46 protein-coding genes are annotated in these 51,995 nt (G+C 43.8%); 31 read left to right on the top strand and 15 right to left on the bottom strand.

Annotated features, from left to right (window positions below):
• Positions 1–568 precede the first annotated feature (568 nt).
• The 5 genes from Xentx_RS11230 to Xentx_RS11210 all read left to right on the top strand — a co-directional run bounded on the left by Xentx_RS11230 (position 569) and on the right by Xentx_RS11210 (position 7,108).
• Positions 569–2,002 carry a serralysin family metalloprotease gene (locus tag Xentx_RS11230; RefSeq protein WP_074020332.1) on the top strand — a complete coding sequence of 478 codons (1,434 nt, stop codon included), beginning with the start codon at positions 569–571 and terminating at the stop codon, positions 2,000–2,002.
• Between the two features lie 170 nt (positions 2,003–2,172).
• Positions 2,173–2,493: an AprI/Inh family metalloprotease inhibitor gene (locus Xentx_RS11225; RefSeq protein WP_074020331.1), complete on the top strand. Its 321-nt coding sequence runs from the start codon at positions 2,173–2,175 to the stop codon at positions 2,491–2,493.
• Positions 2,494–2,531: 38 nt separating this feature from the next.
• Positions 2,532–4,298, top strand: a complete 1,767-nt coding sequence (locus tag Xentx_RS11220) for a type I secretion system permease/ATPase (RefSeq protein WP_074020330.1) — start codon at positions 2,532–2,534, stop codon at positions 4,296–4,298.
• A gap of 51 nt (positions 4,299–4,349) precedes the next feature.
• On the top strand, positions 4,350–5,687 hold the full coding sequence (locus tag Xentx_RS11215; RefSeq protein WP_074020329.1) for an HlyD family type I secretion periplasmic adaptor subunit: 1,338 nt from the start codon (positions 4,350–4,352) through the stop codon (positions 5,685–5,687).
• A 92-nt stretch (positions 5,688–5,779) separates the two neighbouring features.
• Complete coding sequence (locus Xentx_RS11210; RefSeq protein WP_074020359.1) at positions 5,780–7,108, top strand: TolC family outer membrane protein; 1,329 nt, start codon at positions 5,780–5,782, stop codon at positions 7,106–7,108.
• A 128-nt stretch (positions 7,109–7,236) separates the two neighbouring features.
• On the opposite strand, the gene xni is transcribed toward Xentx_RS11210, so the two are convergent.
• The 4 genes from xni to Xentx_RS11190 all read right to left on the bottom strand — a co-directional run bounded on the left by xni (position 7,237) and on the right by Xentx_RS11190 (position 12,347).
• Entirely contained in the window at positions 7,237–7,992 is a 756-nt protein-coding gene (xni, locus tag Xentx_RS11205; RefSeq protein WP_074020328.1) for a flap endonuclease Xni, read from the bottom strand.
• A gap of 72 nt (positions 7,993–8,064) precedes the next feature.
• Positions 8,065–9,432, bottom strand: coding sequence for a nucleotide 5'-monophosphate nucleosidase PpnN (ppnN, locus tag Xentx_RS11200; protein ID WP_074020327.1), 1,368 nt, complete (start codon positions 9,430–9,432; stop codon positions 8,065–8,067).
• Between the two features lie 113 nt (positions 9,433–9,545).
• Positions 9,546–10,391, bottom strand: a complete 846-nt coding sequence (gene queF, locus Xentx_RS11195) for an NADPH-dependent 7-cyano-7-deazaguanine reductase QueF (protein ID WP_074020326.1) — start codon at positions 10,389–10,391, stop codon at positions 9,546–9,548.
• A gap of 264 nt (positions 10,392–10,655) precedes the next feature.
• Positions 10,656–12,347: a cholesterol oxidase substrate-binding domain-containing protein gene (locus tag Xentx_RS11190; protein WP_074020325.1), complete on the bottom strand. Its 1,692-nt coding sequence runs from the start codon at positions 12,345–12,347 to the stop codon at positions 10,656–10,658.
• 311 nt (positions 12,348–12,658) lie between these two features.
• On the opposite strand from Xentx_RS11190, the gene syd reads away from it, so the two are divergent.
• The 4 genes from syd to Xentx_RS11170 all read left to right on the top strand — a co-directional run bounded on the left by syd (position 12,659) and on the right by Xentx_RS11170 (position 15,386).
• Positions 12,659–13,210: a SecY-interacting protein gene (gene syd, locus Xentx_RS11185; protein WP_074020324.1), complete on the top strand. Its 552-nt coding sequence runs from the start codon at positions 12,659–12,661 to the stop codon at positions 13,208–13,210.
• Positions 13,211–13,823: 613 nt separating this feature from the next.
• Entirely contained in the window at positions 13,824–14,150 is a 327-nt protein-coding gene (locus Xentx_RS11180; protein ID WP_074020323.1) for a YqcC family protein, read from the top strand.
• Position 14,151: 1 nt separating this feature from the next.
• On the top strand, positions 14,152–14,904 hold the full coding sequence (gene truC, locus Xentx_RS11175) for a tRNA pseudouridine(65) synthase TruC (protein WP_074020322.1): 753 nt from the start codon (positions 14,152–14,154) through the stop codon (positions 14,902–14,904).
• Between the two features lie 35 nt (positions 14,905–14,939).
• Positions 14,940–15,386: a flavodoxin gene (locus tag Xentx_RS11170; RefSeq protein WP_074020321.1), complete on the top strand. Its 447-nt coding sequence runs from the start codon at positions 14,940–14,942 to the stop codon at positions 15,384–15,386.
• An 82-nt stretch (positions 15,387–15,468) separates the two neighbouring features.
• Here Xentx_RS11170 and Xentx_RS11165 read toward each other — a convergent pair whose 3' ends face one another.
• A complete protein-coding gene (locus Xentx_RS11165) occupies positions 15,469–15,855 on the bottom strand; it encodes a DUF3461 family protein (protein ID WP_074020320.1) in 387 nt (128 codons plus the stop codon).
• A 476-nt stretch (positions 15,856–16,331) separates the two neighbouring features.
• On the opposite strand from Xentx_RS11165, the gene Xentx_RS11155 reads away from it, so the two are divergent.
• Positions 16,332–16,733: an HVO_A0114 family putative DNA-binding protein gene (locus Xentx_RS11155; RefSeq protein ID WP_074020319.1), complete on the top strand. Its 402-nt coding sequence runs from the start codon at positions 16,332–16,334 to the stop codon at positions 16,731–16,733.
• A gap of 43 nt (positions 16,734–16,776) precedes the next feature.
• Here the strand turns inward: Xentx_RS11155 and dapD are convergent, their stop codons facing one another.
• From dapD to map, 3 genes are all read right to left on the bottom strand, one after another.
• Positions 16,777–17,601 carry a 2,3,4,5-tetrahydropyridine-2,6-dicarboxylate N-succinyltransferase gene (gene dapD / locus Xentx_RS11150; RefSeq protein WP_074020318.1) on the bottom strand — a complete coding sequence of 275 codons (825 nt, stop codon included), beginning with the start codon at positions 17,599–17,601 and terminating at the stop codon, positions 16,777–16,779.
• 13 nt (positions 17,602–17,614) lie between these two features.
• A complete protein-coding gene (glnD, locus tag Xentx_RS11145; protein WP_074020317.1) occupies positions 17,615–20,293 on the bottom strand; it encodes a bifunctional uridylyltransferase/uridylyl-removing protein GlnD in 2,679 nt (892 codons plus the stop codon).
• Positions 20,294–20,469: 176 nt separating this feature from the next.
• Positions 20,470–21,267, bottom strand: a complete 798-nt coding sequence (map, locus tag Xentx_RS11140; RefSeq protein ID WP_074020316.1) for a type I methionyl aminopeptidase — start codon at positions 21,265–21,267, stop codon at positions 20,470–20,472.
• Positions 21,268–21,668: 401 nt separating this feature from the next.
• Between map and rpsB the strand changes: the two genes are divergently transcribed.
• From rpsB to tilS, 19 genes are all read left to right on the top strand, one after another.
• Entirely contained in the window at positions 21,669–22,394 is a 726-nt protein-coding gene (gene rpsB / locus Xentx_RS11135; RefSeq protein ID WP_074020315.1) for a 30S ribosomal protein S2, read from the top strand.
• Between the two features lie 168 nt (positions 22,395–22,562).
• The gene (gene tsf, locus Xentx_RS11130) at positions 22,563–23,420 is read left to right on the top strand and encodes a translation elongation factor Ts (RefSeq protein WP_074020314.1); all 858 of its coding nucleotides are present in this window, start codon (positions 22,563–22,565) and stop codon (positions 23,418–23,420) included.
• Between the two features lie 144 nt (positions 23,421–23,564).
• The gene (gene pyrH / locus Xentx_RS11125; RefSeq protein WP_074020313.1) at positions 23,565–24,293 is read left to right on the top strand and encodes a UMP kinase; all 729 of its coding nucleotides are present in this window, start codon (positions 23,565–23,567) and stop codon (positions 24,291–24,293) included.
• Between the two features lie 171 nt (positions 24,294–24,464).
• Positions 24,465–25,022, top strand: a complete 558-nt coding sequence (frr, locus tag Xentx_RS11120; protein WP_074020312.1) for a ribosome recycling factor — start codon at positions 24,465–24,467, stop codon at positions 25,020–25,022.
• Positions 25,023–25,206: 184 nt separating this feature from the next.
• Complete coding sequence (ispC, locus tag Xentx_RS11115) at positions 25,207–26,403, top strand: 1-deoxy-D-xylulose-5-phosphate reductoisomerase (protein ID WP_074020311.1); 1,197 nt, start codon at positions 25,207–25,209, stop codon at positions 26,401–26,403.
• A gap of 331 nt (positions 26,404–26,734) precedes the next feature.
• On the top strand, positions 26,735–27,427 hold the full coding sequence (uppS, locus tag Xentx_RS11110) for a polyprenyl diphosphate synthase (RefSeq protein ID WP_244149856.1): 693 nt from the start codon (positions 26,735–26,737) through the stop codon (positions 27,425–27,427).
• Positions 27,428–27,436: 9 nt separating this feature from the next.
• Positions 27,437–28,300 (top strand): phosphatidate cytidylyltransferase, encoded by an 864-nt coding sequence (cdsA, locus tag Xentx_RS11105; RefSeq protein ID WP_074020309.1) that lies wholly within the window; start codon positions 27,437–27,439, stop codon positions 28,298–28,300.
• Positions 28,301–28,309: 9 nt separating this feature from the next.
• Positions 28,310–29,662 (top strand): sigma E protease regulator RseP, encoded by a 1,353-nt coding sequence (rseP, locus tag Xentx_RS11100; RefSeq protein ID WP_074020308.1) that lies wholly within the window; start codon positions 28,310–28,312, stop codon positions 29,660–29,662.
• Positions 29,663–29,696: 34 nt separating this feature from the next.
• Positions 29,697–32,090, top strand: coding sequence for an outer membrane protein assembly factor BamA (bamA, locus tag Xentx_RS11095; RefSeq protein ID WP_074020358.1), 2,394 nt, complete (start codon positions 29,697–29,699; stop codon positions 32,088–32,090).
• A gap of 72 nt (positions 32,091–32,162) precedes the next feature.
• Positions 32,163–32,660 carry a molecular chaperone Skp gene (gene skp, locus Xentx_RS11090; protein WP_074020307.1) on the top strand — a complete coding sequence of 166 codons (498 nt, stop codon included), beginning with the start codon at positions 32,163–32,165 and terminating at the stop codon, positions 32,658–32,660.
• Positions 32,661–32,664: 4 nt separating this feature from the next.
• Entirely contained in the window at positions 32,665–33,693 is a 1,029-nt protein-coding gene (gene lpxD / locus Xentx_RS11085; protein WP_074020306.1) for a UDP-3-O-(3-hydroxymyristoyl)glucosamine N-acyltransferase, read from the top strand.
• A gap of 162 nt (positions 33,694–33,855) precedes the next feature.
• Positions 33,856–34,308, top strand: a complete 453-nt coding sequence (fabZ, locus tag Xentx_RS11080; RefSeq protein WP_074020305.1) for a 3-hydroxyacyl-ACP dehydratase FabZ — start codon at positions 33,856–33,858, stop codon at positions 34,306–34,308.
• Positions 34,309–34,311: 3 nt separating this feature from the next.
• On the top strand, positions 34,312–35,109 hold the full coding sequence (lpxA, locus tag Xentx_RS11075) for an acyl-ACP--UDP-N-acetylglucosamine O-acyltransferase (RefSeq protein ID WP_074020304.1): 798 nt from the start codon (positions 34,312–34,314) through the stop codon (positions 35,107–35,109).
• Between the two features lie 7 nt (positions 35,110–35,116).
• Positions 35,117–36,301: a lipid-A-disaccharide synthase gene (gene lpxB, locus Xentx_RS11070; protein ID WP_074020303.1), complete on the top strand. Its 1,185-nt coding sequence runs from the start codon at positions 35,117–35,119 to the stop codon at positions 36,299–36,301.
• The gene (gene rnhB / locus Xentx_RS11065) at positions 36,301–36,891 is read left to right on the top strand and encodes a ribonuclease HII (RefSeq protein WP_074020357.1); all 591 of its coding nucleotides are present in this window, start codon (positions 36,301–36,303) and stop codon (positions 36,889–36,891) included. Before lpxB ends, rnhB begins: the two co-directional genes overlap by 1 nt.
• A gap of 27 nt (positions 36,892–36,918) precedes the next feature.
• The gene (gene dnaE / locus Xentx_RS11060; protein WP_074020302.1) at positions 36,919–40,401 is read left to right on the top strand and encodes a DNA polymerase III subunit alpha; all 3,483 of its coding nucleotides are present in this window, start codon (positions 36,919–36,921) and stop codon (positions 40,399–40,401) included.
• Between the two features lie 12 nt (positions 40,402–40,413).
• Positions 40,414–41,373 (top strand): acetyl-CoA carboxylase carboxyl transferase subunit alpha, encoded by a 960-nt coding sequence (gene accA / locus Xentx_RS11055; RefSeq protein WP_074020301.1) that lies wholly within the window; start codon positions 40,414–40,416, stop codon positions 41,371–41,373.
• Between the two features lie 215 nt (positions 41,374–41,588).
• On the top strand, positions 41,589–42,506 hold the full coding sequence (locus Xentx_RS11050; RefSeq protein ID WP_074020300.1) for a DMT family transporter: 918 nt from the start codon (positions 41,589–41,591) through the stop codon (positions 42,504–42,506).
• Between the two features lie 32 nt (positions 42,507–42,538).
• Positions 42,539–43,900, top strand: coding sequence for a tRNA lysidine(34) synthetase TilS (gene tilS / locus Xentx_RS11045; RefSeq protein WP_074020299.1), 1,362 nt, complete (start codon positions 42,539–42,541; stop codon positions 43,898–43,900).
• Positions 43,901–44,047: 147 nt separating this feature from the next.
• Here tilS and rof read toward each other — a convergent pair whose 3' ends face one another.
• The gene (gene rof / locus Xentx_RS11040) at positions 44,048–44,311 is read right to left on the bottom strand and encodes a Rho-binding antiterminator (RefSeq protein WP_074020298.1); all 264 of its coding nucleotides are present in this window, start codon (positions 44,309–44,311) and stop codon (positions 44,048–44,050) included.
• Positions 44,312–44,633: 322 nt separating this feature from the next.
• Between rof and nlpE the strand changes: the two genes are divergently transcribed.
• Entirely contained in the window at positions 44,634–45,320 is a 687-nt protein-coding gene (nlpE, locus tag Xentx_RS11035) for an envelope stress response activation lipoprotein NlpE (protein ID WP_339373686.1), read from the top strand.
• A 78-nt stretch (positions 45,321–45,398) separates the two neighbouring features.
• On the opposite strand, the gene proS is transcribed toward nlpE, so the two are convergent.
• From proS to metN, 6 genes are all read right to left on the bottom strand, one after another.
• A complete protein-coding gene (gene proS, locus Xentx_RS11030; protein ID WP_074020296.1) occupies positions 45,399–47,120 on the bottom strand; it encodes a proline--tRNA ligase in 1,722 nt (573 codons plus the stop codon).
• A 77-nt stretch (positions 47,121–47,197) separates the two neighbouring features.
• A complete protein-coding gene (gene tsaA, locus Xentx_RS11025; RefSeq protein WP_074020295.1) occupies positions 47,198–47,905 on the bottom strand; it encodes a tRNA (N6-threonylcarbamoyladenosine(37)-N6)-methyltransferase TrmO in 708 nt (235 codons plus the stop codon).
• Positions 47,906–47,936: 31 nt separating this feature from the next.
• Complete coding sequence (rcsF, locus tag Xentx_RS11020) at positions 47,937–48,332, bottom strand: Rcs stress response system protein RcsF (protein WP_074020294.1); 396 nt, start codon at positions 48,330–48,332, stop codon at positions 47,937–47,939.
• 92 nt (positions 48,333–48,424) lie between these two features.
• Positions 48,425–49,240: a MetQ/NlpA family lipoprotein gene (locus Xentx_RS11015; protein WP_074020293.1), complete on the bottom strand. Its 816-nt coding sequence runs from the start codon at positions 49,238–49,240 to the stop codon at positions 48,425–48,427.
• A 166-nt stretch (positions 49,241–49,406) separates the two neighbouring features.
• The gene (locus Xentx_RS11010) at positions 49,407–50,060 is read right to left on the bottom strand and encodes a methionine ABC transporter permease MetI (protein WP_074020292.1); all 654 of its coding nucleotides are present in this window, start codon (positions 50,058–50,060) and stop codon (positions 49,407–49,409) included.
• Positions 50,053–51,084 (bottom strand): methionine ABC transporter ATP-binding protein MetN, encoded by a 1,032-nt coding sequence (gene metN, locus Xentx_RS11005; RefSeq protein WP_074020291.1) that lies wholly within the window; start codon positions 51,082–51,084, stop codon positions 50,053–50,055. The genes Xentx_RS11010 and metN overlap by 8 nt, the downstream gene beginning before the upstream one ends.
• A 178-nt stretch (positions 51,085–51,262) precedes the next feature.
• Here metN and gmhB point away from each other — a divergent pair, with 178 nt between their 5' ends.
• A complete protein-coding gene (gmhB, locus tag Xentx_RS11000; protein WP_074020290.1) occupies positions 51,263–51,829 on the top strand; it encodes a D-glycero-beta-D-manno-heptose 1,7-bisphosphate 7-phosphatase in 567 nt (188 codons plus the stop codon).
• Positions 51,830–51,995: the final 166 nt, after the last annotated feature.

Raw genomic sequence — 51,995 nt, 5'->3', positions numbered from 1 at the left:
TTAGCTTGAACGAAGAGAAAGCCGCGTCATTTAGGCGCAGTCGGTAACATGCCCTTATAGGGCTAGAGCAAACCACCCGCTATGCGGGTGGTTCTGATTCTACCTGTCTTCCTATTTATCCGTTGTCATACCACTTAATTCAACTATTTCAATTACCCTTATCCCATATACACAATGTGAAATCCAGAGATGTGGAATTAATTTCAAGTTGAATAAAAAATAAGCTAACCTTAAAGAAGTAGGCAAAAAGACAGCTAAAGAGATAATTCTTTCTTAAGATCAATTTCCAGCAGATAAAAACAACATTATTTAGTAATAAATAATGTTGTTTTTTTATTATCAAAAAATTTCATTATATTAATTAATAATTAATTACATAAATTAAATTTGTTCAATATGTATTCTAAAAAAATATATTAATTGTTTTTACACAGACAATAACTAACGCTATTTTATTCTGGAGTTTTATTTCTAAGAGGGCCTTGGAAAGAATTTAAAACTCTTACCTCCGTTATTATCAAAATTTCGGGTTTTTAGGGTATTTGTCTTGTTTTTACAGGAGATTTATATGGCCTCAAAGAAAAAGTATACTTATACGGGGTTATCTGATTCCAATTCCGTTCAGGAAGTTAATTCATTTCTTAAAGCCTATGTTCCAAATTACGACACCTCTATTCGGGTTGCTCATGATCCATTAGGAGACAATGCGCCTGATAAGCTTTTGCGCGGCCACTATAAGTGGTCCAATAAGTATGTTGATTCTTCTGGCACTTTGGAATTATCGTACCATTTCATGGAATCGACACCGGCTATAATGCCGTTGTTTGAAATTTCTGGTTTCAGTGCTTTTAATGAAGAACAAAAAGAAGCAGCGAAACTTTCTTTACAATCCTGGTCTGATGTTGCCAATATTAAATTTACCGAAGTAAGTAGTGCTAAAAAAGCGAATATCACTTTTGGTTTCTTTGATCATAGTGACAACGATGATTATGCATTTGCAACTTTGCCACAAGGACAAAGAATCGCTTTTACATGGTATGACGCTACAAGCCATACTTTTGTAGACAATGATATTGATGTGAATGGTTATGCTCGTCAGACTTTCACTCATGAAATTGGTCATACATTAGGACTTGAGCATCCCGCCGATTATGATGCTTCAGATAAAGTGCGTCCAGGTTATATCACTAAAGCAGAATATTTCGAAGATACTCGTGCCTATACGGTCATGAGTTATTTCACTGAAAAATATACAGGCCAAGATTTTAAATATGAATATTCATCGGCGCCTCTGTTGAATGATATCTCTGCCATTCAGAAATTGTATGGCGCAAATATGGAAACCCGTACGGGTGATACCATATATGGTTTCAATTCCAATACCGACCGCGACTTTATGACGGCCACTAATGCGAACAGTAAACTGGTGTTCAGTGTCTGGGATGCGGATGGTGAAGATACTTTTGATTTCTCCGGCTTTACCCAAAATCAGCGTATCAACCTGAATGAAGGCGCTTTCTCTGACGTTGGTGGTTTGAAAGGCAACGTTTCTATTGCCCGTGGTGTTGTTATTGAAAACGCGATTGGCGGCAGCGGCGATGATATTCTGGTCGGTAACAGTGCAGATAACATCCTGAAAGGTGGCGCAGGCGATGACATCATTTATGGTGGTCTGGGCGGTGATCATCTGTGGGGTGGAGAAGGTAACGATACCTTTGTTTATCTGGATGGAAAAGAATCGCTGAAAGATAATCCAGACTGGATCCACGATTTCGCCTCTGGTGAAGATAAGATCGATCTGTCTGAATTCAATTTCGGTGGTACTGGCGATATTAAATTTGTGGATTCCTTCTCAGGTAAGGCGGGCGAAGTGTTGTTCACTTATGATGAAGTGAATGAGGTAACCGATCTGGAAATCAGCCTTGGTGGCGATTTGGCAGGCAACGATTTTCTGGTGAAAGTTGTCGGTCAACCGTTAACTGAAGCAGATTTCATCGTCTAATTGATGTCATCACGTTAATCGAATATTGCCGTATTTCCCGCAGGGTACGGCAGTATTATGGACATGATGGAAAGGTGGAAATGGTGAACTTCTTGCTTTGTGGCTGTCGGTTTTATAGATCGAAATTGCTCTTATCGATAATTTTCTCTCTCTTTTTGGCAGGAGGATGTATGGCGAGTAGTTTGAGGCTTCCAACCGCGGGTGAGTTGAAAGGATTATGGCAACTCTCCGATGGAAATAAGTTGTGCAGTATTGAATTGACTGATGTCCGTTTATCTGAGGGATCGCTTTGGGCTTTGCAAGGTAATGCATGTGTGACTGAGTTGATTGGGCAGCCTGTTGAAGGATGGTATCCATCTCCAGATGGCATCACATTGACCGATGATGATGGCAATAGTTTGGCTTTTTTTAGTCATGAATCAGAACAGTGGATTGCTTACTTTGTTGATGGCCGGGAACTGGTCATGACATTCAGTGGCGCATATAAATAACGATTTGTTTTGCTTCAGTTAACGATGAAGGGATTGCAGTGAAATTACGCTTTCCGAAGGATGAAATCACGGACGTTATCCGTGAACGTAGCAAGGTCTTCTGGACTATTGGATTATTCACGGCATTCATCAACTTGCTGATGCTGGTTCCCTCCATTTATATGCTGCAAGTATATGATCGAGTACTGCCATCCAGTAATGAAATGACTTTGCTGATGCTGACGTTGATCACACTGGGTATGTTCGCCATGATGGGGGGGCTGGAATATATCCGAAGTCAGGTCGTGATCCGTATCGGCAGTCAGTTTGATATGTGCCTGAACCAACGGGTTTATACCGCTTCCTATGAATCCAACTTGAAAAATGGTTCCACCGATGCAGGGCAGATGCTGAATGACCTGGCGACTATCCGCCAGTTCCTGACCGGCAATGCCCTGTTTGCCTTTTTTGATGCCCCTTGGTTCCCTGTCTATCTTTGTGTCATTTTCCTGTTCAGCCCGTATTTGGGGTTGTTGGCGCTACTTGGGGCGATCATATTGATTGTACTCGCGGTGTTGAACCAGTGGTTATCTCAAACACCTTTGGCAGAAGCCAGTCATCTGTCTTTGCGATCCGCTAACTTAGCCAGTACCAATTTGCGTAATGCCGAAGTGATTGAAGCACTCGGTATGTTACCCGCATTGCGTCATCGTTGGTTTGGCTTACATCAGCGTTTTCTCAATTTTCAGCGTATTGCCAGTGAACGTTCGGCCGCTATCACGGCACTGACTAAAACGATCCGTATGGCCTTGCAGTCGTTGATTCTAGGCTTAGGAGGCTGGTTAGCGATTGAAGGGAATATCACACCAGGCATGATGATTGCGGGTTCCATTTTGATGGGAAGAGCGTTATCGCCGATTGAACAGTTGATACAGGCATGGAAGAGCTGGAGTGCTGCCCGTTTGTCCTGGCAACGGCTGGATAAGTTATTGAAAGCGCAACCGGAACGCAAAAGTGGTATGTCATTGCCAGCGCCTAAGGGCGCGTTGCTGATGGAAAAAGTATCAGCAATGCCACCGAGTAAAACACGTGCACTCCAGGCCTCGCAAAACGGATCATCACCAAATAACCAATATATCTTGCAGGATATCAATTTTGCCTTGAATTCCGGTGAGGTGTTGGGTGTGATTGGCCCCAGTGCGTCGGGGAAATCGACATTGGCTCGCCTGCTGGTAGGGATATGGCCGGCGCAAGAAGGCGTTGTACGGCTTGATGATGCTGATATCTACCAATGGAATAAAGATGAGTTAGGGGCATCTATTGGTTATCTGCCGCAGGATATTGAACTGTTTGGCGGCACGATTGCGGAGAATATTGCACGCTTTAATGATGTTGAACCTGAAAAAGTCATCGAGGCAGCGAAAAAAGCCGGTGTCCATGAGTTGGTGCTTAATCTTGAGCGGGGCTATGACACGGTAATCGGTGCGGGTGGCATAGGGTTATCCGGTGGACAGAAACAACGAATAGGTTTGGCACGTGCCTTGTATGGCAACCCTTCGCTTGTGGTATTGGATGAGCCTAACTCGAATCTGGATGATATTGGTGAAAAAGCCTTAAGCCATGCGATTGCGCAATTGCGGGAACAAGGTAAGACAGTGATAGTTATCACGCACCGACCTTCATTGCTCTCACAAACAACCAAAATTTTGCTGTTGGTACAGGGGAAAATGAAAATGTTTGGCCCTTCCCAGCAAGTGATGGCGGCGCTATCACAATCTCAGTCTTTATCACAATCACAGTTAAAAGCGGTCGAACGTGCCTCGTAACATGATTCAGCCATATTTCAATCCTTGGGATATTTCTATCTGGGAGTAAAGATGTCCTATCAGACTAACGCAAAGGATGCCAAAAACGAGGTGTCGGAATTATTGCCGCTGGATGCAAATCGTTACCTGCGAATAGGTTGGTTGATTATTGGGATCGGCATTCTGGGATTTTTCATCTGGGCGGCATTTGCGCCACTCGATAAAGGAGTGGCTTCTTCTGGTACTGTTGTGGTTGATGGTAACCGTAAAACGATACAGTCTCCGGTTAATGGCATTATCAGTCAAATTCAGGTGAAAGAAGGGGAGCAAGTGAAAGCTGGACAGGTTTTGGTTCAGCTCAGCCAGGTGCAGATTAATGCACAAATTGATTCCCTGAAACAGCAGCTTTACACCACATTGGCAACAGAAGCCCGACTTTTGGCCGAGCAGCGAGGGCAAGATGCTATTGTTTTTCCGACTATGTTACTGAATCAACAATCGGAGCCACGCATTAACGAGACTCTGGCCTTGCAAAAACAGCTTTTTTTATCACGTCGTGAGATGTTGCGTAGTGATCTGGCGGGAATGCAGCAGGCTGAAGAAGGACTGCATTTTCAAATCAGGGGGTTGCGTGAAGCTCTGGTGAGTAAACAGCAACAGCAAGTTTCGCTCAAGGAACAGGTTACAAATTTGCAGCCCCTGACAGAAGAGGGCTATTTCCCCCGCAACCGCTATCTGGAATTACTGCGTAACCAAAGTGAATTAAGTGGCAGCATCGCGGAAATGACCGGAAAAATTGGCCAACTTGAAAAACAGCGGCAGGAAACGCAGCAGCGAGTTATCCAGCGTCAGGCAGATTACCAACGTGAAGTACGCAGCCAGTTAGCTGATGTGCAGGTCTTGGCGAATGAGCTGAGAAATAAACTGGAAACGGCACAATTTGATCGGTCGCATACTTCTATTATTGCTCCGGTAGATGGTTCGGTGGTTGGATTAACTGTGTTTACCCAGGGTGGTGTGGTGGCTTCTGGTGAGAAATTAATGGAGATCCTGCCGACCCAGAGTGCGCTGGAAGTCGAGGCGCGTTTAATGGTGAACCTGATTGATAAAGTTACTGTGGGGCAAGATGTTGATTTGATGTTTACCGCGTTTAACCAGAACCGGACGCCGAAAGTCACGGGTAAGGTAATGGTGGTTTCGGCTGACCGTTTGGTGGATGATCGTACAAGAGAGCCTTATTATCAGATGCGATTGAAAGTCAGTCCTGAAAGCATGGAGAAACTGGCAGGGTTGAATATCAAACCGGGGATGCCGGTTGAGGTATTCGTCAAAACAGGTTCGCGTTCGTTGTTGAGTTATCTGTTCAAGCCATTAATGGACAGGGCGTCTACCTCGCTGATTGAGGAGTAATAGGGATGTTGATGTATCACAGTTTTGCCAATAGACAGACTTCGTTATCTCCCCTATTTTCCAGGAAATTGTTGCCAGCATCAGTATTACTGATGTCGATATTGATATTTCCCCGCTTTGCCAGTGCACTTTCCTTAACGGAGGCTTATGCGCTGGCATTGCAGCACGATCCAACGTTTCAGGCTGCTATCAAAGAGCAGGAAGCGGGGCAGGAGGAGAAAAACCTTGGGCTGGCGGAACTGTTGCCCAAGCTATCTTTCAGTTACCAGAATGCCCCCAAAAATTGGCAGAAGATGGATTCGCAATCTTTGGATCAGCGGGGAAGGATCGTCAAGGAAAGCCGTGATCGACAGTATGACAGCTATAGTGGTGCGATTATTTTGACCCAACCCGTGATCGATTTCGAGGCATGGGCGCGTTATCGCACCCGTCAGGCTTATGCCTTAATGAGTGATAGCCGTTTTCGGGCGGATAGCCAGCAATTGGCAGTCAGAGTGGTGAACAGTTACGTGACCGTAGCTTATGCTCAGGATCGGTTGGCACAGGTTGCCCAACAGCGGGCAGCCTATGAGGAACAACTGGAAAATAACCAGAAATTATTTTCTTCTGGTGAAGGCACCCGTACCGATGTAGCAGAAACTCAGGCGCGTTACAGTCAGGTATTGGCTGATGAATTAGCGGTGCAAGATGAGTTAGATGCTGCTATCCGTGGCTTGCAGTTATTAGTTGGCATACCGTTACCAGTAGATGTGCCTGTTAATCGTTTATCTGATTCTTCGCGGTTTAAAACCATCAAACTGGAATTAGCACACTACGCTGATTGGGAACAACTGGCATTACGTCAGAATCCACAACTGGCTGCTGCCCGCCAGAGAGTCGATGTGGCGTATCACGATATTGAGCGTAGTCGGGCGGGATATCTGCCGAAACTGGAGCTATATGCTTCCCATAGCGAAAATAAATCCAGTAGTGACAATAGCATCGATCAAAAATACCGGACGGATTCCATTGGATTGCGGATATCCATGAACCTCTATAATGGTGGAGGTACTGCGGCAGCCGTGCGTCAATCAGCCGCAAATTATGGCAAGACTAAATTCGAAATGGATGCACAGACGGGGGAAGTCCTGAATGCACTGCGGCGCAATTATAACGCTTGCGTGAATGGTGAAAAGCGGATACGAGCCTATGAAACGGCGGTGGAAGCGGCTGCATTACAAGTGAAAGCGACGCAAAAAAGTGTGGCGTTAGGGCAGAGAGTGAATGTCGATATATTGAATGCCGAGCAACAGCTTTATACCGCCCGCCGTGAACTCTCTCAGGCAAAATATGACTATATGAAAGCGTGGATTGGGTTATTAGATGAATCCGGTCAGCTACAGGGTGAACATATTAAGTTAGTTGCTGATTATTTTGGTTGAGATGATTGCGCTGTTGAAGTGATTAAAGTGTGATACCCCGTTTTCTTTATCCTTAAGATTCGCATACCTTAAGATTCGCATAATAGAAACGGGTATCACGCACGTACACCGATAGAAAGCGCTATAGTTTATCTATTAATAAGCCGCAATTGCTGCAAATTACCCTGTAGAGACAAATCAGTTCTTAACGAAGCGATTTCACGGCTGATATAAGCCATTTCTTTGTGAGACTCCAATTTTTTTCGCCATTTATCTGGTTGGGAATCCAGATTTTGGAATAAATTATCCAGTGAACCTGCTTGTTGCAGCAGGGTGGCGGCAGTTTTGGCGCCAATTCCCTGAATGCCGGGAATTTTACTGCTGCTAATACCTGCAAGTCCCCAATAATCGGGAAGTTGGCTTGGTTCAACACCAAACTCTTGTTGGACAAAAGGCAGATCCAGCCAGCGTTTTTGGAAGTAATCACGAATTTGAATATTGGGAGAAAGGAGCTGGCAATAGCCCTTATCCGTTGAAACGATTGTGACATTATGCCCGCTGTGGGCGACTTTTGTTGCCAGTGTTGCGGCTAAATCATCCGCTTCATGCCCTTGTGCGTGCCAGCAAGCGACTCCCAACGCATTAAATGCCTGTTTAATTAAGGGCAATTCTTGTTGTAAGTTGTCTGGCATGGCAGAGCGGCCTGCTTTGTAATCAGGGAAAAGGTGGTGGCGCCAGCTATGGTTGCGGCCATCTTCATCGAATACCGCAACAGCATGGGTTGGTGATGCATGGGTGATTAACTGTTTTAACGCATGTTCACAGGCAGGAATACAAGGGCTTCCCTGTACTGCATGGATGCGTCGAATCAGGTTTAAGGCGTCTACAATCAAAAGGTGTATCATGGTCGTTATATTCCATCCGTGGAGCTATTCCCTGGCACCAGCCTCATTGAATTGAGCAAAGGTATCCGCGATTTATTTGATTATCTCATAACATGGTTCATAAGCAGCGCCCCCAGGGAGTTTCATGCGATCTTGCTCGACAAAATCTTGCAGGAGGTTATCCATGCGATGCATGATATCTGCATCGCCGTGGATCTTGAATGCCCCATGTTTTTCTATGGCGTGAATACCCACTTCTTTGACATTGCCTGCCACAATACCAGAAAATGCGCGTCGCAGTGCTGAGGCAAGTTTTTCCGATGGCTGGTTTGGGTATAAATTCAAGTCAGCCATGTTTTCATGGGTTGGAGTGAATGGAGATTGTAGATCAGAGCTGATTTTCAGTGACCAGTTGAAGCTATAGGCATCTCCGGTCGCGCGGCGCTTTTCTTTGACCTTCGGCATGGCTTTTTTCATGATACGTGCGACTTCTGAGGGGGCATCCACAATAATGTGATAGTGATTGCGAGCCTGTTCCCCCAGGGTATTAACGATAAATTCATCCAGCACTTGGAAGTAATTGGCGCTCTCTTTGGGGCCAGTCAGAACCAGCGGCAGAACCTGATCTTTGTTTTCAGGATGCATCAGGATAGACAACAAATACAGCAATTCTTCTGCCGTTCCCACTCCGCCGGGGAAGATAATGATGCCATGGGCGATACGGACAAAGGCTTCCAGACGTTTTTCAATATCAGGCATGATGATTAGCTCATTCACCAGCGGATTAGGTGGCTCTGCCGCAATAATTGAAGGTTCTGTGATGCCGATAAAACGACTTTTTTTGTAATTCTGCTGGGCATGCCCCACTGCGGCTCCTTTCATCGGTGCTTCCATTGCACCGGGGCCACAACCCGTACAGATATTCAGTTCACGTAATCCAAGCTCATTGCCTACCTTGCGCCCATACAAATACTCTTTCTCATTGATGGAATGGCCGCCCCAACAAACAATCATATTAGGTTCTTCTGAGATATGCAGTGCTTTGGCATTGCGTAGGATGGAGAAAATGGTATTGGTAATGTGCATACCATTTCCCATATCCAAATTATGTGCCTTCTGTGCATCGGTAATTTGCCCGTGGACAAACAAAATATCGCGCAGTACTGCAAAAAGATTGGCTTGCAGAGAACGGATGATTTTACCATCAACGAAAGCTTCTTCGGGGGGATTAATGAGTTTCAACTTTACGCCACGCTCTCTGCGCAGTACGTTGATATCAAAATTTTGATATTTTGATAGTAATTCCTTACTGCTATCTATTTGACTACCTGAATTAAGAACCGCCAGTGAACAGTTACGGAAAAGGCGGTATAAATCACTGCTTGCGGTACGCTTAAGCATATCTACTTCAAGCTGAGAGAGTAAATCCATTGATCCTAATGGATTGACATGTGTAATCAAGAATGACTCCTTTTACCCCTTGTGGGGATTCCTCAGTAATGATTTACACCCTATTGGGTATAGCTGACTTCATCCAACAGTTTAGCTCGCGGTCACTAATCAGGTTATTTCGATTATTGGCGGGCTAACCTTCCTGTTGTTGGAATAAATGCCTCGTTACTGCGCCACGGATTGATATCTAATCCTCCCCGACGGGTATAGCGTGCATAAACAGTAAGTTTTTCAGGCGCACATAATGTCATTAGGTCATTGAATATGCGCTCGACACATTGTTCGTGAAATTCATTGTGATGCCGGAAAGAAACTAAGTAGCGCAATAGTTTTTCCTGATCGATTTTTGAGCCTTGATAACGGATCATAACCGATCCCCAATCGGGCTGGTTGGTGATCAAGCAATTTGATTTTAGCAAATGGCTAACCAGGGTTTCCTCAACAACAGGGCCAGTTGCTGCGTTGTTAAGGTAATCGCGATTGAATTGATAATCATCAATGTCAATATCCTGATTATCGATGCATTTTCCTGCAAATTCGCCAATTGGTTGTTGGCTGAAATCGTGCAGGGGATGGAGAACAACCTCAATGTTGCCGTTGGCACAAGCAGATAGATCTTGTTGCAAGGTTTTCTGTACTGTTTCCCAATCAGCAAAGCGAGTCTGGTTAAAGCTGTTTAGATAAAGTTTAAAGCTTTTTGATTCGATAAGGTTTTCACTGGCCGCATCTAAGCTGACATGACCGATGGCAACTTGAGGAACGCCGCGTGCGTTGAGCCAGGAGAGTTCGTACATGGTCCAGATATCTGCACCATGAAAAGGGAGATTATCAGGAAACAGCCCAAGTGGCTCGCGGTTCATACTGCGGGGAACCGCTTGTAATAAAGTAGGATCATAGTGATCGCGATAGGGGGTTGGTTTACCCAATGTGAGTTGGGAAAGAGCATGATTATCTTGATATAAAGACATTAGGATTCCTTAAGGCTAAAAAATCTTACATTCAGATAGTCTTTACGACAAAGAGCGTCTTGGTGACTAAAATCATCTGTACTATATCAAGGAATCATGATGATTCGTATTTTTATTGCGCATTATCCCTCAGGTTCACTAAGCCAACGTCATTATCGATACTATTGACGTGATGGGCTGAATAAGTATCAATATTATTGAACTTAAATAGCAAATATATTTCTATATCTGCTATTTATTAGGGTTTTGCTAATCAGGAAACGGTTAATTAGAAAATAATGTATCCAATAATGGCGATCTAAATATGTGATGTGGATCGTGCTTCTGTAATGCTGAAACGGTTGAAGCCCAGTTGTTATCAGCAGGCAAACCATCAGTAAATGACGCTGGGATTGTTTTGGTTAATACTTCCTTATCTTCCCATGCAGTGTTAGAGCCATAAGCCCAACCTTTACTCCATTCAACACGAGCAGAGGCGTAAGAACCATCAAATTCGTTGAATAGCCATTGTTCAAATTGGTGGCAAAATTCAATGGAATAGGGTGTTTTTGGAAAGGTTAAGACATCAAGCCAAACGGCGACATCCCATTCTGGATGATCCAGACGAGGACGAATAGCGGATAAGCTGGGAACCGTTGCTCCTGTATGCATCACTTCAGCAGGATCATCTAACCCAGTAACCCTGACTTCAAGGGGGCCATTAATGGGATATTTTCCTTGGTTTGCATAGTGTTGTATTAATTTCTTCCATTGGGTATAAAACTTATTCAGCACAAGCTGGATATTTGTCCGTTGTGTTAATACTGCATAACCATTTGCCGTAACACGTAATGTGGTTGGTTTTACATATAACAATAAGTTTTTACTCCAACCCCAGATATCTTTTCCATTGTTTTGCAAGGCTGCATATATCAGTTCATATTGTATTTTACAGAAAAGAGGTGTTATCTGCGGGAAATTAGTAAGAATATCATTCACGATATCTGATAGGGTTGAGGAAATATTATCGGAAAATGGGTAGTTATAGGGGGCGTTAACTTCAATACTGGAAACAGGTTTAGTTGGTGCTACACTCCAGACTTTTAGCCACGGTGCTTTTGTAAAAGGGAATAAAATTATTTCGACCCGACCGCTTTTATCCAGAAAATAACTAAAAGTCCGCTTTTCATTTGAATTTTCTGGAAGGGAAAATAACTCATCTGCTGGGATATCGGTGAAACTTTGACAGCGAAGGCGTTGATTTTTACCTGCCTGAAATTGCACTTCTAAAATCAAAGCGCATCCGGCATGAGTTAATAGGGGGGCACAATCAGGTTCATCTCGTTCAAAACGTTTAACAATATATTGCTGGGTTTCTTTATCCCATACAACAGCAGACAGGGATAATATCGTATTACTCAGAGAGCCAAATATATGACCAGACAGTGGAATTTCGTCAATGGCTTTAATGGCAGTTCCGTGCCCGTTTATTGCGAGAACTGCGCCAAGTGTTAAATCACCAGGTGCAGGGGTAGCAGTAAAGCCTAACTCTTGTTCTTCCATCTGGGTCATTAATGTTTCCATCAATACGCCAGTTTGTGCAGTCACTATAGAAAATTGGGCACGATGCTCGATATTAACATAGGTGAAATACGAGGAAAGATCCATTAACATAATGTGATTCTTGAAATTTTTCCCTGATTCCAATATGAGTGGTGACCAATTATGTGATTGTCCGATAGGTCTTAATTTATAATTCTCTTTCCATGCCCAATTGACAACGGAAATCACTTCTTCAATGGTTTTTGGTATAGAGCACGGTATATTATCGGCGTGAATTTCTCCTGACCAATTTTTAAAGTTAATCATTTTCCAGGTTACTTCTTTGGGAAAATTGGGTAAGTCATATTCTATTTCGTTAATTATCTCTTTTTGTAAAGAAATATCTTCTTGTTTCAGTGGATCGAGTGATGGCATGTTCTATTTCCTTAGTTTTTGGTTTATAGGGATGACTTTTTAATATAAATTCAACAATATATTTATTTGTTAAGAATTATTTTATGGAAATGAAATACAGATCATCATTTGAGTGGACAGTTAATACTGTAAGTTGATAAATAGTAGATGTAAAAATATATCTGCTATTTATTTGATAACGTTATAACCTGCATTTTTTAATTCGAAATCTATAGGATATAAAATAAAAATCCATGATAAATTTTATAATTTATTGAAATAGATGGTAATATCACCTTTATAAAGCCTGAAAATGTGGATGATATAATCATATGACCTTTAATGTGACAGAGGAACTCTCTGACTTTACCCGACGTTATGTTGAATTATGGCAAGAGAAAACAGGGTTTCCACCAGCCAGCAGTGAGTTGTATGGCATACCTTCACCCTGTATCGAGCGCACGGGAGATGGTGTAGTGCATTGGCTTCCACAGCCGTTTTCTGCCCAAGAAAAGCTTAGCAAGGTAGAAACTGCACTGGAGATCCGTTTGCAGGATTCCATCCATGATTACTATGTGATGCAGTTTGCGGGAGATATGACTGCCAGTTTTGCAGGGCAAAATTTCAGCCTGATTCAGGTATGGAGTGAAGATGATTTTATTCGCTTGCAGGAAAACCTGATTGGCCATCTGATTACACAAAAACGATTAAAACTCTCGCCTACCGTCTTTATTGGGACGACTGATTCTGATATGGGGTTGATCTCTGTGTGTAATTTGACAGGGCAAGTGATTTTTGAACAGTTTGGTAGCCATGAAAGGGAAATTTTATCCACAAATTTAGTCAGTTTCCTTTCGGTTATCAATCCTGTTGTGTATGGTTGATTGCAGATATTGATTGGCTTTTTTGTAAGAGATATCTCACATTTCATGTGAGATATCTCTTTTAATCATAGAGTGAATATTAGTCAGTGAAATTATTTTTGTTCTATATCAATAATATGAATAATGTTACCTTAGTGTGAATTTTTCATATCTCTTACGATGTTTATTCAGTTGCTTGTTTCAAGAGTCTGGATCGTAGATCCTTTCACTGTTCTGCAAGGAACCATTGCAAAACAATAACCAAGGAATAAATCCATCAGGAAGATGGTACAAAGGATGATTAGGTACAGGCAGGAACGCTAAAAACTATCAGTATAATGATTGAATAAAGGATAGCTGACAAGGATGTATTTTGTCAGGGAAATCAGCAGGAAGCCCCCCAAGTAGCAGGATTGCTATGACAGCCACTCAAGAGGAGAGGGAAAATCTCTCCTCTTACTTCACTTCTATTTGCTTTTGACTATTTGCTTTTAGTTATTTCCTGTTAATTATTGCCGCAATTTTTCCTGCTGTAACTTTTCCGCTGAAATCGTATCAATGATACTCTTATGTCCCAATGACACGGTGACAATTTTTGTCATCCGAGCAACAGACAAGCATCAGACGAAACATCATGAGTATCGAGAAACAAGTTCTACATAAATTGCAATTAATTGAAGCCAGCATGAAAACGGTAGGTATATGGCAAAATTACCCGCCTAAACCAGAAGCCTTTGAAAGCACCAAACCTTTTTCCATTGATACTATGTCAGCAGAAGAGTGGCTCCAGTGGATATTAATTCCAAGGATGCGAGCCTTGATAGAACAAAAAGCCTGTTTGCCGACCGCATTTGCCATCGCACCGTATTTTGAAGAAGCTTATAAAGAAGAAGCAGAGCGTTTTTTTCCTTTACTGGAACACTTACGGGCATTGGACAACCTGTTTACGCAGGATGCCTGATATGCTGGAGATTATTTATCAGGATAAGCATATTGTCGCAGTGAATAAGCCGGCTGGATGGTTGGTTCACCGGAGCTGGCTGGCGCGCCATGAAACTGTTTTTGTGATGCAGACATTGCGTGATCAAATTGGACAGCATGTTTTCCCTGTCCACCGTCTGGACAGGCCAACATCGGGCGTTTTATTGATGGCGCTTTCAAGTGAAGTCGCCAGAATACTTGCACAACAATTTGAATTCCACGATATACAAAAAATGTATCACGCAGTTGTGCGGGGTTATGTGGAAGGTGATGATATTATCGACTATGCCCTAATGGAACAGTTGGATAAAATTGCGGATAAATTTGCTGATACAGATAGAGAAGCGCAATCAGCTGTTACTTATTACCGCTCATTGGCAAAAGTTGAGTGTCCGGTTGAGATAGGGCGTTATCCAACATCTCGTTTCAGTTTGTTGGAGCTGATGCCAAAAACCGGTCGTAAGCATCAATTGCGGCGGCATATGGCACATATTCGACACCCGATCATTGGGGATACCACGCACGGCGATTTGCGGCAAAATCGAGGAGTTGCTAAATATTATCAGACAGGCAGATTAATGTTGCATGCAAGTCACCTTCAACTCAAGCATCCTGTAACAGGAGAGAGCCTTCTCCTCACTGCGCGCTGGGATCAATCATGGCAGAATTTACTTGAGCAATTTGGCTGGCAGGGTATTGTACCTGATCTGGAATGTCTAACTATTCATGAATGAACGCAGTATAAAACCGATTAAAGAGATCAATATCTATGGCAAAGATTGGTGTTTTCGTTGGTACAGTTTATGGCAATGCGTTAGCGGTTGCGGAAGAAGCACAGCAGATACTTGAGCAGCAGGGGCATAAGGTTGAGGTTTTTGAAGATTCGACCTTAGAACAATGGCAAAAGTATTTGCAGGAAGTTGTCTTAGTAGTCACTTCGACGACAGGGCAAGGTGATCTACCGGATAATATCCAACCGCTCTATACAGAATTAAATGATAAGTTGGGCTACCAGCCCGATCTGAGCTATGGCGTGATTGCGCTAGGTGACAGTAGTTATGACACTTTCTGTGGTGGTGGCCGTACTTTTGATGACCTGTTACAGGAACAGGGAGCCAAACGAATCGGTGAGGTGCTACTGATTGATGCCATTGAGGTAGTTGAACCTGAAGTCTTTGCTCAAAACTGGATTAAGGAGTGGGGGACTTTGTTATAAGGAAATGCTCTACTACACCGCTTATGCCTTTATTGGATTGGAGAATTGGGAAGGATAAGCGGTGTATGACAAACTGATATAATTACTTACGGGTCAGCTTTTCCAAATCAGCTTCAATTTCTGCAATCTTATTTGCAACGACATGTTCGAGATGGCGTAAGTCGTCGAGGATTTTGCGTTGCAAATCCACTTCGATCTGATCATGTTTGCAAATCTGATCTAACTCTTCAATGACATAACGTAGGTTAGTGTTGATCTCTTTGACTTCTTTATAACCCTGGCTTGAGTGTTCGTCAGAGATGGTCTTTAACTGGCGTGGATACTTAAATTTAACGCTCTTGGCGAAAAATTCGCCTTTATCCTTGCGGAAATAAATCTTCAGAATGTCGTTATTCGCTTCCTGACGGAGACTATAGCGATCAATATCTTCAGGATGTGTGATCCCCAAACTTTTCAAGTTATCGTACATAGCGCGCCACCTAGTCATCTAAATGAAATGGAAAGGCCAAAAATAGTGGATTTATTATCCATTTCGTCATCGTTAAAAGTCAATTGGATAATGGGGATTGAGGGTATCCGTACAAAAATGAGAATAAATACGTTGCTTGAAATCGCCTATGAATATACATATGATTAGCTCATAATAATGATGGAGCTTTAATTGTGGATTATGAACATGGACTAGAGATCTTATTAGACCTTCATTGCCAAAGAGTTAATAGAGATGACGGTTACTGGTGGGAAATAAGAGCATAGACAATGCACATGCCATTTCTGCACCTAAAAAAGGAAAATATAAGGGACGTATAGTGTACGATCATATGCACAGAAATTCGCATGATAAAGGAGTACCCTATGAGTTTATGTCACCTTACCAATTAATTGAGGACTTTTTCGCTAAAATTGATGAAGTCATAGCTGAGAGAGAATCTAGAGGTTAGCAAAATGAAAGCACTCATCGGCGTAATGAATGAAGAACTTATTCGTAAACGTATATTGGCAATAGCTAAGGGTGAATATAAACCACAGCCAGATGAGCCTAAGGTTTGGTTTACATCCATGATAGCACTGGCACAAATATTGAGTGAAAACAATATTGCTTTACTTCGCATGATGGATGAACAGAAGCCAGAAACTATAGCCGAGCTTTCTGGGCTTTCAGGAAGAAAACCTAGCAATTTGTCAACTACGTTAAAAACACTTAATCGGCATGGTTTTGTACAGTTGGAAAAGAATGGAAAAAATGTCAAACCAATTGCTTTATTTACCGATTTTGAAATAAAGATTGAACAAGAGCTTATTGAAAGAATTATGAAAGCTTGTTCAAAAGGAAAAGAAGCGGCATGAATGTCAACAGCCACCCAATGGGTGGCCTTGTTATTTTTTTAATTTAATCAATATTTCTTAGCAGTTCATTAATACCTACTTTACCACGGGTCTTAGCATCAACCTTTTTCACGATAACAGCGCAATATAGGCTATAGCTGCCATCTTTCGACGGAAGATTACCGGATACGACGACGGAACCCGCGGGTACGCGACCATAATGGATTTCGCCGGTTTCGCGATCATAAATCTTGGTGCTTTGGCCGATGTAAACACCCATTGAGATCACGGAGCCTTCTTCTACGATAACGCCTTCTACAATCTCAGAGCGTGCGCCGATAAAACAATTGTCTTCAATGATGGTTGGGTTGGCCTGCAATGGTTCCAGGACACCGCCAATACCAACCCCACCGGATAAGTGAACATTTTTACCGATCTGTGCACAGGAACCAACTGTCGCCCAAGTATCTACCATTGTGCCTTCATCCACGTAAGCACCAAGGTTGACGTAAGACGGCATCAATACGGTATTGCGGGCGATATAAGCTCCCTGACGGACGGCCGCAGGAGGCACGACACGGAATCCTTCTTTTTCGAAACGAGCCTGATCATAGTCAGCAAATTTCATCGGAACTTTGTCGAAATAGCGGCTTTCAGCACCTTCCATCACTTGGTTGTTATTAATGCGGAAGGAAAGCAATACCGCTTTTTTCAGCCATTGATGAGTTACCCACTCTCCGTCGATTTTTTCAGCGACACGCAGTTTGCCACTGTCCAGCATTTGAATAACCTGATTAATGGCATCGCTGGTTGCGCTATCAACGGTAGTTGGGGTGATGTTAACGCGGTTTTCAAATGCATTTTCGATAGTCGTTTGTAATTGCTGCATAAGTATGCGGTTCCTAATTTCTGTTAAGAGAATCTTGTTGTAGTTTATCCTGTGTATCGAGGGCTTCTGTCAACCTTTCTGATAGTTCATCCCTTATTTTTTTATGTAATGCGTTTTGATCTTTATCCGCTAATACAAAAAAGTCTTCCACACGTTCACCAATAGTCGTAATACGGGCTCCATGTAAGAAAACACCCAATTCAGCGAAAATATTACCTACCCGCGCCAATAATCCAGGCTGATCCAATGCAACCAACTCCATATAAGTACGGCGAGCATTTTTTGTCGGTAAAAAGTTGACTTTGGTTGGGACATTAAAATGGCGCAACTTGGCGGGCAGGTTACGTGCTTTTGGTACTTTAGGATGCGGATCGTTCACGACTTTCAATAAAGCACGGCGGATAGGTTCGTGACGATCAAATGCCAGTGGATGGCCGTTAGGATCTAAAATAACAAAGGTATCCATCGCCATTTCATCCCGATTAGTGAAAATTTGGGCATCGTGGACACTTAAATTACGCTTGTCCAATTCCCCAACAACGGCGGCAAAAAGCGAAGGTCGATCTTGGCACCAAATAAAAATCTCTGTACCGCCGTGAGAGAATGCGGTACTGATCAAAACCATGGATTCCTGGGAGGGATGATGGATTAAGTGGCTGGCGTGCCATGCTAATTGATCAGGGGTATGGCGCAGGAAATAATCGGCATGACAACGGCTCCAGATATTGTGTAAACGCTGTTCGTCGATATTTTCTTGGCGCAGAAGAGCCAATGCTTGCAAGCGATTGTTACGGATACGTTCCCGTAAATCAGGGGTATTTTGAATACCCTGGCGCAATTGGGTTTTAGTAGCGAAATAGAGTTCACGTATCAGGCTCTGTTTCCAGCTATTCCACAGTTTAGCGTTAGTAGCGCAAATATCTGCGACGGTCAGGCAGACTAAGTAATTAAGGCGGTTTTGGTTTTTAACCTGGCTGGCAAATTGTTGGATGACTTCTGGATCTTGAATATCCCGACGCTGCGCAGTCACTGACATCAGCAGATGGTCGCGAACCAGCCATTCCACTAATTCAGCTTCGTGATTTGTCAGGCCATGCTGTTGTGCGAATGCGAAGGCATCTTTAGCGCCAAGCTCAGAATGATCGCCATTGCGTCCTTTGGCAATATCATGGAAAAAAGCTGCCAGCCGCAATAACTCTGGTTGCGGCAGGCGCGGATAAATTTCAACACACAGGGGATGGATCACACGGTTGTTTTCATCGGTAAAACTTTCCAGTTTTTGCAGTACGCGGATAGTGTGTTCATCAACGGTATAAGCATGAAAAAGGTCAAATTGCATTTGGCCAACAATATGACTCCAAAATGGCATATAAGCCCCTAAGACACTATGAAGGTGCATTGGGAGTAACGCCCCTGTAACAGCATAGGGATGGCGCAGAATATCCATGAAAATTTTTCGTGCTTCGGGGAGTTCGCACAACGGAGTGGTCAGATTTCTACGGGCATAGCGAAGCTGGCGCAATGTTGTGGAATAGATCCCTTCAATTTCACGATGTTCAGCCATGTGATAAAACATTCTTAATATTGAAGTGGGATCATGGCTAAACAGCGTTTCATCAATGAGATCGATACGGTTTCCCCGCAATTGAAACTCGGCGTTAAGAGTGCGTGGTTTCTCATTGGGTTGCAGCGCCAAAATGGCTTCATTAAACAGTTGCAACAGCATGTTATTTAGCTCACTGACGCGGCGGGTCATGCGATAGAAATCTTTCATCATTCGCTCGACAGGTTGATTTCTTTCCCCTTCATAACCGAGTAGTTGGGCGACACTAAACTGACGTTCGAACAGCAACCGGTTATCATAACGGGTAACAACCAAATGAAGTGCAAAACGGATACGCCAGAGAAAATTCTGGCATTCGTTCAATTCATTGCGTTCTTCCTGAGTCAGGAAACCAAAATTGACCATTTCATCTAAGGAAGTGGCACCAAAATGGCGATGGGCGACCCAAAGTAACGTGTGGATATCACGTAGCCCACCTGGGCTACTTTTGATATCGGGTTCCAGATTGTAACTGGTGCTGTGATAGCGTTGATGGCGTTCTTGTTGTTCAGTAATTTTGGCTGCGAAAAATTGGGCAGATGGCCAGAAATCATCACTGAAAATATATTTCTGCAAGCGTAGAAATAGCGGTAAATCCCCACAAATTAAGCGAGATTCAATGAGGTTAGTTGCGATAGTCGGGTCAGAAAGTCCTTTTTGCTGGCATTCTTCGAATGTCCTGACACTGTGGCCGACTTCAAGATGAATATCCCAGAGTAGGGCAATAAATTGTCCAAGACGAGTTGATTGCTCTTCAGTCAATGGCGATTCGCTCAGAATCAATAGGTCAATGTCAGAGAGAGGATGTAATTCGCGGCGACCATAGCCACCTACCGCAATCAGGGAAAAGGAATCGATCTGAGCAAATCCCTGTTCCTGCCATAATCTCTTTAAAAGTTGATCAATATAGTCACTGCGGGTGTAAATCAGTGCATCCGGTGAGATTCCTGCCTTGAATGCGTGTTCAAGCCATAGCTGGAATTCATCAATATGCTGTTTAAGGACAGGAAATTGCAGATCATCGTGGGAAAACTCCACAGGAGAAAGGGGCGGAACGGGTGCTTGTGCTAAGGAGATATCGACCGGCATATGCAGAAACCTATTGTGAGAAAGCCCGTGAGGAAGCAGACTGTGACCAGATTAAGATTACTGAGAAAATTATAGGATGAACAGGTATTATTGACAGAGATTAAAACTCCCCGTGGGTTGAAGGTAGCAGGGAGCTTATTGATTAAATTTAATAAATTGTGTTAGCTAGCTGGCAATTATGCGTTCACTAATACCGCTGAGATATGCGCTTCTTCTTCTTGGCGCCATGTCATGATTTCACAACCATTATCGGTAACGACAATAGTATGCTCGTACTGTGCAGACCAACCGCGATCTTTGGTTTTCACTGTCCAGCCATCTTTCATGGAGCGGATACGAAAATCACCGGCGTTGACCATCGGCTCAATGGTGAATGCCATGCCTTTTTGCAATATCACACCGCCATCATCAGCATCATAATGCAGAACATGAGGTTCTTCGTGGAAGCCTCTGCCGATACCGTGACCACAGTATTCGCGGACAACAGAGTAATCGTGACTTTCTACAAACTGCTGAATTGCTTTGCCAATGGTACGCAGACGGATGCCGGGTTTAACCATTTTTAGGGCAAGGTATAAGCTTTCCTGAGTGACGCGACACAGGCGCTCACCTTGAATGGTTGGTTTGCCGACAATGAACATTTTAGAAGTATCACCGTGGAACTCATTTTTGATGACTGTCACGTCAATATTGACGATATCACCTTCTTTCAGGGCTTTATCATCGCTTGGAATACCGTGGCAAACCACGTCATTGACAGAGATACATACGGATTTAGGAAATCCGTGGTAGCCCAGACAAGCCGAGATAGCCTGTTGTTTTTCGGTAATATGCTTGTGGCAGATACGATCAAGTTCACCTGTAGTGACACCAGCCTTAACGTAAGGCTCAATCATTTCCAGAACTTCGGCGGCCAGACGTCCGGCAACCCGCATTTTCTGAATGTCTTCTTCTGTTTTGATAGAGATAGCCATGAAATGGGTCCATTTAAGTCGGAAAATCACCGACTACTTGATATTAATTAAGGAAAGTGTTGCCGGTAATGGTATCAGCCCACCGAATGGATGCCAATATAACCCGCATCAGTAGCCGTAATAAACGTAATTGTAACAAACATAGCTGTAACAAATGTTGGAGTCTGGTGGTGGTTTATGGTATAAAGCGCGCCGGTATTCTGCGTAATTGTTTCTGATGTGATGCAATTCGTCAGGGATACTAAATAAACTCATTATGTGTAAATAACACACACGGATCGGCACATACACCGGGGTGCTCTTATGCGGTTAACTCATTGATATGAATTGCCCGCAGCTAAGGAGTCGGTGTTATGGGATCTGTGGAGGCATAACCCCAATTAACTTTATAGAGGTCTAAAATGGCAACTGTTTCCATGCGCGATATGCTGCAAGCGGGCGTTCACTTCGGTCACCAGACTCGTTACTGGAACCCAAAAATGAAACCTTTCATCTTTGGTGCTCGTAACAAAGTTCATATCATCAATCTGGAAAAAACTGTTCCAATGTTCAACGGTGCTTTGGCAGAGCTGAACAAAATCGCTTCCCGTAAAGGTAAAATTCTGTTTGTTGGCACCAAGCGTGCTGCTAGCGAAGCAGTAAAAGAAGCAGCATTGAGCTGTGACCAATACTTCGTTAACCACCGTTGGTTGGGTGGTATGCTGACTAACTGGAAAACTGTTCGTCAGTCAATCAAACGTTTGAAAGATCTGGAAGTTCAGTCTCAGGACGGTACTTTTGACAAGCTGACTAAAAAAGAAGCGCTGATGCGTTCTCGTGAGCTTGGCAAACTGGAAAACAGCCTGGGCGGTATCAAAGACATGGGCGGCCTGCCTGATGCGCTGTTTGTTATCGACGCTGAACACGAACACATTGCTATCAAAGAAGCAAATAACCTGGGTATCCCTGTATTCGCTATCGTTGATACCAACTCTGATCCAGATGGCGTTGACTTCATCATCCCTGGTAACGACGATGCAATCCGTGCAGTTAAACTGTACCTGACTGCGGCAGCTACCGCTGTTCGTGAAGGTCGTTCTCAAGATCTGGCTGTTCAGGCTGAAGAAGGTCTTGTAGACGCTGAATAATAAGGCCTGCTCATTTTGTTTGAGCCCTTATTGACCAGGTATTGAAATATATTGGTTAGGGGGCCTGTTATGGCCCCCTTTACCTATCTGGTATAGAACTATTATCTGATATAGAACTTTCCACGCGGAATATTATCTTCCCGCGAGACACATCGAGGAATAAAACAAATGGCTGACATTACCGCTGCTCTGGTAAAAGAACTGCGTGAGCGTACTGGCGCAGGCATGATGGAATGTAAAAAAGCACTGGTTGAAGCAAATGGTGATATCGAACTGGCTATCGATAACATGCGTAAATCAGGTCAGGCAAAAGCGGCTAAGAAAGCAGGCCGTGTTGCTGCTGAAGGTGTTATTCTGGTTGAAGTTGCGGCTGATGCTAAATTCGCAGCTATCGTTGAACTGAACTGTGAAACTGACTTCGTTGCTAAAGATTCTGGTTTCCTGGCGTTCGGTAAAGAAGTTATCACTTCTGTTATGGCAGATAAAAACGCTGACATCGACGCACTGAAAGCGAAGTTCGAAGAGCAGCGCACTGGCCTGGTAGCGAAAATTGGTGAGAACATCAATATTCGTCGCGTTGCTATTCTGGAAGGTGAAGCGGTTGGTTCTTACCTGCACGGTTCCCGTATCGGTGTTCTGGTTGCTGCTGAAGGCGCAAACGAAGAACTGATCAAACACATCGCAATGCACGTTGCAGCAAGCAAACCAGAATACGTGAACCCAACTGACGTTCCTGCTGACGTTGTTGAGCGTGAGCATCAGATCCAGTTGGACATCGCAATGCAGTCTGGTAAGCCTCGCGAAATCGCAGAGAAAATGGTTTCTGGCCGTATGAACAAATTCACCGGCGAAATCTCTCTGACTGGCCAGAACTTCGTGATGGACCCAAGTAAATCTGTTGGCGATCTGCTGAAAGAAAACAATGCTAAGGTTATCAACTTCATCCGCTTCGAAGTTGGTGAAGGTATTGAGAAAGTTGAAGCTGATTTTGCAGCAGAAGTTGCTGCAATGAGCAAACAGTCTTAATTTTCTTGAACGGAGCCGCCGGTTGGCGGTTCTGTTTTATCTCATGATGAGTTTTTACATCTGGGCTGTATAGCGCGGATGTGTAGTAGTTGAGTAAATCATAATCGATCCCCAATAATCCTTATCTGCTTAGGACTGAACACCATGGCAACCAATGCAAAACCCGTATATCAGAGAATCCTGCTTAAGCTCAGTGGAGAAGCCTTGCAAGGCGCAGAAGGTTTTGGTATCGACGCCAGTGTCTTAGACCGCATGGCTCAGGAAATCAAAGAACTGGTTGAGCTGGGTATTCAGGTCGGTGTCGTTATTGGAGGAGGTAACCTGTTTCGTGGTGCCGGTTTGGCAGAAGCAGGAATGAACCGTGTAGTAGGCGACCACATGGGTATGTTGGCGACTGTGATGAATGGTCTGGCAATGCGTGATGCTTTGCACCGTGCTTATGTGAATGCTCGTTTAATGTCTGCCATCCCATTGAATGGCGTGTGTGACAATTATAGCTGGGCTGAGGCGATCAGCTTACTGCGTCACGGTCGTGTTGTTATTTTCTCTGCGGGTACTGGCAACCCGTTCTTTACGACCGATTCCGCTGCATGTCTGCGTGGCATTGAAATCGAAGCGGATGTTGTGTTAAAAGCAACCAAAGTTGATGGCGTTTATTCTGCTGATCCTGCAAAAGATCCTGAAGCCGTTCTCTACAATAAGCTCGCTTATCAGGAAGTATTGGAGCGTGAATTGAAAGTGATGGATCTGGCAGCTTTTACGCTGGCTCGTGACCATAACCTGCCAATTCGTGTCTTTAATATGAACAAACCAGGCGCACTTCGTCGTGTTGTGATGGGGGAAAGTGAAGGTACGTTGATTTCTCATGGCTGATTTTTCACCGTTCGTGCTCAGAGACATTGGTGAAATTTGACGGTATGATCAGCATCCTGATGCGCCAAATTTAATGACACAGGGTCACATATGTCGTAGCGTATTCGATTCACTTATCTATGATTTACGCAGTGTGGCCTAAAAAATAACCATCTCCCAAGGGTTTGTAACGTGATTAATGAAATCCAGAAAGACGCACAAGACCGCATGGAAAAAAGCGTCGAAGCACTGAAAAATCAAATTAGCAAGGTTCGTACTGGCCGTGCTTCTCCTAGCCTGTTGGATGGCATCAGCGTTGAATATTATGGCGCTGCGACCCCATTGCGTCAGATTGCAAACGTCGTTGCAGAAGATGCCCGCACTTTGGCGATCACCGTATTTGATCGTTCTATGACCGCAGCGGTTGAAAAAGCCATTATGGCTTCTGATCTGGGTCTTAACCCATCTTCTGCCGGAACCATTATTCGTGTTCCATTGCCACCACTGACAGAAGAACGCCGTAAAGATCTCATTAAAGTTGTGCGTGGAGAAGCGGAGCAGGGTCGTGTTTCCATCCGTAATATTCGCCGTGATGCGAACGATAAGGTCAAGGCACTGTTGAAAGACAAAGAAATCAGTGAAGATGAAGAACGTCGTTCACAAGATGAAATTCAGAAACTGACTGATAGCTTCATTAAGAAAATCGATGAGGCACTGGCAAATAAAGAAACTGAGTTGATGGATTTCTAATTGCCGTTTCATGCATACAACGCCGCAGCTCTTGCGGCGTTGTTCTTATCCTGGATATTACACTTCGTATCACATTTCTTTCTCAAGCGATGGACATAGCGATCTGCACCGCTCAAACTATGACAGTTTTCTGTTGCGATTTTCCATTGCAATTTTATATCAGTAGCATACTTAGAGTATTAAAATGAAACGGTTAACTATTCTTGGCTCAACGGGTTCGATTGGGAAAAGTACGCTTTCTGTTGTCCGCAATAACCCGGAGAAATTCAGTGTCATCGCACTGGTTGCTGGGAAAAATATTGAAGTCATGGCACAGCAATGTTTGGAATTCCACCCACAATATGTAGCAATGGCAGATGAGCAGTCAGCAAAATCTCTGCGTCAGTTATTGCAGGAGCAAGGAAGCCAGACCGAAGTGTTGTTTGGTGAAGACGCTATTTGTGATTTAGCTGCATTGGAAGACGTCGATCAAGTCATGTCAGCCATTGTTGGCGTCGCAGGTTTATTGCCGACTTTGGCCGCTATCCGCAAGGGTAAACAAGTTCTGCTGGCTAACAAAGAATCTTTGATTACCAGTGGCCGTCTGTTTATGGATGCAGTTGTTCAATATAAAGCGCAATTGCTGCCAATTGATAGCGAACATAATGCCATTTTCCAGAGTCTGCCGCAGGGAGTTCAGTACAATCTTGGCAAGGCAGATTTAAAAGAGCACGGTATTTCCAGCATTATCCTGACGGGATCGGGTGGGCCATTCCGCAAGACGCCTTTGGAGAAGCTGCCTACCGTTACTCCAGATGAAGCATGTGCTCATCCTATTTGGTCAATGGGACGTAAAATTTCTGTGGATTCTGCTACCATGATGAACAAAGGATTGGAATATATCGAAGCGCGTTACCTGTTCAATGCGTCCGCAGATGAAATGGAGGTATTATTGCATCCCCAATCGGTTATTCATTCGATGGTTCGTTACCAGGATGGCAGCATCATCGCACAACTGGGAACGCAGGATATGTGTACCCCAATCGCTTATGCGATGGCTTATCCTAATCGTATCTCATCTGGGGCAAAGCCATTAGATTTTACTGAATTGAGTATGCTTACTTTTGAGTCTCTGGATTATCAGCGTTATCCTTGTTTGAAACTGGCGATTGAAGCTTGTCACCAGGGGCAGGCAGCAACAACAGCGTTGAATGCAGCAAATGAAGAAACCGTTGATGTTTTTTTGCAAGGTGGAATCCGTTTCACAGATATTGCGACAATTAATCGGTTGGTCGTTGAAAAAGTAAATTTATCTGAACCTCAAAGTATCGAAGAGGTCTTAGAAATCGATAATATAGCCAGAGCCTTAGCGAGAGAAGCCATAAGCACCTTCGCCAAATAGCAAGTCTTATTAATAAGTATAGGTTTGCTTTTTAGCAAATGATATAGTTCGCGGGTAAATTACAGTTGTTATAATAGCCGTTTCAATTATCTGGTGCTTGCATTCTAATCATAGATAAACGTAGGTATATCAGAGACAAAGGCTTTCATTCAGTCGTGCCAGAAGTAGCCGTGCTATCCGTGATAATTGTTGACACGCGACACGGCTTTTTCATGTAGAAGTGATTGAGTTTACCAAAAAAGTCAGCTTAGTTATTTAAGGATTATTTTGAGTGATATCTCCCAGTGATAGTGACTCATTACCAACGTTACCCAGACATGTCGCCATCATTATGGATGGTAACGGTCGTTGGGCAAAAAAACGGGGTAAATTGAGAGTCTTTGGCCACCGTGCAGGAATTAAAGCCGTACGAAGTGCCGTGAGTTTTTCAGTGAAACATAATATTAATTCACTGACGCTATATGCTTTTAGCAGCGAAAACTGGAATCGTCCACAGCAGGAAGTCAGTTCATTGATGGAGTTGTTTGTTTTTGCTCTCGATAATGAAGTAAAAAGCCTGCATAAACACAATGTGAAATTGTCTGTGATTGGTGATCTTAGTCGTTTTAGTTCACGGTTACAGGAGCGTATCTGCCGTTCTGTAGAATTAACAGCGGGCAATACCGGATTGCAGCTTAATATTGCTGCTAACTATGGCGGTCGTTGGGATCTGGTTCAGAGTTTTAAACAAATTGCTGAAAAAATTGAAGCCAATGAATTGGCTCCTGAAGAGATTACCGAAGCTACAGTTGATAATTTCATCAACTTAAGTCAACAGCCTGAAGTGGATCTAGTGATTAGGACTGGCGGTGAACATCGTATCAGTAACTTTCTGCTATGGCAGATCGCTTATGCAGAATTCTATTTTACCGATATACTTTGGCCTGATTTTGATGAAACTGTTTTTGAAGGTGCGATTAATGCCTTTGCCAAACGAGAACGCCGATTTGGCGGAACAACAGACGATGCCGAAGTGGGATCATAGGAGGAGAACTTGCTGAAGTACCGTCTTTTAACTACGTTGATATTGATTCCACTTGTTATTGTAGCTCTGTTTTTTCTCCCCCCAGCAGGATTTGGGCTGGTTGTCATTGCTGTTTCAGCACTTGCTGCATGGGAATGGGGGCAATTTGCAGGTCTCTTCACTCAAGTTAAACGTATTACGCTGGCTGTGTTATTTGCTGTAGGGTTATTGGCTTTGCAGTACTCTTTGTCGGATTTTTCTCATCTTATTGAAAAACCACAAATTATATACCTATTGTGGGTCGGCATGCTTTGGTGGGTGGCCGCCATTTTATTGGTGGTGACTTACCCGTCTTCTGCTTCCATCTGGAAAGCCTCGGTTGCCTTGCGACTGCTATTCGGGGTTCTGACTATCGTGCCATTTTATTGTGGGATGATGGTACTGCGTACCCAGGGCTATGAAAATAATCCCTATGATGGCGCATGGTGGTTACTGTACGTCATGCTGTTGGTATGGGCTGCCGATTCAGGCGCTTATATTTTTGGTCGTACAATGGGTAAACATAAAATGGCCCCAAAAGTATCCCCAGGTAAAACGCTTGAGGGGCTGGTGGGTGGGTTATTAACGGCTGCATTGATTTCGTGGTTGTTCGGTAAATTTGCCCCTGTCCCTGCGATGCCGGAACATTTGTTGCTGATTTCTGCGGTGGTGGTGATTGCCTCGGTCTTTGGTGATTTGACTGAAAGTATGTTCAAGCGGGAATCTGGGATCAAAGACAGCAGTCAATTGATTCCAGGGCATGGCGGTGTCATGGATAGGGTTGATAGTCTAACTGCGGCAGTTCCAGTGTTTGCTGGGCTGGTTATGTTGATTTCTTCTGGATTTACTCTCTGAAGGTACGTAATGGATATTCTCTGGAATCTGGCTGCATTTATTGTTGCTTTGGGTGTTCTCATCACAGTGCATGAGTTTGGTCATTTTTGGGTTGCCAGACGATGCGGTATCTATGTTGAACGCTTTTCCATTGGATTTGGCAAGGTGCTTTGGCGTCGTACAGATAAACAGGGAACCGAATACGTTATCGCTCTTATTCCCCTTGGTGGATATGTCAAAATGCTCGACGAGCGGGTTGGAGACGTGGCTCCCGAACGTCGTCATATGGCATTTAATAACAAAACTATTGGCCAGCGCGCGGCAGTTATCAGTGCTGGGCCAATCGCAAACTTCATTCTGGCGGTGATCGCTTATTGGCTGGTTTTTGTGATTGGCGTGCCATCTGTGCGTCCGGTAGTGTTGGATGTTAAGCCAAATTCGATTGCTGCACAGGCAAATGTTTTGCCTGGAATGGAACTAAAAGCCGTTAATGGTATCGAAACTCCTGATTGGAATTCAGTACGTCTTGCCATGGTAGGTAAAGTGGGTGCAACATCGGTAACTATGGATGTCTTGCCTTTGAATGCGCTTGACAGTGTTCAGAAGACACTGGATTTGAGTCAATGGAGTTTCGATCCTTCCAGGCAGGATGTTTTGCTGTCTTTGGGAATTATGCCCGTTGTACCGCGGCTTAGTTCGCAAGTAGAAAAAGTTTATCCTGCTTCAGCCGCTGAAAAAGCGGGTTTACAAAGTGGGGATAGGATCGTTAAAGTCAACGATCAAGATGTAGATGTATGGCACACTTTTTCATCTTTTGTCAGGAAGAATCCTGATGTTCCTCTAAAATTGGACGTTGCGAGAGCTGGGGGAATGATCTCCTTGTCTCTGACTCCTGAAGTCAAAAAATTATCCAATGGCCGTGAGGAGGGGTTTGCTGGCACCGAACTGAAAATCATTCCACTGGCGGATGAATACAAAGTTATTCAGCAATATGGACCTTTTTCTGCCATTTATGAGGCAGGAGGCAAGACTTGGCAATTAATGAAGCTGACTGTCAATATGATCGGCAAATTGATTGTGGGTGACTTAAAACTTAATAACCTAAGCGGCCCAATTTCCATTGCCAAAGGTGCCGGAGTATCGGCTGATTCTGGCTTGGTGTATTATTTAATGTTTCTGGCGCTGATTAGCGTCAATCTTGGGATCATTAATTTGTTCCCATTACCTGTACTAGATGGTGGACACTTGCTTTTCCTTGCTATCGAAAAGATCAAGGGAAAGCCAGTCTCCGAGCGTGTACAAGACTTCAGTTATCGCATTGGTGCTATGTTACTGGTGTTATTAATGGGGCTTGCACTTTTCAATGATTTCTCCCGCTTTTAAGGTGGGAGACCGGTTAGGAAAACGCATAACAACGATGGCGATGAAAAAGTTGCTCATAGCGTCGCTGCTGCTCGGCAGCGCCACTGCATACGGTTCAGACGGATTCGTGGTTCAGGACATTCACTTTGAGGGTCTTCAACGCGTCACCGTTGGTGCAGCATTACTGAACATGCCAGTTCGAGTGGGTGATTCGGTTAGTGATGAAGATATTAGCCGCACGATTCATTCATTGTTCGCAACTGGAAACTTTGAAGATGTTCGTGTCTTACGTGATGGCAATTCACTTGTTGTTCAGGTAAAAGAACGGCCAACCATCGCCAGCATTACTTTCACCGGCAACAAATCGGTGAAAGATGATATGCTCAAGCAAAACCTTGAGGCCTCTCGTGTTCGTGTTGGTGAAGCGCTCGACCGCACTATGCTGTCCAATATTGAGAAGGGGTTGGAGGATTTCTATTACAGTGTGGGTAAATACAACGCGACAGTAAAAGCCGTTGTCACGCCACTGCCCCGCAACCGTGTTGATTTGAAGCTCATTTTCTCTGAAGGGGTTTCTGCCAAGATCCAACAAATTAATATTGTTGGCAATAAGGCTTTCTCAACCGATGTGCTGCTTAACCAGTTTCAACTGAGGGATGATGTTCCCTGGTGGAACATGACAGCTGATCAGAAATACCAGAAACAAAAATTGGCAGGTGACCTTGAAACCTTGCGCAGTTTTTATCTTGATCGAGGCTATGCGCGTTTCAATATTGATTCGACTCAAGTTAACCTGACGCCAGATAAGAAAGGTATTTATATCACGGTCAATATCACCGAAGGCGATCAGTACAAAATTTCAGGTGTTGATTTGAATGGTAATTTAGCTAGTTACCAGTCCCAAATCGAAGAGCTGACTAAAATCGAACCAGGATCGTTGTATAACGGTGCAGAAGTGACCAAAATGGAAACCGCCATCAAAAACCTGCTTGGTCGTCACGGTTATGCCTATCCTCGCGTAATGACACAACCTGAAATCAACGACACTGATAAGACGGTTAAGTTGAATGTGAATGTTGATGCTGGCAATCGCTTCTACGTGCGTAAAATTCGTTTTTCAGGCAACGATGTGAGTAAAGATTCAGTATTACGCCGTGAAATGCGTCAAATGGAAGGCTCCTGGCTGGGGAGTGATTTGGTTGAGCAGGGTAAAGAACGCCTAAATAGACTAGGGTATTTTGACTCTGTTGATGTGGAAACGGAACGTGTACCGGACAGTCCAGATCAGGTTGACGTGGTTTACAAAGTCAAAGAACGCAATACTGGCTCGATGAACTTTGGTGTTAGTTTCGGCACAGAAAGCGGCATGGGTTTCCAGGTTGGCCTCCAACAAGCCAACTGGCTGGGAACAGGGAACTCAGTGAGCATCAACGCCAGTAAAAATGATTATTCAACATCGGCCGATTTATCTATGACTGACCCTTATTTCACTGTCAATGGTGTAAGTTTGGGTGGGCGGGTGTTCTATAACGATTTCCGTGCCGATGATGCCGATCTTTCGAATTACACCAATAAAGCCTACGGTACTGAGGGAACGCTCGGCTTCCCATTGAATGAAAATAACGGCCTGTCGTTTAGACTGGGTTATATACATAACGCGTTGTCTAATATGCGACCACAGCGTGCGATGTGGCGTTATTGGAATAAAATGGGTAAGCATCCAAACTTTAAAGACAAGGCGCAGTTTGACTCCAATGATTTCACCGTCACTGTAGGGTGGGTTTACAACAATCTTGACCGTGGTTTCTTCCCGACATCTGGCATGAAATCCTCCCTGGATGCGAAAGTGACCATTCCTGGTTCAGATAACCAGTTCTATAAAGTCACTTGGAACTTATCGGGTTATTACCCTCTGGATGATGATCGTTCATGGGTACTGATGGGACGTACACGTCTGGGATATGGCGGCGGTTTTGGTGGCAAGGAAATGCCATTCTATGAAAACTTCTATGCCGGTGGTTCCAAAAATGTTCGTGGTTTCCGCCCGAATACTGTTGGTCCGAAAGCGATTTATTTGACGACGGATAAAGCAGGTAATCCTACTCCAGAGAAAAATAGCCCATCCCGCGATGCGGTGGGTGGTAATGCGACTGCGGTTGCGAGTTTCGAACTAATTACCCCGACACCGTTCCTGGATGCGAAATATGCCAACTCTCTGCGAACGTCGCTATTTGTAGATGCGGGAACGGTGTGGGATACCAACTGGGATAAGACTTACGCTGGGATGCCAGACTACAGCAAGCCAAATAATATCCGCGTTTCAGCCGGTATTGCTCTGCAATGGATGTCACCATTAGGGCCATTGAGCTTCTCTTATGCGCAGCCAATTAAGAAGTACGCAGGTGATAGAGCAGAACAGTTCCAGTTCGATATTGGCGGGGTTTGGTAATTATTAATCATTTTTGGTAAAAATCGCCCTATTATTAATATGTAAAAATAGCGTAGGTCAAAGGAGTTTATAGTGAAGAAAATATTGTGTGCAGCAAGTTTGGGTCTAGCGTTAGCGTTCTCTGCGGGTGTACAGGCGGCAGATAAAATTGCTTTAGTGAACGTTGCTGAAGTTTTCCAACAGTTACCTGCCCGCGAAGCTGTGGCAAAACAATTGGAAAATGAGTTTAAAGGCCGCGCAACCGAATTGCAGAGTATGGAATCTGATTTGCAAACTAAAATCCAAAAATTACAGCGTGATGGCTCAACCATGAAAGCCAGTGAACGCGAAAAATTGGAAAAAGAAGTGATGGCGAAACGTGATGACTTTGCTCAGAAAGCACAAAGTTTTGAAAACGACAACCGCCATCGTCAGATGGAAGAACGCAATAAAATTCTGAACCGTATTCAAGATGCAGTTAAAGTGGTTGCAGGCAAAGAAGGTTACGATCTTGTTCTGGATGCGAGTACCGCAGTGTATTCTGCGTCTGGTAAAGATATTACTGCAGAAGTACTGAAACAGGTTAAGTAAGTAGATGGTTTCAATTCGATTGGCTGATCTCGCTCAGCAGTTGAATGCGCAATTGCGCGGTGATGGCGATATCGTCATCACCGGTATTGCACCGATGTATTCAGCAAATAACGAGCAAATTACATTTTTATCTGACAGTCGTTATACTGACAAACTTGCTACCTGTCAGGCTGCGGCTGTTGTACTGCGCGAAGCAGATCTCCCTCACTGCAAGGTTGCTGCATTGGTTGTTAATGATCCTTACCTTGCCTATGCACGCATGGCGCAAATTATGGATACAACCCCGAAACCTGCACAGGATATCCACCCATCAGCAGTTATCTCCCCTGAGGCGGTACTGGGCAAAAATGTGGCGGTGGGTGCAAATGCAGTTATCGAATCCGGCGTTATGCTTGGTGATAATGCTATCGTTGGTGCAGGTTGTTTTATTGGAAAAAATGCGCAGATTGGTGCAGGAACCCGTCTTTGGGCCAATGTATCGATATACCATAATGTTGAAATTGGTGAGTTGTGTTTGATCCAATCGGGGACTGTTATAGGTTCTGATGGTTTTGGTTATGCCAATGAGCGTGGAAATTGGGTTAAAATTCCACAGTTAGGCACAGTGATCATCGGAGATCGCGTTGAAATCGGTGCTTGCACGACAATTGATCGCGGCGCATTGGATAACACAGTCATCGGTAATGGTGTTATCATAGACAATCAATGTCAGATTGCCCACAACGTGACAATTGGAGACAACACAGCAGTGGCTGGCGGAGTCATTATGGCGGGCAGTTTGAAAATTGGCCGTTACTGTATGATTGGTGGAGCCAGTGTCATCAATGGACACATGGAAATCTGTGACAAAGTGACCGTGACGGGTATGAGCATGGTGATACGTCCAATTACAGAGCCTGGCGTATACTCGTCGGGATTCCCGTCACAACCGAACAAAGTTTGGCGCAAGACTGCCGCTTTAGTCATGAACATCAATGAGATGAATAAGCGCTTGAAGTCAGTTGAACGCCAACTGAAAGGTGAAAACGAGTAATCATACCCGCATCTTGGATCGACATTTTTGATTAAACGTTTTTAGTTAGCATTTTTGGTTGTGCTTTTGATTTTTGCGGCCTGCCTGATAACTCTGAATTTGGAGTTAACGCAGGCCGTGTCGTTAATATTATGATTCTTATATGACAGGAAGAGTATTTAGATGAGTGATAATCATACTCTGCAAATTGAAGAGATTTTAAATTTACTGCCTCACCGCTACCCATTTTTGTTGGTAGACCGCGTCTTAGATTTTGAGGAAGGTAAATTTTTGCGCGCAGTCAAGAATGTATCATTTAATGAACCATTCTTTCAGGGGCATTTCCCCGGTAAGCCTATTTTTCCTGGTGTCTTGATCCTCGAAGCAATGGCTCAAGCTACCGGCATTCTGGCGTTCAAAAGTGTTGGATCACTGGAGCCAGGTGAATTGTATTACTTTGCAGCGATTGATGGCGCCCGCTTCAAGCGTCCGGTTCTGCCTGGTGATCAAATGGTCATGGAAGTCGAATTTATTAAAGAACGTCGCGGAGTTGCGCGTTTCAGAGGCGTAGCGAAAGTCGATGGAGAAGTGGCTTGCGAAGCTGAAATGATGTGTGCTCGCCGTCGTGAGGCTTAATCCATGATTGATCAGACTGCTGTTATTCACCCCTCTTCCATTGTTGAAGAGGGTGCTGTTATTGGTGCCAATGTTCGCATTGGCCCATTTTGTTATATCGGTGCCCAAGTTGAGATTGGTGAAGGGACTGAATTGAAATCCCATGTTGTGGTTAATGGCATAACCAAGATTGGCCGCGATAACCAAATTTATCAATTTGCTTCTATCGGTGAGGTCAATCAGGATCTCAAATATCAAGGTGAACCCACCCGCGTTGAAATTGGTGACCGTAATCGTATCCGTGAAAGTGTTTCTATCCACAGAGGCACTGTTCAGGGTGGGGGCGTGACTAAAGTTGGTAGTGACAATCTGTTGATGATCAACGCCCATATTGCCCATGATTGCATCGTTGGTGATCGTTGTATCATTGCGAACAATGGTACATTAGGCGGGCATGTTATTCTGGGTGATTACGTCATTATTGGTGGAATGACGGCTGTGCATCAATTCTGTCAAATTGGTTCCCACGTGATGGTTGGTGGTTGTTCTGGCGTTGCCCAGGATGTTCCTCCTTACATCATTGCACAGGGAAACCATGCAACACCTTTCGGATTGAATATCGAAGGTTTGAAGCGTCGTGGGTTTGACAAAGAATCACTGCATGCTATCCGTAATGCCTATAAGATGCTTTATCGCAGCGGAAAAACATTGGAAGAAGCCAGACAAGAAATTGATCTACAAGCGGAAAACAACCCGCATGTAAAAGTATTCAGTGATTTTCTGGAACATTCCGCAAAATCCAGCCGTGGCATCATTCGTTAATAAGTAGATGAAGGATACTCCTTTGACTACCTTTTCTTCTGTTGATAATCAGCGCCCGCTGACAATTGGTTTAGTCGCCGGAGAAACATCCGGTGATATCCTTGGAGCAGGGTTGATTCGTGCATTGAAAGCAAAAATTCCGCACGCCCGCTTTGTGGGTGTTGCTGGCCCTCTTATGCAGGCAGAAGGTTGTGAAGCCTGGTATGAGATGGAAGAACTGGCAGTAATGGGGATCGTTGAAGTTCTGGGACGTTTGCCCCGTTTGCTGAAAATACGCAAAGACTTAACCGCACGTTTTACTGCGTTGAAGCCTGATGTGTTTATTGGCATTGATGCGCCTGACTTTAACATTACTCTGGAAGGCAGGCTTAAACAGCAGGGAATCAAAACGATCCATTATGTTAGCCCATCGGTATGGGCCTGGCGTCAGAAACGTGTGTTTAAAATTGGTCAGGCAACGGATTTGGTATTAGCATTTTTACCTTTCGAAAAAGCCTTTTATGATCGATTTAACGTTCCATGTCGATTTATTGGGCACACAATGGCAGATGCGATGCCTTTGCAAACCGATAAAGCAACCGCCAGAAAAATTTTGAATATTCCATTAGCTGCTCATTGCCTGGCAATATTGCCTGGTAGTCGTCATGCTGAAGTAGAGATGCTAAGTACTGACTTCTTAAAAACCGCACAACTATTGCGGGAAAAATTTCCCGACTTGCATGTATTGGTTCCTTTGGTTAATGCCAAACGGCGTGAACAATTTCAGCGCATTAAAAACGAGATAGCACCAGATTTGTTGCTCCATTTATTGGATGGTAACGCTCGTGAAGCCATGATTGCCAGTGATGCTACTTTACTTGCATCCGGTACGGCTGCATTGGAATGTATGCTGGCCAAATGCCCAATGGTGGTGGGCTATAGAATGAACCCTTTTACATTCTGGCTGGCAAAACGCCTGGTGAAGACACCCTATGTTTCCTTGCCTAACTTGCTGGCAGGCAAAGAATTAGTCAAAGAATTACTACAGGATGAATGTGAACCACAGGCGTTATCAGAGGCATTGTTGCCTCTTTTGCAAGGTGGTGCTGATGTGGAAGCGTTGAAACAAACGTTCTTGCATTTGCATGAAAGCATTCGCTGCGATGCCGATGAAAAGGCTGCGCAAGCCGTTTTGGAATTAGCGAGAAGATGATGGATTTTATTTATCCACAGGCGAATTTGATTGCCGGTGTTGATGAAGTTGGGCGTGGCCCATTGGTAGGGGCTGTAGTGACTGCGGCGGTTATTCTTGATCCGTCTAAACCCATTGCAGGCTTGATGGATTCGAAAAAACTCACGGAAAAACGCCGTGAAGTGCTGTATTGGGAAATAAAAGAGAAAGCCTTGTGTTGGAGCCTTGGTCGTGCAGAGCCGGAAGAGATCGATCAGCTTAACATCCTCCATGCCACAATGCTGGCTATGCAAAGGGCTGTTCAGGGATTGGCGCTCATACCGGATTATGTTTTGATTGATGGCAATCGATGTCCGGCATTAGCCATGCCAGCTCAAGCTGTCGTCAAGGGCGATAGCCTGGTTGCAGAAATAAGCGCTGCTTCTATTCTTGCCAAAGTAACACGTGACAGGGAAATGGCAGAACTGGGTAAACAGTTCCCTGACTACGGATTTGCGAAACACAAAGGTTATCCTACAGCTCTTCATTTGGAAAAATTGGCTTCTTTGGGCGCTACGGAGCATCATCGTAAGAGTTTTGCGCCAGTTAAACGGGCGTTAGGTCTTGGATAAAATCTGGGATAAGTATCTGGACAGATTATGACAGAACCACGTTTTGTACACTTACGTGTTCACAGTGATTATTCAATGATTGATGGCTTGGCTAAGACCAGCCCATTGGTGAAAAAAATCGCCAAATTGGGAATGCCAGCCTTTGCGATCACGGATTTTACCAACTTGTGTGGATTGGTGAAGTTCTATGGCAGTGCCCACGGTGCTGGTATCAAGCCAATTATTGGTGCGGATTTTTATGTGGAAAGTGATTTGTTGGGGGATGAATATGCCCATCTGACGATCCTTGCCCGTAATAATGAAGGTTACCAAAATCTGACTTTGTTGATCTCTGAGGCTTACCAAAAAGGTTATAGTGCAATTGGCCCCACTATCAAGCGGGAATGGCTGGTCAAATACAAAACAGGGTTGATCCTACTGTCGGGTGGGCGCATGGGCGAAGTGGGTAAATTCCTGCTGCGTGGCAATCGTGTGATGGTGGATCAATGCCTTGATTTTTATCAGGAACATTTTCCTGACAGTTATTACCTTGAGTTGATCCGTACCGGACGTCAGGATGAAGAAAACTATCTTCATGCAGCTGTGGCGCTGGCGTCAGAAAAAAATCTTCCCGTCGTGGCAACCAATGACGTTTGTTTTCTTGAAAGCGAGGACTTCGAAGCCCACGAGATTCGGGTTGCTATCCATGATGGTTATACACTGTCTGATCCGAAACGTCCTAAAAATTACAGCCCTCAGCAATATCTACGCAGTGAGCAGGAGATGTGCGAGCTTTTTTCAGACATTCCTGAAGCACTACAAAATAGCGTCGAAATTGCTAAACGCTGTAATGTTACAATCCGTCTTGGTGAATATTTCCTGCCACAGTTTCCAACGGGCGAAATGAGTACTGAAGATTTTCTCATTGAAAAATCTAAGCAAGGGTTGGAAGAACGTCTGGAGTTTCTTTATCCCGATGCGGAAGTTAGGGCACAAAAACGCCCTGAATATGATGAACGTCTTGACGTTGAGCTGAACGTTATCAACCAAATGGGATTCCCTGGCTACTTCCTGATCGTAATGGAATTTATCAAGTGGTCGAAAGACAACGGTGTTCCCGTTGGTCCAGGACGAGGCTCTGGTGCCGGCTCCCTTGTGGCTTATGCGTTAAAAATTACCGACCTCGATCCGTTGGAATTTGATCTGCTGTTTGAACGTTTCCTTAACCCTGAACGTATTTCCATGCCAGATTTTGACATTGATTTCTGTATGGAAAAACGTGATCAGGTTATCGATCACGTTGCAGATATGTACGGACGAGATGCGGTATCGCAGATCATTACTTTTGGTACGATGGCGGCGAAAGCGGTTATCCGCGATGTTGGGCGTGTACTTGGGCACCCTTATGGGTTTGTGGATCGAATATCCAAACTGGTGCCTTCTGATCCGGGTATGACGCTGGAAAAAGCGTTTGCCGCCGAGCCACAGCTACCTGAAATTTACGATGCAGATGAAGAGGTTAAAGCGCTGATAGACATGGCGCGCAAACTGGAAGGTGTCACTCGTAACGCAGGTAAACATGCTGGTGGTGTTGTTATTGCACCAACCAAAATTACTGATTTTGCACCGATTTACTGTGATCCTGAAGGGCAAAACCCAGTCACCCAGTTTGACAAAAACGATGTGGAATATGCAGGCCTAGTTAAGTTTGACTTTCTGGGTTTGAGAACATTGACCATCATCAACTGGGCACTTGAGATGGTGAATGCACGTCGTGCCAGGAAAGGGCTGGAACCGATTGATATCGCAGCTATTCCGCTGGATGATCAGAAAAGTTTCGATATGCTGCAACGTTCTGAAACCACGGCCGTGTTCCAGCTTGAATCCCGTGGAATGAAGGACTTAATCAAACGTCTGCGCCCTGACTGTTTTGAAGACATGATCGCATTGGTGGCACTGTTCCGTCCCGGGCCATTGCAATCAGGCATGGTCGATAACTTTATCGACCGTAAACATGGACGGGAAGAGCTCTCCTATCCTGATGTTGAATGGCAGCACGAATCCTTAAAACCTGTATTGGAGCCAACTTACGGTATCATTCTGTATCAGGAACAGGTGATGCAGATTGCGCAGGTTTTGGCCGGTTATACCCTTGGCGGGGCAGATATGTTGCGCCGTGCAATGGGTAAGAAAAAACCAGAGGAGATGGCTAAACAGCGATCAGTATTTGAAGAGGGAGCGGTAAAACAGGGCGTTGATGGTACGCTCGCCATGAAAATCTTCGATTTAGTGGAGAAATTCGCGGGTTATGGCTTTAACAAATCTCACTCCGCAGCTTATGCGCTAGTTTCTTACCAAACATTATGGTTGAAAGCGCACTATCCGGCAGAATTTATGGCTGCTGTGATGACAGCGGATATGGATAACACTGAAAAAGTTGTTGGGTTGGTGGATGAGTGTTGGCGCATGGGGCTGAAAGTTCTTCCTCCTGATATCAATAGCGGCTTGTACCATTTCCATGTCAATGATGATGGAGAAATTGTTTACGGCATTGGTGCGATTAAAGGTGTGGGTGAAGGCCCGATTGAAGCGATTATTGAAGCCCGACAGAAAGAGGGGCATTTCAAGGAGCTATTTGACCTGTGTGCACGTGTTGATATCAAAAAAATAAATCGGCGTGTGATGGAAAAACTGATCATGTCCGGTGCTTTTGATCGGTTGGGGCCACATCGTGCGGCACTGATGTCGTCCCTGGAAGGGGCACTGAAAGCAGCGGACCAACATGCCAAAGCTGAAGCCACGGGTCAAACAGATATGTTTGGTGTATTGGCCGAAGAACCAGAACAAGTTGAGCGTTCATATGCCAGCACTCCCAAATGGCCAGATCAGGTGGTATTGGATGGTGAGCGGGAAACGCTGGGCTTGTATTTAACTGGACATCCAATCACAGGTTATTTGAAAGAGATTGAACGATATACCAATGGATTACGTCTAAAAGATGTGAACCCGACACCTCGTGGTCAGGTAACAACTGTGGTAGGTTTGGTATTAGCTTCGAAAATAGTGACGACCAAACGGGGCAACCGGATTGGTATCAGTACATTAGATGATCGTTCAGGACGTCTGGAGATTATGCTGTTTTCTGATGCGTTGGAAAGGTATCAGCATTTATTGGAACAGGACAAAATTTTGATTGCTACCGGACAAGTCAGCTTTGATGACTTCAGCGGTGGACTTAAAATGACAGTTCGTGAATTAATGGATATCAGTGAGGCACGTGAAAAATTTGCACGTGGGCTTGCTATCTCATTATCAGACAGGCAAATTGATGAACAATTATTGAGCCGTCTTCGTGGTGCATTGGAGCCACACCGCTCAGGTACAATACCGGTTCATCTTTATTACCAGCGGGTAGATGCCCGCGCCCGTTTACGATTCGGGGCGACATGGCGGGTAACGCCAACAGACACCCTTTTGACCGATCTGCGAACTCTGCTGGGTAATGAGCAGGTAGAATTAGAATTTGACTAGAATAGGAACATTATGAGTCTGAATTTTCTGGATTTTGAACAGCCGATTGCCGAGCTGGAAGCGAAAATTGATTCGCTTACCGCAGTTAGCCGTCAAGATGAAAAGCTAGATATCAATCTGGATGAAGAAGTGCAGCGTCTGCGGGAAAAAAGCCTGGAGCTGACTCGCAAAATTTTCTCTGATTTAGGGGCATGGCAAATTTCCCAGCTATCACGTCATCCACTGCGCCCTTATACATTGGATTATATTCAGCGCATATTTACTAACTTTGAAGAGTTAGCGGGTGATCGTGCCTATGCCGATGACAAGGCCATTGTGGGCGGGTTAGCACGTATTGATGGTCGTCCTGTTATGGTGATAGGTCACCAGAAAGGGCGTGAAACCAAAGAAAAAATCCGCCGCAATTTTGGTATGCCATCACCGGAAGGTTATCGCAAAGCGTTAAGATTGATGGAAACAGCCGAACGTTTCAAATTGCCAATCATTACTTTCATTGATACTCCTGGTGCATATCCTGGGGTAGGCGCAGAAGAGCGTGGTCAGTCAGAAGCTATTGCACGTAACTTGCGTGAAATGTCTCATCTTTCTGTACCTATCATCTGTACAGTGATTGGCGAAGGGGGTTCTGGTGGAGCGTTGGCTCTTAGTGTTGGTGATAAAGTCAACATGTTGCAATACAGTACCTTCTCTACTATATCTCCTGAAGGGTGTGCTTCTATTTTGTGGAAAAGCGCTGAAAAAGCACCATTGGCAGCCGAAGCAATGGGGAATACAGCCCCACGTCTGAAAGAATTGAATCTGATCGATACTGTTATTCCTGAGCCATTGGGTGGTGCGCACCGTCACTATGAAGAAATTGCTGAAACATTGAAAACTCAATTGTTAGCTGATCTTTCTGAATTGAGTGAGCTGGACAGTGAAGAATTAGTCAACCGTCGTTATGAGCGTTTAATGCAGTACGGTTATTGCTAAGATCTGAAAATTTCTAATCGCTAATCGCGGGTGGAAGGTATTTATCAGGTGGAAATACTGAGGAGTGATAACTCTCTGGTATTTCCACCTGTTTTGCTGTTTGTAAGGGCGAAATCATCATGGCATATATAATCTAATATTATTATACCTGATGATGTTGGGATGGAGTGGGTGCCTTGTGGGCTAGGCTTTAAAATAATAAGTTGAGTTTTTCTATGGCCAAATATAAATATATTATTTATGCGTTTTCTTGCGTATTTATCTGGAGCTTTATTCCTTCTATATCGCGTTTTGGTCAGAAAGAGATGGATCACTTCCAATATTTATTCTGGTCAAATATTTTGTCTGTTTTAGCGGTATTTGTCGTTGCTCTCATGATGGGGAGAAGTTGGAAGAGAATTTTATTCATTCCTTGGCCCGTTATGCTTAAGGTTTTGATCTTAGGTGCTTTGGATTGTTTTTTCTATTTACTGCTTTATTATGGCTATGCCATTGAAAATGGTGTTGCTGTGTTGGTAATCCAATATAGCTGGCCGTTAATGATTATTGGATTGTCATTTTTCCTGTTTAAAGAAAAATTAACGATCAGGCAAATGATTGGCATTGCAATGGGCTTTATGGCTGTTGTGATCACTTTCACGAAAGGAAATATTACCGAGATTGCAGTGGAGCATCCGCAGGCATTGTTGCTGGTATTTAGTGGATCATTTTGTTTTGCATTAATGTCGGTATTATCGAGGCAGTTTGCTATTGATCCCTATATTAGTACATTCTGGGTATTCACCTGTTCTACATTAGTCTCTGCGGTATTTATATTTGCTTTCAGCAGCATTAACTTACCTACCGGTGATTCACTGATGCCAACATTACTTAACGGCATCATACTGAATGGGATCTCTTATATTATTTGGTTCAAGGCCATGAATGGCCCTGATTCCCATAAGGTTGCCTCAATCTTATTTTTATCACCCGTCTTGTCGATGATGTGGATTATCCTACTTTTTGGTGATGCGTTTGTCCCTGCCTATGTGATTGGATTAGTGTTGGTTATTATTTCTGGATTACTCTGTATCAGTGCTAAAAGAAAGACTTCCGAACAAAATGAATTGATGGATGATCTGATTGAGGATTGATCAGGCAAAATGAAGAAAGGTTTGGCTCCATAATGGTAAATATTCATGATCTTTTGCTTATGACGTTGGCAGAGAAAATTGGTCAGCATAAAAAGATTTTGGTCGGATTTAGCGGTGGATTGGATTCCACCGTATTGTTGCATTTACTTGTTCGTTTGCGAACCCAGTCTCATCAATTGAATAGTGAACGAATGGTGTTAAGGGCAATCCATATTCACCATGGCTTAAACCCAAAGGCGGATTTATGGGTCGAACATTGTCGTCAGATTTGTTCTGACTGGCAGGTGGATTTCCGAACCGAAAAAGTCCAGCTTAATACTCGCCAAAATGGGATTGAAGCTGCGGCTCGGAATGCGCGTTATCACGCTTTCCAATGTGAATTACAGCAGGATGAAGTTTTAATCACGGCACAACATCTTGATGATCAGGCAGAAACGTTTTTATTAGCACTGAAACGGGGCAGTGGTCCGGCGGGATTATCTTCCATGCCTGCCAGAATGCCATTTGCGGGAACGACATTGATTCGTCCATTGCTAAATGTAAATCGTGCAGAATTGGAAGAGTACGCACAGACACAAAAATTACAATGGGTAGAGGATGACAGTAATCAAGATGATCGTTATGACCGTAATTTCCTGCGTCTGAATATCATGCCGTTACTCTACCAGCGTTGGCCTCATTTTCCGCAAGCGGTTTCCCGCAGTGCCAGCTTGTGTGGCGAGCAAGAACAATTGTTGGATGAGTTGCTGCAAGAATCTTTGGATTCACTGATTACCGCGGAAGGTTCAATCTCTATTCCTCCTTTGGAAAACAGTTCTGAAGCAAAACGAAATGCGTTGTTGCGGCGATGGCTCAATCAGTGTGGTGTAAAAATGCCGGCACGCGAGCAGCTTCAACGAATTTGGTCAGAAGTAGCACTTGCCAGACAAGATGCAGAGCCGCGTTTTAGGTTAGGGCACTATGATATTCGTCGTTATCGGCAGCAACTTTGGTTACTTCCTCAATATCAGAATCTGGCGGGAACGATTCTTGAATGGGATTTACAACAGGAATTGACGTTACCAGATGGATTGGGAACGCTGTTTTGTTCTAAAGAAAACGGTATTACAGTGAGAAAGCCAAACAGTAATGAGCAAGTGACAATTCGTTTTGGTTTTCAGGGTAATAGTGCTCAGGGCAATATTAGCATTGTGGGACGGCAACATTCTCGTCACAGTAAAAAACTGTGGCAAGAATTTGGGGTTGCACCTTGGCTTAGGGAGAGAACACCTTTGCTCTATTACAATGAAAAACTGATTGCCGCGCTGGGGGTTTTCATCACTAAAGAAGGGCAAAATTTGCCTGATGACGAAGGAATTTCAGTACAGTGGAAGAAAATCACACATCATATTTAATGGCATGGTTAGTCCACGTAGTTATAAACGTAGAGTTGGCTATAGCAGCTTACTGATTGACCTATGGAGATTTCTTTTTACATAAAAAGTCCTTATATTATATAAGGACTTTGGGGAGAGGGTTCTAATCGTTATTAGCGATCAGATTTAAGAATGTTCGATAACAATCGTGCCAATTTCTGGATTGCTGAAACTGATAATGTAATCTAACCTTAATTCACGGGTTCCTTCATTTGAATCGATGAGAAGATATTCAATTTTTTTTCTTAAAATCAGCTTATTAGCTTTTCCTTCAAATGTTTCACCATCTCGCAATTGGAGATGCAAATGTAGCTGGCGTTGGCATGCTAGCTCAAGGTTATCGTAATCATCACAGTTAATTGGTTGATATTCTTCGTTATCTATAGACATATTTGCTCACCACTATTTTGCTCACCACATGTTAGTGGCGGTTATCGTGCCGCCCGTGATTGACCCAAATCAAATGCAAAATGCTACTTACGACTATAGCACAGTAAGCTTCCCGTGATTACTGAATAAGTCGGTGAGAATTTCGTTGGAACAGGAAGTGGATTAAACCTGTATCTTATCATTATGCCATAAAATAAAGTCATACTATTTGATTGCTCTCTCCGTGCATTTCGCAATCCAGTGGAGTAATGTCAATCTTGTTATGTAACGCTTATGCTTTACTTGAAAACAAAGGCTTTATCTTTTGAATTTATTGGATTAAATGATGAATAAGAAAATATTGTTTGCATTGTTAGTTTCTGGTGTATTCGCCACGGCGGGATGTCAGAATACTTCCATAACCCAGGAGAACGCTGTATCCCAGGAAAAGTCTCAGCCAACAGAGAATGTGTTTAGTGGTGTTGTACCTTGTGCAGATTGTGCAGGTATCGAGACTACCTTACAACTTGCTAAAGATGGGACATATATATTGGGGCAAACCTATTTGGAAGCTAAACATGAGGAAAATACTTTCTTTGAAACAGGTCATTGGGTGATAAATGGTAAAAAGATTGTCTTAAGTGATCAAGACGGCAAAAAATCTTATTATCTGACGAAAGGCGAAAACTTGACTATGCTGGATATCAACGGCGATCCAATTGAATCAAGTTTCAATTATGAATTGGATAAAGTCAAACCGAAAAAACTGGCCGGAGAATACAGTTATTTTGCTGATTCCGCTCTCTTTACGGAATGTGGTACAGGAAAGCGTTATGATGCTGCGGAAAATATCGATTTAGAACGTGGCTATAGCGCCATGGGAGTAGAAGGTGGAACCCCTGTTTATGTGGAAATAGAGGGCTATTACACGGTTCGTCCTTCAATGGAAGATGGCTTGTTTGATAATGCAGTGATCCAAACAGGTAAAATTCGTTTTGATAAAGCCTCTTCTTGTCATACTAAGAAATAACGTATAACAACAGTGCATCATCTATTGAAAAACCTGCGTAATGAATACGCAGGTTTTCTTAACAGCTGACAAACGAAATTAAGCTTGTTGAATATGACCTTTCAGGTAATCAACAATGTTTTCCAGTTTCAGCATCTGTTTATCACCGGTGCGGCGGTGTTTATATTCGATCTCACCGTTATCTAGGTTACGATCACCGATCACCAGAGTATGTGGTACACCGATCAGTTCCATATCAGCAAACATAACGCCAGGGCGTTCTTTGCGATCATCGAAAATGACATCAATGCCGCTGGCACGTAAGTCTGCATATAATTTTTCAGCGACTTCTTTCACGCGGTAAGATTTGTGCATGTTCATTGGCAGAATAGCCACCTGGAATGGGGCGATAGCATCTGGCCAGATAATACCACGATCATCGTGGTTCTGCTCAATAGCTGCTGCAACGATACGGGTGATACCAATACCATAGCATCCCATAGTGATAATTTGATTGTGCCCATCTTCATTTTGCACAGTGGCTTTCAGGGCATCAGAATACTTGGTGCCTAATTGGAAGATATGACCCACTTCAATACCACGCTTGATTAACAGCGCACCTTTACCATCTGGGCTAGCATCACCTTCCACGACATTACGGATATCGGCCACTTCTGGTAGGGGTAAATCACGCTCCCAGTTAATGCCGAAATAGTGTTTGTCATCAATATTGGCGCCTGCACCAAAATCACTCATGACGGAGACGCTGCGGTCAATAATGACAGGCATCGGCAGGTTGACCGGACCTAAAGAGCCTGGGCCCGCTTTCACGATAGCACGGATTTCTTCTTCGGTAGCGAAAGTCAGCGGGCTGGCGACCAAAAGCAATTTTTCTGCCTTGATCTCATTTAATTCATGATCACCACGTACCAGCAAGGCAACTAGTTTATGTCCGCTTTCTTCTGCGGCGTGAACGATCAGAGTCTTAACGGTTTTTTCGATTGGCAGATTGAATTGTTCGACCAGCTCAGCAATCGTTTTGGCGTTTGGTGTATCGACCAGGCGCATCTCTTCAGATGGAGCCGCTCTCTCCTGAGATGGCATCACAGCTTCTGCCAACTCAATATTGGCCGCATAGTTAGACTCGGTAGAGAAAACGATATCATCTTCACCACTGTCTGCCAGAACCTGGAATTCATGGGAAGCACTGCCACCGATTGAACCCGTATCAGCCAGAACTGCGCGGAAATCTAAGCCGATGCGGGTAAAGATCTTACTGTAGGCATCGTACATCTTATCGTAAGTTTCTTGCAGGGACTCCTGGCTGGTGTGGAAAGAGTATGCATCTTTCATGATAAATTCACGTGAACGCATGACACCAAAACGTGGGCGAACTTCATCACGGAATTTGGTCTGGATCTGGAACAGGTTCAGTGGAAGTTGCTTATAGGAAGTGACCTCGTTACGAACAAGATCAGTGATAACTTCTTCATGGGTTGGTCCCAAAACGAAAGGGCGTTCACCGCGATCAACAAAACGCAGTAATTCTGGGCCATATTGTTCCCAACGGCCACTTTCCTGCCACAAATCTGCCGGCTGAACCACTGGCATGGAAACCTCAACCGCTCCCGCATTATTCATCTCTTCACGAACAATGTTTTCAACTTTTCTCAACGCGCGGACACCTGTCGGCATCCAGTTGTACAGACCGGAAGCGAGTTTACGGATCATTCCAGCACGAAGCATCAGTTTATGACTGACGACTTCTGCATCAGCAGGTGTCTCTTTTAAAGTAGAGAGCAGATATTGGCTAGTACGCATAGTAAGTTTCCATTGGATAGCGAAAAATAAAGACAAATCGCTAGTCTACCAGCGAGCTTGCGATGTCAAAAGGAGTTTTAGCGGCGTTCAATAGAAACCACTTCTGTTGTGGTATTAAAAACGCGCCAGCGAACGTTAAAATCCAAGATATGAGCGGCATATAGGCGACTTTCCTGCGCTTTTTTACGGTAGGCAGGACGAGGATCTTGAGCTAATACTTGGCTGATAAAGCGCCTCAAATGAGGATAATGAGTTTTGTGGGATAAAAGTTGGCATTCCGCTTCTGGTGAGAAATTCACTGCCATATCTGCCTCTGGTGCGGCTTGGGCAAAACCAGCCTTGGCTTCTGGTCGTGATTCGGCGAAAGGCAAGTAAGGTTTGATGTCGATAACGGGTGTACCATCCACCAAATCCAAACTACCAAGTTCCAGAATGACGCGGTTGTTCTCGCATTGAATATCTCTCAATTCCACCAGTGACATGCCAATTGGGTTGGGGCGGAAGGTTGAACGGGTGGCAAAAACGCCCATTTTGGCATTTCCTCCCAAACGGGGTGGGCGCACTAATGGGTTCCAGCCACTATCCATGGTTTGATGGAACACAAAAATAATCCATAAATGACTGAACTGCTCCAGTCCGCGTACTGCATCAACCTGATTATAAGGCGCAAGTAATTCTAGCTGCCCTGTACCATCTTCGACCAAACCCGGTTGGCGGGGAATGGCAAATTTCTCTTTGTAAGGAGAATGAATGGTTCCTATTTGCGTAAAATGAAAATCTGCCATGAGCGCTTTTTTTATAATAATTCAGACACAATTATTTAGTGGTTGTCAGTAATGCAGTTCCTTCGCAAATGGCGATCTGGTAGCAGCCTTGGCCAGGTAAAATCGCACATTGATGAAGTAAAACTGCGTTTGCGTTTAGATAAGATGCTTTTGTCAGCATATTTTGCCGTGCAGTTGCAATACTGGCGGGAGAGTCTTGCAGCGTATTACGGCAGGATTCTCCGGCTACAATACCTAACTCTTTAAATGATAAACCTAAAAGTTCATCTGGCTTAGTATATAGACGGACATAAGAAGGTGTCTTACTTTTCTTGACTGACTGATGTTTCAACTTCGGATCTGACATACCAGATTTATTGGACTGGGTTGGTAATGAAGTACAACCGGCTATAAAGAGCGCTACGAAACAGATAGGTAACACACGCATCGAGTTGAGTCCTCATATTTTTTTAATAAAAATGGGTGGATATAAAAATACCCACCCCATGATTTTAATCTTGATTTTTTGAATAGGAAAGATTACCAGCCTTTTACTGCACCACCCTTGAAGACTTCATTGGCTTCTTTTGCTACTTCTGGAGATTGGTACGCTTTCACAAATTTTTGTACATTTTCCGCATCCTTATTGTCTTCGCGGCTGACAATAATATTGACGTAAGGAGAATCTTTATCTTCAACAAAGATCCCATCTTGCTCTGGTGTTAAACCAATCTGTCCCGCATAAGTGGTATTGATAATAGCGAAAACAATCTTTTGGTCGTCCAGTGAACGTGGCAATTGTGGCCCTTCCAACTGTACGATATCCAAGTTTTTAGGATTGCCGGTAATATCCAAAATAGTTGGCAGCAGCCCAACGCCCTCTTTCAGAGTGAGAAGACCTTGTTTTTGTAATAACAGCAGAGCGCGACCTTGGTTAGTTGGATCGTTGGGAATGGCAATTTGAGAACCATCTTGCAATTCATCCAGTGACTTAATTTTTTTGGAGTAGGCCGCTATTGGGAAAATGAAAGAGTTACCAACAATTGCTAATTTGTAGTTACGTTCTTTCACTTGTTGATCTAAGAAAGGCTTATGTTGGAAGACATTCACATCAATATCCCCCTTACTCAATGACTCATTTGGCAGAACGTAATCATTGAATGTAGTCAGCTCAACATCAAGGCCATATTTATCTTTAGCCACTTGTTTAGCAACTTCAGCAACTTTAAGTTCAGGTCCGGCAATAACACCAACTTTGATATGGTTTGGATCACGTTGTTCCTGTCCACAACCAGCAAGAATTAATGTACCTAATAATGCACCGATTGTAGCAATGGATTTCAATTTTACTGACATATTTTCACCCCTATTGAATACTGATTTATAACCTGTCTTATCAAGTTACTGCGTACTACTAATAATGAGGCTCTTATTCCCTTCATCTTTCAAGTTGCTGCTTTGCTGGCTGCAACTTGAAATTTTCTGGGTATAGGTATAAGCCCTGCCACCTTGTTGAAATAACTTATTTACGATTAACGGCTTTCACTAAACGATCACCGCCGACCTGAATCAAGAACACTAAAACAACTAATAATGCTAATACGGTATTCATCACTGTCGCATCGTAGCCGATATAGCCATATTGGTAGCCTATCTGACCCAGACCACCGGCACCAACAGCGCCACCCATTGCGGAATAGCCAACCAATGTAATTAAAGTTATGGTTGCGGCATTAATCAAACTTGGCAGGGCTTCCGGCAATAAGATCTTTTTGACAATCTGAAACGGTGTTGCTCCCATTGCACGTGCTGCTTCAATTAAGCCAGTCGGAATTTCTAACAATGCATTTTCCACCATGCGGGCAATAAACGGAGCCGCTCCTACGGTCAGCGGAACAATCGCTGCCTGCAAACCGATTGATGTTCCTACAATCAGACGGGTAAATGGGATCATCCATACCAACAAAATAATAAAAGGTATTGAACGCGTAATATTTACCAATGCAGAAAGTATGCGATAAAGCGTGCCATTTTCAATTATCTGACCAGGGCGAGTAACATATAGAAGCACTCCCGCCGGCAAACCAATAACAAAGCCAAAGAAACCAGAGACGAAGGTCATAACGAGGGTTTCCCAGACTCCTTTAGCCAATAATAAAATCATTCCTTCAGACATAACCGAGAACCTCTACTTTCACATGATGCTCTTCTAAAAATGCAATCGTTGATTTGATGCTATCGCTTTCCCCATCTAATTCAGCCAGCATAACCCCAAATTTAACACCACCGGCATAGTCAATTTGGGAACTTAATATACTGATGTCGATATTAAAGCGGCGAACGGCTATCGAGATTACAGGCGCGTCAACTGATTTACCTGTGAATTCCAGCTTCAATAATGGACTGCGATCAGGGGCAGATTCCGGTTGCAACTTCTGCAAGTAATCCTCAGGAATATCCAAATGCAACGTAGATTTGATAAATTCTTGGGCAACCGGTGTCTTGGGATGCGAAAATATTTTGCTCACAACATCTTGTTCGATCAATTGGCCGCCACTGATGACGGCAACTTGATCACAGATGCGCTTAACAACATCCATTTCATGGGTAATAAGAAGAATAGTCAAACCCAGTCGACGGTTAATGTCTTTTAATAATTCCAGAATAGAACGCGTTGTTGCTGGATCCAGAGCGCTGGTGGCTTCGTCACACAAAAGCACTTTGGGCGAATTTGCCAGAGCCCGCGCAATAGCAACACGCTGCTTTTGACCACCAGATAAATTGGCAGGATAAGCATCATGTTTTTCAGCAAGTCCAACTAACTCGAGTAATTCGTTAACCTTGGCCTTTATTTCGGCTTTTGGCGTGTTATTAAGTTCCAAAGGTAACGCGACGTTGCCAAATACTGTCCTGGATGACAACAAATTAAAGTGTTGGAAAATCATGCCAATATGACGACGTGCATGCGTTAGCTCACGTTCTGAAAGAGAAGTGAGATCCTGCCCTGCCACTAATACCTGACCAGAAGTAGGTCGTTCAAGCATATTCACACAGCGAATTAAGGTGCTTTTGCCTGCACCGGAAGAACCAATAACACCATATATTTGTCCTTGTGGGACATGTAGGTTGATATCTGAAAGCGCTTTTATCGTGCGCGTTCCTTGTTGAAATATCTTATTTATCTGAGTCAGTCTTATCATTTTTTTCTTATTAGATGTAAAGATGAATGACTTGAGAACATTTCAACAAGTCATGAATTAAAGTGGATGTTAAGGCGTCTAGACGTCTAAGTCAACTAGGAATAAATTAAATGCTGCATTCTCAATCAGTAATAAATCATGCGATACTGTCCACTTGGTACATTCTCGGAGTAATCAAGTGACTCAAGGTATTCCCGCTGTATTTTTAGATCGTGACGGCACGATTAATATCGATCATGGTTATGTACATGAGATAGATAATTTTCAATTTATTGATGGTGCTATTGAAGCCATGCTTGAATTGAAAAAAATGGGCTATGCTCTGGTTTTGGTGACCAATCAGTCAGGCATTGCACGTAAGATTTTTACTGAAGATCAGTTTATGCAATTAACAGAATGGATGGATTGGTCATTGGCAGATAGGGGGGTTGATCTTGATGGCATCTATTATTGTCCGCATCATCCAGAAGCAGAGGATGAAGAATATAAGAAGAGCTGTGACTGTCGTAAACCACAACCAGGTATGTTGTTAGATGCGCAGAAAGAATTACATATCGATATGTCTTCTTCTTATATGGTAGGAGACAAAATAGAAGATATGTTGGCAGCTAAGGCTGCGAAAGTTGGAACCAAGATTCTCGTTCGTACAGGAAAACCAATAACAAAAGAAGCAGAACAAGCTGCGGATTTGGTGGTTAATAGCTTATCAGACTTGCCAAATGTAATAAAAAATAGGCAAAAATAACCTTTTGGATTAAGTTGTGAGCATTTAAATACAAAAATCACAAAAAAGGCTTGCCTAAATTAAAAGGCTCCCTATAATGCGCTTCCGTTGTCACGACAAACACACAAACCTGTCGGGATGACAACGTGAAAGGCCCTGAAAAATAAGGCTTGACACAATAAGAGGA

It is taken from the genome of Xenorhabdus thuongxuanensis, from assembly GCF_001908095.1.
In the GTDB taxonomy this organism is placed as follows: domain Bacteria; phylum Pseudomonadota; class Gammaproteobacteria; order Enterobacterales; family Enterobacteriaceae; genus Xenorhabdus; species Xenorhabdus thuongxuanensis.
This window is presented reverse-complemented; position numbering and strand designations above follow the sequence as displayed.

Excerpts from the sequence above, each read along its gene's own strand:
- Xentx_RS11230 (WP_074020332.1), top strand. The coding sequence starts at position 569 with ATGGCCTCAAAGAAAAAGTATACTTATACGGGGTTATCTGATTCCAAT.
- Xentx_RS11225 (WP_074020331.1), top strand. The coding sequence starts at position 2,173 with ATGGCGAGTAGTTTGAGGCTTCCAACCGCGGGTGAGTTGAAAGGATTA.
- Xentx_RS11215 (WP_074020329.1), top strand. The coding sequence starts at position 4,350 with ATGTCCTATCAGACTAACGCAAAGGATGCCAAAAACGAGGTGTCGGAA.
- Xentx_RS11210 (WP_074020359.1), top strand. The coding sequence starts at position 5,780 with ATGTCGATATTGATATTTCCCCGCTTTGCCAGTGCACTTTCCTTAACG.
- xni (WP_074020328.1), bottom strand. The coding sequence starts at position 7,992 with ATGATACACCTTTTGATTGTAGACGCCTTAAACCTGATTCGACGCATC.
- queF (WP_074020326.1), bottom strand. The coding sequence starts at position 10,391 with ATGTCTTTATATCAAGATAATCATGCTCTTTCCCAACTCACATTGGGT.
- Xentx_RS11190 (WP_074020325.1), bottom strand. The coding sequence starts at position 12,347 with ATGCCATCACTCGATCCACTGAAACAAGAAGATATTTCTTTACAAAAA.
- syd (WP_074020324.1), top strand. The coding sequence starts at position 12,659 with ATGACCTTTAATGTGACAGAGGAACTCTCTGACTTTACCCGACGTTAT.
- Xentx_RS11180 (WP_074020323.1), top strand. The coding sequence starts at position 13,824 with ATGAGTATCGAGAAACAAGTTCTACATAAATTGCAATTAATTGAAGCC.
- truC (WP_074020322.1), top strand. The coding sequence starts at position 14,152 with ATGCTGGAGATTATTTATCAGGATAAGCATATTGTCGCAGTGAATAAG.
- Xentx_RS11170 (WP_074020321.1), top strand. The coding sequence starts at position 14,940 with ATGGCAAAGATTGGTGTTTTCGTTGGTACAGTTTATGGCAATGCGTTA.
- Xentx_RS11165 (WP_074020320.1), bottom strand. The coding sequence starts at position 15,855 with ATGTACGATAACTTGAAAAGTTTGGGGATCACACATCCTGAAGATATT.
- Xentx_RS11155 (WP_074020319.1), top strand. The coding sequence starts at position 16,332 with ATGAAAGCACTCATCGGCGTAATGAATGAAGAACTTATTCGTAAACGT.
- dapD (WP_074020318.1), bottom strand. The coding sequence starts at position 17,601 with ATGCAGCAATTACAAACGACTATCGAAAATGCATTTGAAAACCGCGTT.
- glnD (WP_074020317.1), bottom strand. The coding sequence starts at position 20,293 with ATGCCGGTCGATATCTCCTTAGCACAAGCACCCGTTCCGCCCCTTTCT.
- map (WP_074020316.1), bottom strand. The coding sequence starts at position 21,267 with ATGGCTATCTCTATCAAAACAGAAGAAGACATTCAGAAAATGCGGGTT.
- rpsB (WP_074020315.1), top strand. The coding sequence starts at position 21,669 with ATGGCAACTGTTTCCATGCGCGATATGCTGCAAGCGGGCGTTCACTTC.
- tsf (WP_074020314.1), top strand. The coding sequence starts at position 22,563 with ATGGCTGACATTACCGCTGCTCTGGTAAAAGAACTGCGTGAGCGTACT.
- pyrH (WP_074020313.1), top strand. The coding sequence starts at position 23,565 with ATGGCAACCAATGCAAAACCCGTATATCAGAGAATCCTGCTTAAGCTC.
- ispC (WP_074020311.1), top strand. The coding sequence starts at position 25,207 with ATGAAACGGTTAACTATTCTTGGCTCAACGGGTTCGATTGGGAAAAGT.
- uppS (WP_244149856.1), top strand. The coding sequence starts at position 26,735 with ATGGATGGTAACGGTCGTTGGGCAAAAAAACGGGGTAAATTGAGAGTC.
- rseP (WP_074020308.1), top strand. The coding sequence starts at position 28,310 with ATGGATATTCTCTGGAATCTGGCTGCATTTATTGTTGCTTTGGGTGTT.
- bamA (WP_074020358.1), top strand. The coding sequence starts at position 29,697 with ATGGCGATGAAAAAGTTGCTCATAGCGTCGCTGCTGCTCGGCAGCGCC.
- lpxD (WP_074020306.1), top strand. The coding sequence starts at position 32,665 with ATGGTTTCAATTCGATTGGCTGATCTCGCTCAGCAGTTGAATGCGCAA.
- fabZ (WP_074020305.1), top strand. The coding sequence starts at position 33,856 with ATGAGTGATAATCATACTCTGCAAATTGAAGAGATTTTAAATTTACTG.
- lpxA (WP_074020304.1), top strand. The coding sequence starts at position 34,312 with ATGATTGATCAGACTGCTGTTATTCACCCCTCTTCCATTGTTGAAGAG.
- lpxB (WP_074020303.1), top strand. The coding sequence starts at position 35,117 with ATGAAGGATACTCCTTTGACTACCTTTTCTTCTGTTGATAATCAGCGC.
- rnhB (WP_074020357.1), top strand. The coding sequence starts at position 36,301 with ATGGATTTTATTTATCCACAGGCGAATTTGATTGCCGGTGTTGATGAA.
- dnaE (WP_074020302.1), top strand. The coding sequence starts at position 36,919 with ATGACAGAACCACGTTTTGTACACTTACGTGTTCACAGTGATTATTCA.
- accA (WP_074020301.1), top strand. The coding sequence starts at position 40,414 with ATGAGTCTGAATTTTCTGGATTTTGAACAGCCGATTGCCGAGCTGGAA.
- Xentx_RS11050 (WP_074020300.1), top strand. The coding sequence starts at position 41,589 with ATGGCCAAATATAAATATATTATTTATGCGTTTTCTTGCGTATTTATC.
- tilS (WP_074020299.1), top strand. The coding sequence starts at position 42,539 with ATGGTAAATATTCATGATCTTTTGCTTATGACGTTGGCAGAGAAAATT.
- rof (WP_074020298.1), bottom strand. The coding sequence starts at position 44,311 with ATGTCTATAGATAACGAAGAATATCAACCAATTAACTGTGATGATTAC.
- nlpE (WP_339373686.1), top strand. The coding sequence starts at position 44,634 with ATGATGAATAAGAAAATATTGTTTGCATTGTTAGTTTCTGGTGTATTC.
- proS (WP_074020296.1), bottom strand. The coding sequence starts at position 47,120 with ATGCGTACTAGCCAATATCTGCTCTCTACTTTAAAAGAGACACCTGCT.
- tsaA (WP_074020295.1), bottom strand. The coding sequence starts at position 47,905 with ATGGCAGATTTTCATTTTACGCAAATAGGAACCATTCATTCTCCTTAC.
- rcsF (WP_074020294.1), bottom strand. The coding sequence starts at position 48,332 with ATGCGTGTGTTACCTATCTGTTTCGTAGCGCTCTTTATAGCCGGTTGT.
- Xentx_RS11015 (WP_074020293.1), bottom strand. The coding sequence starts at position 49,240 with ATGTCAGTAAAATTGAAATCCATTGCTACAATCGGTGCATTATTAGGT.
- Xentx_RS11010 (WP_074020292.1), bottom strand. The coding sequence starts at position 50,060 with ATGTCTGAAGGAATGATTTTATTATTGGCTAAAGGAGTCTGGGAAACC.
- metN (WP_074020291.1), bottom strand. The coding sequence starts at position 51,084 with ATGATAAGACTGACTCAGATAAATAAGATATTTCAACAAGGAACGCGC.